This window comes from Croceicoccus esteveae (genome assembly GCF_031846435.1).
Lineage (GTDB): Bacteria > Pseudomonadota > Alphaproteobacteria > Sphingomonadales > Sphingomonadaceae > Croceicoccus > Croceicoccus esteveae.
Genome location: NZ_JAVRHS010000009.1, coordinates 1 through 57,480, shown reverse-complemented (window position 1 = coordinate 57,480; position 57,480 = coordinate 1). Strand labels below are relative to the sequence as shown.

Sequence of the window (57,480 nt, the reverse complement as noted above, 5' to 3'; positions counted from 1 at the left end):
GCTGCCGCGAGGTCTGGCACTGTCAGATGATGGGCAAACGCACATCGCCGCAAGCGACTTGGGTTCTGCGTGCTCGACTTAGATGCAGCGCAGCAGCTGCACCGCCGCTTACGCTCCTGTCAAGGGCGGAAAGCATCGTTTTGCGGCACTTTGGCATAAGCTTTATGCCAGCCAAGATGCCTTCGTGAAGCCTGCAGATTGTGAGATTACATAAGCGAGCAAAAGGAGTGCTTCCAGACCGTTACGTGCGGGAACCGCACCTTGAACTCGTCAGCTGTCTCACACCAACGGCCAAACGGTTTCGCCTCTTTCGGCCTATCAGGAGAAGTTGTCCTTTGCCTTGCGCAATGCGGCAAAGGTGTCGATGGCATTCTGCTGCTTCCATTGCGTCTGCAAGGCACGATCATCAGCGCGCAGAAAAGGGTTTGCCGCGATTTCCCGTTTGAGGGTGAACGGAACAGTCGGTTCATCACGCGCGCGCAGTGCGGTGACCTCTTCAGCATAGATACGCAATTCTTCGTTGCCGGGATCGGCATGCAATGCGAATTTTGCATTATTGGCTGTATATTCGTGCGCGCAATATATGGTGGTTTGCGGCGGCAGCGCCCGCAAACGCAACAGGCTTGACCAAAACTGTGCAGGCGTGCCTTCGAACATACGGCCGCAGCCCAGCGCAAACAGTGCGTCTCCGACGAAAGCAATTTCCGCTGCCGGCAGATAGAACGCAAGATGGCCGCTCGTATGGCCACCGACATCAATGACTTCGGCTATGTTGTCACCGATCGCCAGGCGGTCGCCGCCTGTCAGCAAACGATCGACTTCTTCAATTCTGTCAATTTCTACAGCCGGCGCAGCAATCGTGCAGCCTGTTGCTGCCTTTATGTGCCCATTCCCGCCGGCATGATCGGGATGCCAATGCGTGTTCCAGATCTGCGTTATGGCCCAGCCAAGCTGCTCTGCTTCCGCAAGGTAAGCCGTCGCATCCGGTGTATCGATGCATACGCATTCGCCGCTGTCGGGATCGTGCAGCAGAAAACCATAATTGTCGATCAAACACGGAAATTGGTGGACGTGTAACATGTCTGCGCTCTTTATCTGGACTGGATTATTGCCTGCATAGCATCGGCAAAGGGCATTGCGCGCACAAAAAACCGCCCGCTGCCAGTGCAGCGGACGGTCTTTAAGTAGGCAATCAGTGGCTTATGTCAGTTCTTGCCCTTCAGAGCCTCGCCGAGAATGTCACCAAGCGATGCACCCGAGTCAGAGGAGCCATACTGCGCCACGGCTTCCTTCTCTTCGGCAAGCTGGCGTGCCTTGACCGAAAAGTTAGGCTTCTTTGTGCGATCAAAGCCGATGACCATTGCGTCCACCTTCTGACCGGTCTGGAACCGGTCCGAACGCTGCTCATCACGGTCACGTCCCAGATCCGAACGTTTCACGAAGCCTGTGGCACCATCTTCACCAACCTGAACTTCAAGCCCGCCATCGCGCACTTCAAGAACCGTTACGGTGACAACTTCGCCGCGTCGCAGTCCATCTGTAACTGCACCACCAACAGCAGGAGCACCCTTTTCAAGCTGCTTCATGCCAAGCGAAATCCGCTCCTTCTCAACATCGACATCGAGCACTACGGCTTCAACCTCTTCGCCCTTGCGGTGAAGCGCCAGCGCGTCCTCGCCCGAGATTCCCCAGGCAATATCGGACATGTGGACCATGCCATCCACATCGCCATCAAGTCCGATGAACAGACCGAATTCGGTTGCATTCTTGACTTCGCCGCTGACGGTCGAGCCAACCGGATGACGATCCGCAAAATCGCCCCAAGGGTTCGATTGCGCTTGCTTCAGGCCGAGTGAAATGCGGCGCTTTTCAGAGTCCACCTCCAGCACCATGACCTCGACCTCCTGACTGGTCGAGACGATCTTGCCAGGATGGACGTTCTTCTTGGTCCAGCTCATTTCCGAGACATGGACCAGACCTTCGATACCGGCCTCCAGTTCGACAAAGGCGCCATATTCGGTGATGTTGGTCACCGTGCCGGCAAGCTTCATGCCAACCGGATATTTAGCGCCCACGCCGTCCCAAGGATCGCTTTCCAGCTGCTTCATGCCCAGCGAGATGCGCTGTGTCTCGGCATTGATCCGGATGATCTGCACAGTGACCGTGTCGCCGATGTTGATTACTTCACCCGGATGATTGACCCGCTTGTAGCTCATGTCGGTGACATGCAGCAGCCCGTCGATACCACCAAGATCGACAAAGGCACCGTAATCGGTGATGTTCTTGACCACGCCGTCGATGACCTGACCTTCAGCCAGCTTTTCGATCAGCTCCTGGCGCTGTTCCGCGCGGGTCTCTTCAAGGACGGCGCGACGCGACACGACAATGTTGCCGCGGCGACGATCCATCTTGAGCACCTGGAACGGCTGCGGAATACCCATGAGCGGCGCAATGTCACGCACCGGACGAATGTCGACCTGCGATCCGGGCAGGAAGGCGACCGCGCCGTCAAGATCAACGGTAAAGCCACCTTTTACGCGGCCGAAGATCTCGCCTTCGACTCGCTTGCCTTCACCAAATTCGCTTTCAAGCCGGTCCCAGGCGGCTTCGCGGCGGGCACGATCACGGCTGAGCATGGCTTCGCCATCTGCATTCTCGACCCGATCGACATAAACTTCGACCTCATCGCCGACCTTCAGGCCATGCGGTTGTCCGTGAGCAGCAAATTCGGAAAGCCGCACGCGGCCTTCGCTTTTAAGGCCAACGTCGATGACGGCCTTGTCGTTTTCAATGGCGGTCACGGTGCCCATGACGACGCGGCCTTCGAAGCCACCATCGGCCTCGCTGCCAAGCGTTTCGTCGAGCATCGCGGCAAAATCATCCCGCGTCGGGTTTGGCGAAGTGGCCATGTAAGTGTGTTCCTGTCTCAGTCGCTGTTTCCGGCCGGGCGGTTTTTCCGCCGGTCTTGTGGCCGAACTGCCCGCACGGCCGATTGCCGATGCAGGCGTTCCGCGGCGCTGTTGCCGGATGCAAAGGCAGATCAGGAAAAGCGGGATTAGCGCTGCACGACAAGCTTGTGTGGCTTGCCCGGCGTCGAGCTTTTGAAGCTGTAACGCAAACTGACCAGTCTTCGGCAGCCTTTGAACGGCACCTGGAACAGGCGCGCGATTACGCGGTTTCGCGCCTCACTGCAAGCAGAACGCGCAAAATCAGCGCCATACGAGAACAGCGAGATGCGCTCATGCGTGCGTCAGGCACGCTGTCCAACAATATGGATGGCCTGCGCTAGCGCTTCTTCAGCAGTAACGTGGGTCGTATCGAGCAGCACGGCATCGGCAGCTTGTATCAAGGGCGCTTCGCTTCGATGTCGATCACGTTCATCCCGCCGGGCTACGTCTGCGGTAATGTCCGGCAAGGCTGCGTCCTCACCACGTGTGCGGCACTCATGCAACCGGCGTGCCGCGCGCGCAGCAAGGCTTGCGGTCACGAACAGCTTGATGTCGGCGTCCGGGGCAACAACCGTGCCGATATCCCGCCCGTCCAGCACCGCGCCACCTTGTTGCGCGGCAAAGATGCGCTGGCGTGCCAACAAAGCGGCGCGCACACGTTTATGGACAGAGACGCGGCTGGCCAAGGCTCCGACAGCTTCTGTACGCAGGAGCGGCTCGTTCAGCAGGCTGTCGGGAAAATTCACCGCACTTGCGGCATCAAGCGGGTTGTCGGGATCGCCTCCTGTCAGCCGGACCTGATAACCTACCGCCCGGTAAAGCAATCCTGTATCAAGATGCGGCAAGCTGAAATGTTTTGCCAATCCTCTGGCAATGGTGCCCTTGCCAGATGCTGTGGGTCCGTCGACAGCGATAATCATGATGCGGCTCTATCTTGGCTCCGCTTTCGCAACGCCTTGTACAGGCCCCAGCACGCGACGCAGGCCCAGATACCCTCCAGGACAAGTGACGGCAGATTGGGGTTGATCACCAGCGAAAAAGCCAGCATCGCCGCACCGATCAGATTGCCTCCATGAAGCAACAGCGGATCAGGATCCTTGCTGGCTGTCAGATAGGCGTAGGCAGTCACGACACACAACATCCCGGCAAAACCCACGATGGTGGCAATTTGTCCTATCGGCATTGTACATCGCCAAGCAGACGTTCAAACTGCGGGAAGCTTGTCGCAACCGGCCTCATATCATCGACTGTCACGCCAGCTTCGCTCACCAGACCAGCAATCGCCATGCTCATTGCGATGCGATGATCGAGCATGGTGGCAATGGATTGGCCTGGCAAGGTCCCCCGCAGCATGGCGCCGCCCGTTCCTTCGATCGTCAAACCATCCGCGTGCTCCTCGACCGATGCGCCGGCAAATGTAAGCGCAGCAGACATCACCGCCAGCCGATCCGATTCCTTGACGCGCAATTCCTCAAGCCCCTGCGTGACTGTCCTGCCGCTCGCGAGTGCGGCGGCGACAAACAGGATGGGAAACTCGTCAATCATGGCTGCCGTAGAGGCAGGATCGATTTCGATGCCCTTCAGCTCGGAATGGCGGACGCGCAGATCAGCGACGGGCTCTCCGCCGATAACGCGATGATCCTCTTCCTCTATGCTCCCGCCCATGGCACGCAGCACATCCAGCAAGGCCGCTCGCGTAGGGTTCATGCCGACATTAGCGATTGTCAGGTCCGAGCCGGGGACGAGCAGGGCGGCTACGACAAAGAACGCAGCCGATGAAGGGTCGCCCGGAACCTCGATATCGCAAGGATGCAGGTCTTGTGGACCCTGCATGGTGATGATGCGAGCGCCATCGTCACCAATGTCGATCGAGAGGTTTGCGCCAAACCCACGCAGCATGCGTTCGGTGTGATCACGGGTGGGGGTGGGTTCGACAACAATGGTGGAACCCGCAGTGTTTAGCGCCGCGAGCAGAATGGCGCTCTTCACTTGAGCGGAAGCGACCTGAAGGCGATAGTGGATCGGGACAGCCGGATCGGCACCGCGCATTGTCAGCGGCAGAGTGTCATCCGCATTTACGGTGAACTGCGCGCCCATGAGAGCCAGCGGCTGTATCACGCGTCCCATCGGCCGGCGCGACAGGCTTGCGTCGCCTGTAAACACAGTCTGGATGCCGTGGCTGGCAAACAGACCCATCAGGAGCCGCGTCGATGTGCCGGAATTGCCCATATCCAGGGCTGCTGCCGGCTGCAGCAGACTGCCCACGCCAACACCATCGATCCGCCAGACGCCAGGCTTCACCTGCTCGATGCTGGCGCCTGTTGCCCGCATTGCAGCAGCGGTGGCCGTGACATCTGCACTTTCAAGCAGGCCCGTGATCGTGCTGGTGCCGACCGCAAGCGACGCGAGCATGATGGCCCGGTGGCTGATCGACTTGTCGCCCGGAACAAGAATGCGGCCGTGCAGCGGTCCCGACCTGCAGAAGCGGCGTGGCTGCGTTGCTCCGGGCATGTTCATGAAAAAACTGTCATCATCGTCATGACGCGGGCTTTTGACAGGGGCTTTAGCCTATGGCAAGGCGCGCGCAGATGCAGCAGGGGTGCACGGGTTCATCCTGCATGGCTTCAGACCCATGATGGTCTTGAGCCATGCACCGCTTGAACCTGCAGCTTTTGCACGCCAGATTTTTTGCCAACACGCCGGGTTATGGTGCCCGGCCCCGCAAGACGAGGATTTTCATGGTCAATCCCGAATGGGGTGCAAAGCACTCCTGCCCGAAATGCGGCACCCGCTTCTACGATCTGGGTAAGGACGATCCGGTTAGCTGCATTGAATGCGGTAACGAATGGACGGCCGAGCCGGTGCTGAAAAGCAAGCAGCCGATGCCGTATGAAGAGGCGAAGCAGAAGGAAAAGCCTGACGACAGCGATCTTGGCGACGACGATCTCGACGTCGATGAAGATGATGATTCGCCAGACAATGATGTCGACCTTGGCGGGGATGACGATCTGGGAGTTGCTCAGGTAAAGGACGAGGACGACAGCTGATCGGTCGACATCAAGCCAGAGCGTGGAAGCGGCACGACGCCACGTTCCGGCATGATGTGGTGTGTGCTTCCAAGAGCACTGATGTGAGCCTCAGCTCGTTTGAAAGCGAGGAATATCTTCACCCGGTGCTGCTTGAGCGGGTGCAAATAAGCCTTGCATGGGGATGGTGCTCCTCATAAAGGACCGGCGTCCGGCATTATGTGTCGCGATATTCGGCATCACCTCCCAGGGGTTGCGAATGCGAGTTTGGGGCCGTAGCTCAGCTGGGAGAGCGCTACAATGGCATTGTAGAGGTCAGGGGTTCGATCCCCCTCGGCTCCACCAACTCCTTTGCATGCAGGCTCAAGGCGCTGACATGATCCTGCCAAAAGGCCTCGTCATGGCTGTCCTCGGCTGCGATATCCTGGTGAAGCGCAGGCTTGCTGTCGTGATGCGGTTTTCTTTCAGGGTATCTCCATGAAACGCTTCTGGTTGATGAAATCGGAACCCGATGCATATTCCTGGAGCGATCTGGTCCGCGACGGCGAAGGCATCTGGGACGGAGTGCGCAATTATCGCGCGCGGAACAATCTTGCTGCCATGACAGCAGGCGATAGCGCGTTCTTCTATCACTCCAACATCGGCCTTGAGATTGTCGGGGTTATGTCGATCGTCGAGGGAGGGTTGGCCGATCCTACCGATGACAGCGGCAGATGGGCGGCAGTCCGCGTAAAGCCCGATCATGCGCTGGCACATGCCGTGACCTTGAAACAGGTGAAGGCGCAGCCTCTGCTTGCCGAAATGGAGCTTGTGCGAATGTCGCGATTGTCAGTTTGCGAAGTCCGGCCAGAGGAATGGTCCCTGATCTTGCAGATGGCAGAAGCCAAACCCGCGTAGGACGCATCATGTGCAATGCCGCATTCACGCGTCAGCCGGACTGCTCCCGATTTATGGTGGCTACCCTGTTCATCCGCTGTTCTGCTTTGTAGAGCAGAAATCCCAGATAAGCCGAACCTAGACACATGAAAGCGGCCAGCAGAAGCTGGTCGACGATGGCGACGTGCATGATGGTCAATCCCACCGCAAGTAGTGATCCGATGGTCATCGCACCTGCATTCACGATGTTATTGGCCGCAATGGTGCGCGCGGTCTGTGTCTTGTCCACCACTGTCGTGAGGAATGCATAAAGCGGTACGACAAACATGCCGCCGCTGATGGCAATGCCAAGCAGGCACAGCAGCAATGGCACTGCAAAAGGCTGCGCGATGAAGGTGGTGACATCGAATAGTGCGCCTGCCGAAGGGGTCCACTCAAGACATGCGAAATGGAATGCAATCACAAACAGGCCCATGATGGTCACGGCAGCAGGAGCATATCTTGCCGACACCTGTCCTTTCAGCAGACTGTTGATGGACATCGAACCGATGGCGACGCCGATGGAGAAAATGACCAGAAACAGGCTGGCCACTTCCTTGCTCGCCGTCAGGACGTTCTTGGCCAGCGGAGGGAACTGGATGAACAGCACTGCGCCGATGGTCCAGAAGAAGCTGATCGCGATGATGGCGTAGAACACGCGGGCATCCTGCATCGTCTGGAGGATCACCGTGCGTGATGAACGCAGGAGATTGTAATCAATCGGCTCCACCGCGCCTTGTGCCGGTGCTTTGGGAACCTGGCGTCCTGCAATATAACCTGCCATGGCAAGGACGATTACGGCAAGTGCGGCCCATTCTACCGCTATCCATCCGGCAAGGATGGTGCCAGCAAGAATTGCAAGATATGTTCCTGCTTCGACCAGCCCGGTCCCTGCCAGCACCTCCTGTTCATGGAGGTGCTGAGGAAGGATGGCATATTTGATGGGGCCGAAAAAGGTCGAGTGGATCCCCATGGCAAACAGGGCCAGCAGCAGGAGCGGGATGGCGAGGCTTTCCAGCTCAACTCCCTGCCAAGCCATCAACAGACCAGCAGCGCCAATAGTCATTATGCCAATTTCGATCAGCTTGATCCAGCGGATGATCCGCGCCTTGTCACGCATGTCGGCAAGCTGCCCCGCCAATGCTGAGAACAGAAAAAAAGGAAGGATGAAGAGACCCGACGCTATAGCCGAAAACCGCGCCTCCTGTGCAGCGGAATCATACACCGAATACACAACGAACAGCACCATCGCATTCTTGTACAGATTATCGTTGAACGCCCCCAGCAACTGGGTGACAAACAACGGCAGGAAGCGGCGCCGCGCGAGAAGGTGGGTTGATGTTGTCATGATCGTAGCTTGCCGAACCCATAGAGGACGCGCCACCGCGCACAACCCTGTGCAAATTGTTTCTCAGGGAGCTGCAATGCGGCTATGCGGCGTTGCACCACCATGCTGACGTTGCCCAACCTTCTCACGCTTTCGCGTATTCTCGCGGTTCCGCTGCTGGCGGTGCTGCTGTGGTGGCCGGGCTGGGTGGCTGGCTATCTGATCGCCTTTGTCATTTACTCGCTTGCAGGTCTGACCGATTATTTTGATGGGTATCTGGCACGGGCAAGCGGCCGAGTGAGCCGGTTGGGCATCTTTCTTGATCCGATCGCCGACAAGATCATGGTTGCCGCTGTCATTCTGGTGCTGGCGGCACAAGGGGCGTTGCGCGGGCCGTTTCTAGGCGATCTGCACGTGGTAGCGGGCCTCATTATCCTTATCCGCGAGATTGCCGTGTCAGGTTTAAGGGAATTTCTCGCAGGAGTGCAGGTGTCGGTTCCTGTGTCCCGCCTGGCGAAGTGGAAGACTACACTGCAGATCATTGCTTTGGGCGCGCTGATCCTTGCTGGCGGGTTGCCGCAACAGGTGTGGATCCATTTCGTGGGGATCATCAGCCTGTGGGGTGCGGCGGTTCTTACGGTGATTACTGGTTGGGACTACCTGCGCATCGGCTTGCGCCACATGGATTGAACCTGCTGAGGTTCCAGCTGCTTTGACCGCGGCATGCGGTCTGGCCAAGCGGGACGGCGCGTGAAAAGCGGATGGAGAGACAAGTCTCGCTTCAGTTCGGTTAGAAAAGCGGCTGATGTGTTAATCATCTTGAACAGAAGCCCGTTGTGAAAAACGGGAGCCCTTCTGCAACATGATCAACAGTTCTATTCACGATGATTGGCTGAGCTTACACGCTCCTGTCTTCTTGCAGGACCATCAGCGGGGAACGTCAGACGTGAGCTCGAGGACGACTGGGCGACAGGTTTGCCCAACAGCCGAGCGACCGCAGAATATCTTTACCTTGGCTGGACGAACGACCAATCCATCGCTCTCTCCCGGTCATCGGTCCGTCCTCAGAACATTTGACACAACTCGCGGCGTAAATCAGCAGAGTGTGGACCTTGTTTGGGAGTTTACGTTTAAGGCGGCGATGTTCGCTAGTTCTGCGTCTTGCCCGTTCTCTCTGTCTGATGATGGCTGCTGTCTGGCCGAAACAGGCGTCGGCGGGTGCACATAGTTCAGGCTTTCGGAATATCGCTGGCGATCGTAGTGCTCGACACACGCTTCGATATGCTGCTCCAGATCGTTGTATGGGAACTCATTTTGCTGGCTGACGCGGTTCTCGAGAGTTTGGTGCCAGCGCAAGATCTTTCTCGGGTCTGCGGGTGGAACAGCGCGCCGCGAACGTGGCGCGGGGCGTTATGGGCCTGCCAGGCTGTTCATCAACAGCTCCTGCATCAAGGTCCACCGCACTGCCGGAGGCGCAAAAGGAGGGGCCTGACTCATGCCATCAGCATCACCAAAGGCGGGAGGAACATCAGTCTTCATGCAATCTGCGACGACAGGAGGTCGCCCCACGTCCTGCTCCTGACGCCCGGCAAAACGCATGATGCCGTGTCACCATGCTGGCGATCGATGCCGCGCCGCCGTTCAAGGTTCTGACCGCTGACAAGGGTTGTGACAGCAACGCCTTGCAAACGTGGCTCACCGAGCGAGGGACTGCACCTGTCATCCCTCAACGTCCATCCCGCACAATCCGGACGGACAGATTTATGGCCAGCGCGATCTCGCCAAGCGCATGTTCTGCCGCTTCAAGCACTGGCGCCGGGCTCTAAAAACCTTGTGTCGCTGCTTAAGGCCCTGATTATGTTAGAACGATAGCCACCCGATTTGGTGCTCTGGTATCGCTTTGATTTATGCGCCTTGACGACGGCAAAATGGCGGAAGCGGTGGGATTCGAACCCACGAACGGGTCACCCCGTCGCTAGTTTTCAAGACTAGTGCCTTCAACCGCTCGGCCACGCTTCCTTGCCTGTCGAAAGCCGCTAACCATCTGTACGGGGCCCGTCAACTGCACGGCCGTTCCATTGTGCGCGCTATGGCCGCTATTCCCAGCCATAATTTCACCTTCAGCAATTCACAGTGAAGTGCAACTGTGCCAAGGAGCAGGCATGGTAAAGCTGATGCTTCTTAGTGCGCGTCTTGTTCTCCTTGCAATCGCAGGCCTGTTGCTGCCTTCAGGAGCTGTAGCGCAGTCTCCCGGTCAGGCGGAATTTCAGAACTATCTTCAGCAGGTCGCCGCGCGAGCGCGCCAGCAGGGTGTCTCCCAGCGAGCCATTGACGAAGGCTTGGCTGGCCTGACGCTCAACCAGCGAGTGATTGAACTTGACCGTCCGCAGGCCGCAAACCCCAATTCTATCCCGCCGCCTTTCGCTCCTTACCGCCGCCAGCATGTCGATGCTGCAAGGATCAATGGTGGAATTCGCGCTTATGCAGCGAGCGCTGGGATCGTTCCGGCGGTAGAAAACGCGTTTGGAGTTCCTGGAGAGATCCTGATCGCTATCTGGGGCCATGAAACCAATTATGGAACCTACATGGGCGGCTTTGACCTGCCCCGGTCGCTTGCCACGCTTGCTTACGAAGGCCGCCGCCGCGATCTGTTCGAAACCGAGCTGATTGCAAGCCTCAAGATGATTGATGCTGGCATTGCGCGTTCGCAGCTCAAAGGAAGCTGGGCAGGCGCATTTGGCAATCCGCAGTTCTTGCCAAGTGTCTGGTTGCGCCTTGCCATAGATGGCGATGGCGACGGCCGACGGGATATCTGGAACAGCCGAGCCGACACCCTGTTTTCAATAGCAAATTACTTCCACAAGGCCGGTTGGCGCCCAGGAGAGCCCTGGGGAGTACCGGCAAGTGTGCCAACCGGTCTGGATGCAGGCAGCTGGCGCACCCAACTTGTGTCGCCGCGTTGCCCGCGCGTCTTTGCGCGACACAGCCGGTGGCAAACAGTAGCAGAGTGGAAAGCGCTTGGCGTGCGCCCTCAAGGCACGATTGCGGATGATACTCCGGCCATCCTCTTCGAGCCTGATGGGCGCGGTAACACAGCTTTTCTCCTGACTGGCAATTATCGTGTGATCCTGGATTACAACTGCTCAAATTATTACGCCTTGTCCGTTGGCCTGCTTGCAGACGCTATTCGCTGAAAAGCGATCGGGTGAGGAAAACGGCTTGTGAAGGCTTGCTGATGCAATTTTTCAAGATGTCGGGACATCTGCCCCGTCGCGTGATCATGGCTGTTGCCGCTGCGGGGCTCGTCGTGCCGATGGCACCGGTTGCGCAAAGCAGGGCTGCCGCCCCCGCGCCTCCTGCCATTGTCGAGGCCGCGCCGATTGCTCTGCTGCAAGATCTCAGTTCCGGGCAGACCTTGTTTTCACGAGAGGCTGATCGTCAGTTCATCCCGGCGTCGCTCACCAAACTGATGACGACGTATGCCGTCTTTGAACTCATCGATAAGCAGCAGGTATCGCTTCACCAGATGATTACCGTTGATGCTGAAACGGCAAAGCGCTGGAGCGGCCGTGGGTCATCCATGTACCTGCGTGCTGGTGACAAGGTTAGCGTGGATCAATTGCTGGCCGGCATCGTCACTGTTTCTGCCAATGATGGTTGCATTGCTCTGGCCAAGGGATTGGCTGGGAGCGTGGAGGGGTTTACCCGCATCATGAACGCAAACGCGCACGAACTCGGCATGCGCGACAGTCATTTCAATACACCCAACGGATGGCCGGATGAGGGGCGAACCTATACCAGCGGCAGGGATCTTGCCACCCTGGCAAAGGCGCTGATCCAGAAGCATCCGGAGAAGTACCGGCGCTATTTCAGCATGCCCGAGTTTACCTGGAATGGCAGGACACAAAAGAACCACAATCCCATTCTCAATCACGTACCAGGCGCGGATGGATTGAAAACCGGCTTCACCAACGAAGCGGGATTTGGCTTTGTCGGATCTGCGGAGCAGGAAAATCGTCGCTTGGTCATGATCATTGCCAACACCGACAGTTCGCGTGATCGCAAGGATATTGCACGAGCATTCATGACTTGGGGGTTCAACGCCTGGAAGAGCCGCTCCTTGTTGAAGGAAGGTGCAATCATGGGCGCTGCCCGCGTGCAAGGAGGCGCAACGCAGATGGTGCCGCTGATGATGGCAGAGGCCTTGGCAGTGACGGAGCCGCGCTCCGGTCCTGGAGGTGCAACCCCGCCGCCGCAACTGTCGATCCGCTATCTGGGCCCAATCGACGCACCGATCAGAAAAGGACAGATGATCGCCAGTCTTGAGGTGAAGTCGGGTGATGAGGAGGCGCGGTCTGTGCCTTTGCTTGCTGCGCACGATGTCGCTGAAGCGAATTGGTGGCAACGGCTGCGCAACGGACTTTCCGGACTTGCCGGGTGACACGAGGAAAGTTCATCGCTTTTGAAGGGGGGGAGGGGACCGGCAAATCCACCCAGCTTCACCTGCTTGCGCAAACCTTGACTGAGCGTGGTATCGATCATGTTGTCACGCGCGAGCCTGGCGGCACGAAGGATGCAGAAGCCCTTCGAGAGCTCTTGCTTGATCCTGCGAAGAGTTGGGGTGCACGCGCTGAGGCGCTTCTGTTTGCCGCTGCCAGAGCCGATCATGTCGACCGATTGATCCGGCCTGCATTGGCTCATGGTCAATGGATCCTGTGCGATCGTTATCTGGCTTCTAGCAGGGCTTATCAAGGAGCAGCGGGAGGCATTTCACAGGCAGATCTCACCATGCTGCACCAGTTCGGCAGCGAAGGACTGCTGCCCGACATGACCTTCGTCCTGCAGCTTGATCCTGATGTTGCTTTGGCTCGTGCCGCTGCACGCGATGTCGGCGGCAATGATAGAATTGGTGGCAGACACAAGATCTATCATGCACAGGTAAATGATTTTTTTCAGTCGTTCGTGCAGGCCGATGATCCTGCGGTCGCCGCCATTGCCGCGCACGGCTCCCCGCAAGATGTCCACCGGCGCATCGTCAGCATTCTTTTTCCATGAACGAGATGATTGGCCATGAAGAGGTGCGCAAGCAGTGGCAGTCCGCCATGGCCGGAACTCGGCTGCATCATGCCTGGCTGCTGACCGGCTCCAAAGGAATGGGCAAGGCGACCTTCGCGCGATCCGCAGCCGAGGAACTTGTTGCCGAACTCGGGGCGCCCATTATGCCAGCAGAAGTGCATCCCGACATCATGGTGCTAAGCCGGCAGCCGGCATCGGCAGACGACGAGAAATTGTCTGCGCAGGGAAAGCAATTTGCGACCCGACGCAACATCAATGTGGAGCAGGTCCGCGCCATGCAGCGTCGATTGGTGACGAGGCCGACGCTTGGGTCGCGCCGGGTGATAATCATTGATTCCATCGACGATCTGGAGAAATCTGCGGCAAACGCATTGCTGAAAAGCCTTGAAGAGCCACCTTCAGGCACGTTCTTTTTGCTTGTTTCGCATCGGCCAGGCGGGCTGCTGCCCACGATCCGTTCCCGCTGTCGGGTGCTGCGGTTCCCGCCGCTGGATCGTGCAGACCTGCAGCAGGTGCTGTCCGGCTTTGACTTGGATGCCGATCCTGCCATGCAGCAGGCGGCACTCATAGCGGCTGGTGGTGCGCCGGGAGCTGCCCGGGCGTTCATCGATCATGATCTGGCGTCTGCTCACACAATCCTTGCCCGGATAGCTGTGGATGGTGATCTGGATCTGGCGGCACGAGGCAAGCTGATCAAGGCATGCGGATCACGCCCTGATCGCGAGAAACTGCTGGCGCTGGTGGGTGTTGCGCAAAGCATCTGTGCAGAGCAGATGCGGTCATCGCAATGGTCGTTACAAGGTGCAGCGATCACGGCCTACCACGCATTGGGTGATCTTGCGGCGAATATCCCGTATGCAAACTTTGACGGGGGCTTGGCCGTGGTGGAGATGGGCGGGTTGCTGGCGCAATTGGCAGCCGCTAGGAAAAACCATCACGCAGCGTGACTGCCTGACGTTGGCAACAGCTGCCTGATCATAGCATAACGGAAAGACACGCCGCCGATGGCAGAGCCATATTACATTACCACTGCAATCCACTATCCCAACGGCAAGCCGCATATCGGTCATGCCTACGAAACCATCGCGGCTGACGTGATGGCGCGGTATCAGCGATTGCAGGGGCGCGATGTCCGGTTTCAGACCGGGACGGATGAGCATGGTTTGAAGATGCTTCAAAAAGCGCGGGAAATGAACATTTCCGCGCAGGAGCTCAGTGATCAGATGACCGGTCATTTCAAGGACCTGTTCGATCATCTTGATATCAGTTACGATCGCTTCATCCGCACGACGGAAGATGTCCACCATCGCGCCAGTGAGGCAATATGGCAGGCCATGATGGCCAATGGAGATTTGTACAAGGGTCGTTATGAAGGCTGGTATTCAGTAAGGGACGAAGCTTTCTACGAAGCTGCAGAACTGATCGAAGGTGAAAAGGGTGAAAAGCTTTCGCCGCATAACACCCCGGTGGAATGGACCGTGGAGGAAAGCTGGTTCTTCAAACTTTCCCGGTATCAGGAGCCATTGCTGGCTTTGTACAAGTCCGAACCTCGCTTTATCCAGCCCGAAGCGCGTCGCAACGAAGTCTTGCGGTTTGTCGAAGGCGGATTGAGAGATCTGTCGATCTCGCGCAGCAGCCTTGACTGGGGAGTGAAGGTGCCAGGAGACGAGGGGCACGTCATGTATGTGTGGGTGGACGCGCTTACCAATTATCTGACCGGCCTCGGCTTTCCGGAACAGACAGAGCACATGGCAAGATATTGGCCTGCGGCAATGCACCTGATCGGCAAGGATATCGTGCGCTTTCATGCAGTTTACTGGCCTGCTTTCCTGATGAGCGCCGGACTGGCTTTGCCAAAGCAGGTGTTCGGCCACGGGTTTTTGCTGAACCGTGGACAGAAGGAATCAAAATCGCTTGGCAATGTCACGGACCCGGTGGCCTTGGCCGAACAATTTGGCGTGGATGTGCTGCGTTATTTCCTGATGCGCGAAATCGTCTTTGGACAAGATGGCAGCTATTCCCCGGAGGCAATTGTTACCCGGGCCAATGCCGAACTCGCGAACAGCTTTGGTAATCTGGTTCAGCGCGTAACTTCATTCATTCAGAAAAACTGCGACGGTGCAGTAACAGCAGCGGCACCCCCACTGCAGAATGATCGGGACCTTGCCACAAGGGTCAGGGTGGCTGCCGGTGGTGAGCTGCCCCGATGCTTTGACAAGCTGGCGTTCTCCAATGGGATCGAGGCATGGATGCAAGCGGTATTTGCCTGCAACCAATATGTTGATGATCAAGCACCTTGGGCGCTGCGCAAGACTGACCCTGAACGGATGAAGCGGGTCTTGACCACCTTGTGCGGCTGCCTGCGCGATCTGACGATTGCCATTCAGCCGGTGATCCCGCGATCCGCTGCCGCAATCCTGGACAGCTTGTGCGTGCCGGCACATAGCCGCACCTTTGCTGCCTTGAACAGCGCACCTCTGTTGATGGAAATGGCAGAGGTATCTGACCCCAAACCAGCGTTTCCACGGCTGCAGCTGGCAGAAAATACATGACCATCATCGATTCCCACTGCCATCTGAATTATAGTAGTCTGGTAGACCGGCAGGATGCTGTTCTGGACGCCGCTCGGGCAAGAGGCGTCACAGGTTTTCTCAACATCTCGACAAAGGTTTCAGAATGGGATGACGTGATCGCCGTTGCCAATCGGCAGGCCGGCGTTTGGGCCAGCGTCGGCGTCCATCCGCATGAAGCGGACGAACATCATGATCTGGATGCTCGCAAGCTTATTGCCAAAGCGGAAGAGCCCTGCGTCATCGGCATTGGCGAAACGGGTCTTGATTTCCACTACGATCGCTCGAACCGCGACACGCAACGCAATTTGTTTCGCATGCACATCGCTGTTGCGCGGCTTCAACAGCTGCCAGTCATTATACACACGCGCAACGCAGAGCCTGAAACTCTGGCCATACTACAGGAGGAGATGAGGGAAGGGGAGTTTCCAGCGTTGATCCACTGCTTCACGGCATCGGACCAGTTTGCGCGTGAGGTGCTGGATCTGGGGCTGTTCATATCGATTTCCGGTATAGTGACGTTCAAGAACGCTCGCGACCTCCAGGCGATTGCGGCCAAAGTTCCGGAAAATCGCCTGTTGGTAGAAACAGATGCACCCTTCCTTGCGCCAACACCAAATCGCGGAAAGGTCTGCGAACCAGCCTTTGTCGCTGATACTCTGGCTTTTCTTGCCGACTTGCGCGGTGTGGATCAGGCATCCTTGGCAGAGCAGACGACGCAGAACTTCTTCACGCTGTTTCGCAAGGCAAGGCAATGAAGCTTTTTGTGCTGGGGTGCGGCACCTCGACCGGAGTACCACGGATCGGCAATGACTGGGGAGCCTGTGACCCGAAGGATGCCAGAAACCGCCGCACCCGGGTGTCGATCATCGTTGAAAGCGACGGCGGGGAACGCGTTTTGGTCGACACATCTCCCGATCTGCGTCATCAATTGCTTGCTGCGAATATCGACAGAATAGATGCGGTATGCTGGACTCATGATCATGCTGATCACTGCCATGGCATAGATGACTTACGAGCGCTGCGTTACGGAAGAGGGGGGCCAATTCCAGCATATGGCACCGAGGAAACCGTGCGCAGATTACGCCAACGGTTCGGCTATGTCTTTGCCGGACAGCATGGCTATTCAACGATTTGCAACATTGAAACCCTGGACCGGCTGAAACTGCTATGTGGAATGCGGCTTTCATGGTGTCGCATGCCGCATGGTCCAGCGCAGAGCACAGCGTACCGATTTGACGCGGCAGGCAAATCAATCGGCTACGCAACGGACTTCAGCGAAATCCGCAATGACCTTGTTGATCTTTTTACAAATCTGGACGTGCTGGTAGTTGATTGCTTGCGACGTGAGCCGCACCCGACCCATGCGCATCTGTCGATGTCGCTTGATCTTGCCGCACAAACCCAATCAAAACGCGTGATCCTGACACATCTGGACAAAAGCATGGATTACACCAGTCTGGTCGAAGAAACGCCGTCGCATGTGTATCCGGCGTATGACGGAATGGTTATTGCTCTGTGACGGCAGCAGCAATCGTCGCGCTGATTTCGATGATCGGCTGGCTTTTGCTTGCCGGGACCGAATTGAAGGGCCACCGATTAGAGCGATCAGCGCTGATCAAGTCGGCGCTTCTTTGGATTGCGCTGTTCATGGGAATGGTCGTGCTGGTGAACGCATTGCAAGCAGATGAAGCGGCCTATCAATTCATCTATTTTACATAATATATATTATCTGATTGGTGGGTGTTGAATATGTTTGATGATTTCAAACACCTGCAAAGACTTATTTCCATCATTAAGCAGCTTCGTGATCCAAAAGATGGATGTGAATGGACATCCAGCCGTAGTTTCGCCGATATAGCGCCCTTTGTGGTAGAAGAGGCATACGAGGTTGCAGACGCAATCGCACGCGACCATGCTGTCGATCTGCAGGATGAACTCGGCGACCTTCTTTTGCAGGTTGTGTTCCTGTCCTGCATTGCAGAAGAGCGCGCGCTCTTTAAATTTGGCGACGTCACCACCTCAATAGCGGACAAGATGGAACGTCGACACCCGGGTTTCTTCCCACATGCGGCAAAAACTCCAACTGGGACCAAAAGGGATATGTCAGCTGAGCATGCCTGGGAAATCATCAAAGCCGCAGAACGTACAGAGCGTGGCTTGAATGGAGTGCTCGACGGCGTTGCCCCTGCCTTGCCAGCCATGATCAGAGCAGAAAAGCTGCAAAAACGTGCTGCTCATGCAGGGTTCGACTGGCCAGACACCAAAGGCGCTGCTGAAAAACTGCAGGAAGAAATTGCTGAGTTCACCGCGAGTGATACGAAAGCCGCGCAGCTTGAGGAAGCCGGCGATGTGCTGTTTTCTGTAATCAACTGGCTGCGAAAACACGGGATCTCTTCCGACCAGGCTATGCATGCAGCCAACGCCAAGTTCGAACGCAGGTTCAGAATGATGGAAGCCATGGCCGCCGCTGACGACATTAACTTTTCAGATCTTGATGCTGAGGCTCAGGATCAATTGTGGCGTCGAGTGAAGCAAGCGGAGTAGGTGCAGACTGCAACATCCCCTAGACCACTATTCAAATTACAAGCTTTCAAATCGTCCATATTGTAACGGCGTCAGTTTAACGCTAATGTTTACCAGCGGTCCTTGCTGATCAGTTCCGCCATCACGTTCCATCAGGACATCTCCATGGGCATGTAGCCAAGCAATCCGCTTACCATCCGAGGCAGGTATCACGAAATCGTGCTGCTCGGCGTCAGGCGTCAGATGGCGTGTGATCAACTGTTCCAGCTCGGCCAGGCCGAACCCGCCAGTTGCGGAAATCGCTACTGTGTCGACGTCCGCGGAAGTCGCCAGGGTTCCGAGTTCGTCAGCACGCTGAGCTGATAGTAGATCCCATTTATTCCAAGCCTCTATTACAGGTATCTGTGATGCTGTATCAGATCCGGTATTGATATCCAGATCCCGCAAGACCTTCTCAACCTGTATCTTCTGCTCATCGGCTGCGGGACTGGAGATGTCACGGACATGGATGATGAGGTCAGCGGCAGTAACCTCTTCCAAGGTTGCCCTGAAAGCAGCGACGAGCTGTGTGGGAAGATCGGAAATGAACCCCACCGTGTCGGACAGGATGATCTTGTCCAGTCCCGGAAGCGAGACCGCACGCATAGTGGGGTCCAGTGTGGCAAACAACAGATCCTCAGCCATGACAGTAGCGCCTGTCAAGCTGTTGAATAGGGTAGATTTTCCAGCGTTGGTATATCCAACCAGAGCAACCAGCGGCCAAGGCGCCCTCTCTCGCCGCGACCGATGCAGAGCGCGGGTGCGGCGAACCTGATCAAGGTCATTGCGCAGCCGTGCCATTCGATCGCGGATCATGCGGCGGTCCGCTTCGATCTGCGTCTCGCCGGGACCACCCAAGAAACCATAGCCGCCCCGCTGCCGCTCAAGATGGGTCCAGCTGCGAACCAGTCGGCCTGCCTGATAGTCAAGATGTGCCAGTTCTACCTGCATGCGCCCTTCGGCGGTCGCAGCGCGCTCCCCGAAAATCTCAAGGATCAAGCCGGTACGATCTATGATTTTTCGACCAAGTTGCTCTTCCAAGTTTCGCTGCTGGACTGCTGATAAGGTGCCGTCAACAATCACAAGCTCGGCTTCTGCCATTTCGCATGCCGCTGCAATGCGTTCTATCTGCCCTGCGCCAAATAATGTCCCGGGACGTACCTGGCGGACAGGAATGATGAAACTATCGGCAACAACGATGCTTATCGCCTTGGCGAGGCCCCGTCCCTCTTCCAGCCTGGCATCAGGGTCGACAAGGTGCGCCGAGCGTATGTCAGGCACAACAACGATGGCTCGAGCACCGCGGGTCACATCTTCGGCAAAATGCTCGCTCAGAATAAACTCTCCTTATAGCGGAACGTTGTCAATATCTTCATCTTCGTTGGAAAGATCCACCGGGGTCAAGGGTTGTATCGTTGACACGGCATGTTTGTAGGCGAGCTGAACGTACCCCTCACGTTCGAGCAAAATACAAAATTGGTCGAACGCGGCAGCACGGCCTTGCAGCATTACTCCGTTGACCAGGAACATGGTGACTTGCGCATTAGCATCGCGGATCGCGCTGAGAAAGATGTCCTGCAACTGTCGCTTTGACTTTGCGGCGCTGTGGTATTCGACCGTACTTGTGTCGATTGGCTGTGTGGGCATGATGGTTGATATTGCATGCTTGTAAACCAGTTGCGATTGGCCATCACGCCGCAGCAAGATCGAAAAATTGTCAAACCAGGTGACGATACCCTGTAGCTTGACACCCTTTACCAGAAACATGGTTATAGGTGTCCTGTTTCTCCGCAGGAGGTTCAGGAAGAGATCTTGCAGGTTTTGGGTCGATTTTGCAGGCTGCTTTCCCGACGCTTTGACAGAAAGCTGGTCAAGCCGTTCGCTGTCGTCAGGAACTGTGGTTTTCACAGTCAGCGTCTTTCCGGCCATTAAAACTCTCCTGCGCCTGTCGAACTGTCGGTCTGGTCGATCTGCCATTTAGCGAAATTGCGGGCAGCCCGTGAGCATGCATCTGCGTCTCAGGTTCAAGGACCGTCGTTACTGGCAAAGCATGACAGCTTCGGAAGTTCCCGCATCAGGAAACATCATCATCATCATCTTTCCTGTCGTTGATGCCCAGGATCTTGAGTTTGCGATGCAGGGCTGATCGTTCCATCCCGATAAAGCCGGCAGTGCGGGATATATTTCCTGAAAAGCGGCGAATTTGCACGCGCAGATACTCCCTTTCGAAATATTCGCGTGCTTCCCGCAAGGGCACGCCCATTATGGCAGCAAGCCCTGGTCCCTCGCCGCCGGTGATCGAGGTAAGTTCGGCTGGAAGCATGTCAGCTTCGATATGCGCCATCTGCTCTCGCGGGGTGAGAATAACTGTGCGTTCCACTACATTGCGTAGCTGGCGCACATTACCCGGCCAGTCGTAGCTTTGCAGCACCGCCATGGCATCATCGCTAATCACTGGAGGAGCAATTCCTTGCCGTGAGGCGAACCGGGAAAAGAAATAATCCACCAACGCAGGAATATCGCTTCGCCGAGCCGACAAGGCCGGAATAGCGACCGGCACCACATTCAGCCGGTAGTAGAGATCCTCGCGGAAACGCCGTTCGGCTATCGCCTCTTCAAGATCGGTCGACGTGGATGATGCGATCCGCACATCCACCCGCAATTGTCTGTTGCCACCCACCCGGGCAAAGGATTGGTCGGTAAGTACCCGCAGGATACGAGCTTGGGTTGACAGCGGCATGTCAGCGATTTCATCGAGATAGAGCATGCCGCCATCGGCCATCTCCAACAGACCGGTTCGCACCAGATGGCCCTCGGCTTCTTCGCCAAACAACTCCTGCTCAAAACGTTCGGCAGTGATGCGTGCTGAACTTACCGTGACAAAAGGTTTGTCAGCGCGTGGACTCCAGTGATGAAGCAGGCGGGCTGCGACTTCTTTGCCTGATCCGGCGGGGCCGGTTATCAGAACGCGACTGCCGGTATTTGCCACCCGTTTAAGGGTTGCCCGCACCTGATTGATGATTGAACTATTGCCGGTGAATCCGTCGAAGCCACCATCGTCGTCTTGTTTGAGACGAGCGTTTTCGCGGCGCAGCCGGTCGGTCTCGGTAGCGCGATCGACCATGAGGAGCAAACGTTCGGATTCGAAGGGCTTTTCGATAAAGTCGACCGCTCCTCGTGATACCGCGGCAACGGCGGTATCGATATTCCCATGCCCGGAAAAGATGATCACCGGCAGATCGGGTTCTCGCGCCTTGATCGCATCCAGCAATTCCAATCCGTCCATTCGTGAACCGTGCAGCCACACGTCGAGCAGCACGAGCGAGGGGCGGCGTTCATCGATGGCTGCCAAGGCTGCGGTGCTGTCGGCAGCGGTGCGGCATTCGTATCCCTCGTCGCCCAGCACTCCTGCCACCAGCTCGCGAATGTCGCGCTCGTCATCCACCACCAAGATTTCAAGCGCCATGAGATACCTTCTCTTCAAAGCTGTTCGGCTTCATCCTTCCGCTTCCTCCCGTTCTTGAAGTTGCGGCTGGCGCGGGAGGTACATCTGCACGCGCGCACCCCCCTGCTCCGGCCGTTCGAACCGTATCTCACCGCCATGTTCAGCAAGGATCGTGTGAACTATCGCCAGACCAAGGCCGGTTCCCTTGTCGCGCGTCGTCATGTAAGGTTCAATCAGTGTGCGGCTGTCATTCGGCAGCCCGATCCCGTTATCGGTGACACTGATTACGACACGGTGGTCTTCGCCACGAACATCAACAGCAATCCTGCCCTGGTAATCGGGATCGGATTCACGCACTGTGTCCACAGCTTCCGCTGCGTTCTTCAAAACGTTCGTCATGGCTTGCCCAATCTGATGGCGGTCACAGGCAATGTTGGTATCAGCCTCCGAGCCGTTGAAGCTGTAAGACAGCTGCGGCCGCGCGATTTCCTGAAGAAACATGGCTTGCTTCACCAGTTCGGAGACGTCTTCCTTACGGAAATGGGGTTTGGGCATGCGTGCGAAGGACGAAAACTCATCCACCATCTTGCGCAGGTCACCCACCTGACGAATTATGGTGCTGGTGAGTTCGTCAAACAGATAAGCATCTGTGCCAATCTGACGGCGAAAGCGCCGGCCAAGCCGCTCGGTGGCAAGCTGGATCGGCGTCAGCGGGTTCTTGATTTCATGAGCGATCCGCCGGGCTACATCAGACCATGCAGCACGGCGTTGGTCGAGTAGTTGTCGGGTTATATCTTCAAAAGTAAGCACCTGTCCGTGCTGCGTCTTGGCTGCCTTGACAGCAAGAGTTCGCATGTCCCCCTCCCGGGCAAACTGCACAAGCCCACTTCTGCGTTGGTCCTTCACCAATTGCCACAAGGGCGGAGCCACGTCGGCAAGCATCCTGCCTACGCGACAATCTCCATCTTCCAGCATGAGCAGCGCGGAATCATTGGCCAGAAGAATAACGCCATCGTGATTGACAGACATGATGCCAGCCGTAGCGGAATCGAGTACAGCTTCTGTAAACGCGCGGCGCTCGTCCAGTTGTTCGTTTGCCCGTATCAAGGCACGGGTCTGCCGTTCAATCTGACCCGTCATACGGTTGAAAGCGCGGTTCAAAAGCCCGATTTCGTCGGCACCGCTGCGTCCACCTACCCGCATCGAGAAATTACCTGCACCTACTGTTCTTGCTGCTGTCACAAGATCGGCCAATGGCGCAACTTGCCGGTCTGCAAAGCGCAGTGCGACCCACACCGCAAACCCAACCAGCATCAGCGAGACGCCAAGCAACGCTATGTTGAAGCGAAGCTGGAGCGTCCGCGCCCGGCCCGTAATCTGGTCGTAATTGGCAAGCACACTTTGTGCCCGCCGCCATTGGCTGAGCGCCTGAGCATCGGAGTCGCGCGCCGTGTACAGATAAATTTCATTCGCTGCATCGAGCGGTGTCACCGCTTCGATCCGCTGCGCCGTTGCAGTCACCACCACCGGCTCCCCGGACGACAGCCTGTTGAATACGTCGGGCGCAATGGTCTGCGTTCCTGCACCATCATCGGGATCGACGATGGCGGCGGTATTGATTTCCCCGCTGGTGCCTCTCTCCAGAATGGCCGATTTATCCAGCTTCCGATAAACGACCTGCAGCGAATAGGCTTGTGCAAATTCGGGACTGGTGATCGGCGTCTGCGACAGATATGAGCGGATGTCGCCTGCCATGGCGACACTTTCATCCCCAACATCCCGCAGGTTCTCCTCATAATATCCGCGTGCGAGTTGATTGGCATCTTCCAGCATGCCGCGCGATCGCTCCGAAAACCAGAACTCGACGCCTGACTGGAACAGGAACGAGGCGAACGCCACCACCAGCAAGGTCGGCACTGCGGCGAGCAAGGAGAAGAAAAACACCAGCCGCACATGCAGGCGGCCGGTGCTGCCGATCTGTCGTTGGGCCCGTCGCAGGGCCAGCCTGCGGCCAAGCAGAACCAGCAAGGCCATGGCCGGCACCAATGTCGCCACCAACAATGACGTCGTGGTGGCACTGGGCAGAAGGTCACCGCGTGTCTGCACGGAGTTGAGCGTCGTCCATCCGCCGAACAGCATGACGACCAGGAATGTCCCAGCGGCGATTTCCAGCAGCAGGAAACCATTGGCACGCCGCCAGCCAATGCCGACCTGCCGCCTCAGGCGTCCGACGAAAGCCGCCGCACTTGTACGATCGGCGGAACGGCTGCCCTGGCCTGAATAGTGCGGCATCGTCATAGTTGCCAATCAACAACACCGCAGTTGCCGAAAGGCAAGTCCGATCTCATCCATAACGGAGGGTCATCGGAGCATCGGCGTCACGCATGCAGCAAGTTTGCACGCCTGCTCACGCTGCCTGCAATGCGTTCGCCTCGTTCCGCAATCCGTCGAAGAACTGCTCCAGCATCGCCATCACCATTGCAGGGTCATCGACGAAGTTGACCTTGTTGCGAAATTCGGCGGAGCTTTGCAGACCCTTGGTGTACCAACCCAGATGCTTGCGAGCCATCTTGACGCCGGTCTCCTTGCCGTAATGGTTTAACATTGCTTCATAGTGCTCTGTAATCAAGGCAAACAACTGCTGCGGGTTCGGGTCCGGTCGTGGTGTACCGCCTTCTGCCCAAGACATCACCTGCGACAGCAGCCAGGGTTTGCCATAAGCTCCGCGTCCGATCATGACCCCGTCTGCGCCGCTTTGACGAAGTGCTGCGTCTGCCTCGACAACGCCATTGATGTCGCCATTGACAATGACAGGCACGTTCACCGCGTTCTTGACACTCCTGACAAAGCTCCAGTCGGCAGAACCTTTGTACATCTGATTGCGCGTGCGGCCATGCACCGTAATCATGCGCGCACCCAGATCCTCGGCGATGCGTGCAAGTTCAGGAGCATTGAGCGACTCATGATCCCAACCCATGCGCATCTTTACTGTCACGGGAACATCCACCGCTTTTACAACCGCGTCTATCAATGCTGCGGCCAGCGGCAGATCTCGCATGAGGGCCGAACCCGCATCCCCGTTGACTACCTTCTTGACAGGACAACCCATATTGATGTCGATAATGGCAGCACCCTTGTCCGCGTTCAACCTGGCGGCCTGTGCCATCTCTGCAGGATTGCAGCCGGCAAGCTGCAAGGACACCGGCTCCTCGCTTGGCGCCCACTCCGCCTTCTGCAAGGATTGGCGCGTGGCGCGGATCATCGCCGGGCTTGCGATCATCTCGGTAACATTCAACCCCGAGCCAAAGCGCCGCACCAGGGTGCGAAACGGACGGTCCGTCACGCCCGTCATGGGCGCAAGGATAACGGGAGTGTCAATTGTCACCGGGCCGATCTTGATCGGGTTCAGTTTTCTCAAGCCTGTCACTGTAACGCTAACACCTGCCTTTGTGCGCATTTCTTAGTTGATTGTAGAGACAGCGACAAGGATGTACGGGACAGCCATGCCTGATGCTCAAGCCCCATCCCCATTTGCGGGCGTGATCCTGGCAGGTGGCCGCGGAACACGTGCCGGACTGGACACTGCAAAGCAATACGCCCGATGGGGCGGGTCCACTGTGCTGGGTCTTGCAGTTGCACGCATGAGAGAGGCTGTCACCGGCCCGGTCATTATAGTGATTCCGGCCGGAGATGAAGATGCAGCGCGTGCTGCGGTCGGCAACCATCCTCAGATCGATTTCGTAATTGGCGGTGCCACGCGGCAGTTATCCGCCCTCGCAGGGCTGGAGCGACTGGCATCCCATTTGCCCGCGCAGGTTCTTATTCATGACGCTGCCCGTCCCGATTTGCCGCGCGCGGTCGTAGGCCGCCTTGCTGACGCACTGATCCGTCATTCAGGCGCGGTGCCGGTACTTCCCGTCGCTGACAGTCTGCTGACAGTAAACGGAGACATTGCAGGAGCGGGGGTCGAACGCGAGGGGTTGCGGCGGGTGCAGACACCGCAGGCGTTCCGCTTTTCCGAAATCCTGCACGCCCACCGGATCTGGCCAACAGAACCAACCGCCGGTGACGATGCCACGGTGCTGCAAGCTGCGGGGTTCGACGTGGCGCTGGTCGCAGGCGATCCGCGTCTGCGCAAGCTGACGTTCCGGACCGATTTTGCAAGGAACCAGATGATAGACAAACCTCCTTTGCGCACGGCATTTCGTATCGGCAGCGGCTACGACGTTCATCGGCTCGTTCCAGGGGACGGCGTCTGGCTATGCGGCATCCGCATCCCGCACCATCGCAGCTTGAGCGGGCACAGCGACGCCGATGTCGCGCTTCACGCCCTTACCGACGCAGTGCTTGGGGCAATCGCCGCAGGAGATATCGGTGAGCACTTCCCGCCCAGCGATCCGCAATGGAAAGGAGCCTCTTCCGATCATTTCTTTACTCATGCAATGCAACTTGCACGGATTGCTGGCTACGCAATCGCAAATCTTGATGTAACGATCATTTGTGAAGAACCTAAGATCGGCGCACATCGCCAGAACATGCGCAACCGGCTTGCGGAATTAAGCGGAGGTGATCTCCGGACAATCTCGGTAAAGGCAACGACTACGGAAAGGCTTGGCTTTACCGGTCGCGCAGAAGGCATCGCTGCACAGGCAAGCGTGTTGCTCCACCGTATTGATGACAAGGAAATCAGATGATCAGCCTCCTTCCGGACGGTATCTTCACGGTCGCAGAACGCGTTGTTGCCCAGAACATTGCCGCTGGTCGGAAGCTGACACTTGCGGAAAGCTGCACAGGCGGGTTGGTCAGCGCAGCGCTTACCGAAATTGCGGGTGCGTCAAAGGTCTTCGAACGTGGTTTCGTGACCTATTCCAATGACGCCAAGACGAAACTGCTGGGTGTGCCGTCCGATCTGCTTGAAACCTTTGGGGCGGTATCGATCGCGGTTGCTTGGTCAATGGCGCAGGGCGCGCTGGCCGCGTGCGATGCCGATGTGGCGGTCGCTATCAGCGGCGTGGCCGGTCCTGACGGCGGAACCGAACGAAAGCCGGTTGGCACCGTGGTGTTCGCCAGGGCAATACGCGGGCAGATCGATGATGAGCCTACCGCAGAGCTGCGGCTTTTCTCCTGCAGCAGCCGTGCCGAGGTCCGCTATCACGCCACCTTGTGTGCGCTTGAACTGCTGCTTCCGTAGAGCTGCGCGGCGCGTTCTTCAAAAGCACCCACCATCTTGCGAAAGGCACGGTCGAGATAGCTGCCTGCTAGCTTTTCGAAAACGGGGTTGCGGAAGGCGAAGTTTACACAAAAATCGATCCTGCAACTGTGCTCCGTCACAGGCTCGAAGCGCCAGATATTCTCAAGATGACTCAGTGGACCTTCGATGTAGTCCACGGTGATACGTTCCGGCGGCTGTTTGCGAACGCGCGATGTAAACTTTTCGCGCAATGCCTTGAAACCCACCATCATGTCAGCGACCGTCTCGTCGCCCTGTTCCGACCTCACCCGCGTCGCAACGACCCACGGCAGAAATTCGGGATAACGACGCACATCGGCCACCAGCGCGAACATCTGTTCGGCGCTGTAAGGAAGCTCCCTTGACTCGCGAATGGTGGGCATGTCAGCTCAGCAGCTCGTTTCTTGCCGGCGATCGGAACGAGCGGTCGCGCCGGCATGCCGGGCGCCGTCTTTCGCCAGCCGCTTTTCACGCTCGGCGCGCATCTGCGCAAAATCATCGCCTGCGTGGTAGCTTGACCGGGTAAGCGGACTGGACGCGACCTGCAGAAATCCCTTTGCCCGGGCGATTGCACCAAGCGCATTGAACTGCTGCGGCGTGACAAAGTCGATCACTGCCGCATGTTTTGGAGTTGGCTGCAGATATTGACCCATGGTCAGGAAGTCGATGTCGGCACAACGCATGTCATCCATCACCTGATGAATTTCCAGCCGCTGTTCTCCCAGACCAAGCATTATACCCGATTTGGTAAAAATCGCCGGATTGTGCCGCTTCACCTCCTCCAGCAACCGCAGCGAAGCGTAATATCGTGCACCGGGCCGGATCGTGGGATAAAGTCGCGGCACCGTTTCAAGGTTGTGATTGAATACGTCGGGGCCGGCCGCGACGATCGCTTCGATCGCCGGACGCATCTTGCCGCGAAAATCCGGCGTCAGAATCTCTATCGTCGTGCCCGGCGTCGTTCGGCGCAGTGCCCCAATGACTTTGACGAAGTGCCCTGCCCCGCCATCAGGCAGATCGTCGCGATCGACAGAGGTGATGACGATATGCTCAAGCCCCATTGCCGCGGCGGCATCGGCGACATGCTGCGGCTCGGTGTCGTCCACAATGCGTGGCATGCCGGTCTTTACATTGCAGAAGGCACAGGCGCGCGTGCATACATCGCCAAGGATCATCACCGTAGCGTGCTTCTTGGTCCAGCATTCCCCGATGTTAGGGCATGCAGCCTCTTCGCAAACGGTGTTGAGCTTCAAATCGCGCATGAGCTTGCGCGTTTCAGCATAGCCCTTGCTGGTGGGGGCGCGGACCCTGATCCAATCGGGCTTGCGCAGCCTTTCTGCGGGCTGTGCCGTTTGACTGTCCGATTCTGATGCTTTGATCGTCATGGATTTCACATAGGCAACACGCTTGCCACGTGCAATGCTACGCGGCAAAGAGCGATAGCATGATTGACCCGCCAGAAGCTTCGCCCGACCCGGCGCATGAATCCTCACCGGATGCCGTGCCGCAGACCGTGGACGTAATTTCCAGTCTCACGGCCGGATACCACCGCTTTCGTGACAAGCACTGGCATCCGCAGCGGGCGCGGTGGCTGCAACTGAGTGCAGGCCAGGCTCCACGAGTCATGATCATCGCCTGTTCGGACAGCCGGGTAGATCCCGCGCAGATCTTCGATGTCGATCCGGGCGAAATCTTCGTGGTGCGCAATGTGGCAGCAATGGTGCCTCCGTTCGAACAGACCGAAGGCAATCACGGGGTGTCGGCCGCTCTGGAATTTGCGGTTCAGGTGCTCAAGGTGGAGGAGATCGTCGTGCTGGGTCACGGCATGTGCGGCGGCTGCAAGGCGGCTCTCACCCGGCAGATGCACGGCGCCGAACCAGGCAAGGGCGGGTTCATCGCCAACTGGATTGCGTTGCTGGACGAAGCGCGCGATGAGGTGGTGGCCCGGTTTGGTGCAGAAGGTCGCGAAGCGGAACGCGCCATGGAGCATGCCGGCGTGAGGGTCAGCCTTGCCAATCTTCGCACCTTCCCCTGCATCCGCAAGAATGAGCGGCAGGATGACACAGGCAAACCACGGCTGCGGCTGCGCGGCGCCTTCTTCGCCATTTCCGATGGTGTACTTCACTGGCTTGATGAACGCTCAGGCCAGTTCGAACCGGCAAACTGACCATAGGTTTTGCGGAACCAAAGCTGCTTGCGAACTTTGATTTTATGACGCCGCAGGTGGGCAAGAGCACAAGAGGAATGACGGCATGAAAGCAGACAATGTCCTGCAGACGATCGGCAATACCCCGCACATCCGGCTGTCGCGGCTGTTCCCTGATCATGAGGTGTGGGTGAAATCCGAGCGGGCAAACCCGGGTGGATCGATCAAGGATCGCATCGCGCTTGCCATGGTGGAAGCAGCAGAGGCGGATGGGAAGCTGAAACCGGGCGGAACCATTATCGAGCCAACCTCCGGAAATACCGGGGTTGGGCTTGCCATGGTGGCCGCAGTCAAAGGGTACAAGCTTGTGCTGGTGATGCCCGAATCCATGTCGATGGAACGGCGACGGCTGATGCTGGCCTATGGTGCGCGCTTCGAACTCACGCCGAAGGAAGGCGGAATGAAGGCGGCGATCTCCCGCGCGAGGGAACTGGTCGATGAAACCGATGGTGGCTGGATGCCGCAGCAGTTTGACAACCCGGCCAATGTGACGGTTCATGCGCAGAAAACCGCGCAGGAAATCCTCGCCGACTTTTCAGCGTCGCCGGTCGATGTGATGATTACAGGCGTCGGAACCGGCGGACATATCACAGGTTGCGCCGAGGAGTTGAAGAAGCATTGGCCCAAGATGCGCGCCTATGCAGTCGAACCTGCGCTGTCTCCCGTCATCTCCGGAGGGCAACCTGGCCCTCACCCGCTGCAGGGAATCGGCGCCGGTTTCATTCCTGAAAACCTGCACACGCGCGCAATTGACGGAGCCATTGAGGTAGATGCCGACAACGCCAAGGAAATGGCGCGCAATTGTGCCCGGCTGGAGGGATTGCTGGTTGGCATCAGTTCAGGTGCGACGCTGGCTGCTATTGCCAAAAAGCTCCCGGAGCTCGACCGCTCGACGCGGGTGCTCGGCTTTAATTATGACACCGGGGAGCGGTATCTGTCGGTGCCGGACTTCCTGCCGCAGTAATTCATGGAACTCCGCATTTCAGCCCATCTTCAGGCAGGTGCCCGCGTCAATCCCGCGTCGGTTACCTGCCGATAAAAGCAGCTCCTGGCCAAGGTGTGACACGCCGGACCTGCAGGAAGCACCCGCAGCAGCAGACAATCCTGATCACAATCGGTAAACATGGTGACCAGGCGCAGGGTGTGGCCCGAAGATTCGCCCTTTTTCCAGATCTCCTGCCGGGATCGGGACCAGAAATGCGCAAATCCTGACCTGCGTGTCAGATCAAGCGCATCTGCGTTCATGTGCGCAACCATGAGCACGGCGCTGTCGCGATCATCTACGCAGACGGCTGCAATAAGGCCATCGGTGCCGAATACAGGTCTGAATTCAGTGGTTGTTTCCAGATCCATTCTGGAGCTCCTTGTCTTGCATCGATAATCGCCGTTTGCGTTGTTGCATAGTAGCAACAGAGTTGCTGCAATGATTGATGGACCTGCAATGTCCGCTTTGCATCTGGCGAAGCATGCGCAACAAGACATGTGCTTGTCGAGAACAACGGCAGGGCCTTCGGGTGAATAACATGGTCAGTGTTCAGGGAACAACCGGTGCAGATTTGGGGAAGTCGCCTGGTTGAGGGGTCTGCGGCATAGTCGGAAACCGAATGTCGCATAGACGATGGATGTACTGTAAAAATAGATATCGTCACGCGGGCGCCCGGAGTTGTATTGCTCCGGGCGTCTTGCTGTCAGCCATGCCTGCCGGCCTTGTGGTCAGGCACTTCGGCAGGATTCAGTGCCCGTGCAAAGCAGGCAATGACCACTTTGGCTGCGCCATTGCTTAAAAGCGCGTGCACGCATGCATCAGTTGTGGCTCCGCTGGTGACGACATCATCTACCAGCAGTATCGTACGTTGGCTGACCTGTGCCTGTCGCCGGGCGGGAACTGCTATTGCTCCTGCCAACGCCCTGTGCCGCTCTCCCGCACTCATATGACCAAGTGGCGATGTGTGCCTGTTACGTTGGAGGGCATCGACGCAGACACGCCAGTGCCGCGCTTTTCCAATGCTAATGGCCAATAGCGCCGCTTGGTTATAGCCGCGCTTCCACAATCGCCAGCGGTGCAACGGCACAGGAACAATCAGCGGATCCTGCAGATCAGTTGGTAACCGCGCTGCCATCATCCGGCCGAGCGGCTGGGCAAGACCTATCCTGCCATTGTATTTAAGGGCGAGTACAAGATCCTTCGACACCGGCCCGTAAATCGTAGCGGCAGCCACACCTGCATAAGCAGGCGCGTTCCTGCGGCAAGATGCACATGTCGGCTCATCGTCTGTCCGGTCGCTTGCAAAGGGTCGCTGACAGCTTGTGCACGAAGGGTTCCCCGGCAGTTCAAGCAATGTCCAGCAATCCATGCACAGCACGTCACCGACACCCACACCCCCGCTGAATGCCTCCACACCAGCAACAGCACCGCCGCAAGCGGGACAGCGTGGCGGGTAGGCAAAGTCGACAAGAGGAGACAGCAGTGCTTGCAATGACATGGTCTGCGCGATGTGCCGTTGCGTCACCGCTTTGGCAAGCTTGCATCTGTATCGGCGGCTTGGCACAGCACGGCGATGACCATGCCAGCGCCTCCCGTCATCTTTTCAGCGCAGCGGCGAATGAATGCGCGCGCGCGAATGGCGTCGATCCAGCGTCGGTCCAAAGACGCCGCGCAAACGCTGCATCGCGAGATGGCGCTTGATGCAATTGACCGCATTGCATTCGTCACTTCCCGATTTGCGTCGGCAATGGTGCTTGGCGACACTACTGGCAAGCTGAGCGCATGGCTGGAAGAGCGCGGAACGCGAACAACAACAACCGACCCATGCGGCTATCTGGCGGATAGTCCCGTTGATGAACTGCAGCCTTTGCCAGGTAGGCCATTCGACCTGATCGTTTCGCTGGGCCTTCTGGATACTCTGAACGATCTGCCCGGCGCTCTCGTTTTGATGCGGCGTGCTTTGACACCGGGTGGGTTGATGATCGCGAGCTTCGCAGGTTCCGGCAGCCTGCCTGGGCTGCGCGCCATCATGCTGGCGGCCGATGCCACCCGGCCTGCCCCGCGCATCCACCCGCAAGTCGACGTGCGTGGCGCCGGGCAGTTGATGAACAGGCTTGGCTTTGCCAATCCAGTGGTGGACGGCTGGGGATTCGACGTTAAATTCAGTTCCTTCTGGCAGTTGCTGCACGATCTGCGTGGGCAGGCGTCAGGCGCAGTACTTATGAATCCAGGTGCGTCCGTGAACAAGGCGGGCCTTGACCGCGCGCTCACCGCTTTTGCCGATCTGGCCGATAAGGATGGGACCCTGCAGGAGCGGTTTGAAATCATCACTCTGAGTGGCTGGAGCGCGACGGAGAAATAACCCCCGGCGCGCCCGATCAGTCAGGGACCGCGTTAATCGCCGCCTGCGCAGCGGCCAGGCGGGCAATCGGCACGCGATAGGGTGAAGCCGATACATAATCGAGCCCCTGCTCCTCGCAAAATGCGATTGAGGCCGGATCTCCGCCATGTTCACCGCAAATGCCAAGCTTGATATCCGCCCGGGTGGCGCGGCCGCGCTCCACTGCCAGTTCGACAAGCTGTCCCACCCCTTCAATATCAAGGCTGACGAACGGATCGCGCGGATAGATGCCCTTGTCGACATAGGGGCCGAGAAACCGCGACGCATCATCGCGCGATACGCCAAGCGTCGTTTGCGTAAGGTCATTCGTCCCAAAGGAGAAAAATGCCGCCTCATGCGCGATCTGCCCAGCCATCAAAGCCGCTCGAGGCAGTTCGATCATGGTGCCAACAAGATACGCAATCCGGCACTTCTTTTCCGAGAAAACCGTTTCGGCTGTACTGTCGATCAGATCTTTCAAGATCTGCAGTTCCCGCCGCGTGCCGACCAGCGGGATCATTATTTCCGGCAGAGGCGCAGTGCCGCTTTCCTCAGCTACTCTTGTTGCAGCTTCGAAAATCGCGCGGACCTGCATTTCGTAGATTTCCGGGTATGTGATGCCCAGCCGACAACCGCGATGCCCCAGCATCGGGTTGGCTTCGTGCAGTTCACCGGCTCTGCGTTTCAGATGGTCCGCGCCATATCCGCTCGCCTGCGCCAGTTCCTCGAACTCTGCGTCGCTGGCCGGAAGAAATTCGTGCAACGGCGGATCAAGCAGCCTGATGGTAACCGGCAATCCCGCCATTTCGCTAAAGATGGCATGAAAATCGCTGCGCTGTTCCGGGAGCAGCCGATCAAGTGCCCCGCGCCGGGTCGGTTCGTCTTCAGCAAGGATCATCTGCCGCACCAGGCTGATCCTCGCATCATCGAAGAACATGTGTTCCGTGCGGCAAAGCCCGATCCCTTGAGCGCCGAACTGGCGCGCCTTGCGGCAATCCTGCGGTGTCTCCGCATTGGCACGTACGGCCATGCGCCGCTTTGCATCAGCCCATTCCATGAGGCTGGCAAATTCGCCTGCCATCTCCGGCTCGATGGTCGGAACCTCGCCTCGCATGACTTGACCATTTGCTCCATCAAGCGTGATGATCTCGCCTTCGTGCAAAGCCTCGCCATTGATCAGCGCTACCCCGCTTTTGCGATCAATCGATAGGGCAGAAGCGCCTGACACGCAGGGACGGCCCATTCCCCGAGCAACGACGGCGGCATGACTGGTCATGCCGCCGCGTGCTGTAAGAATGCCTTTGGCGGCATGCATCCCGTGTATGTCTTCAGGACTGGTCTCGACCCGGACCAGAATGACATCCTGGCCGCGCTGTGCCATCTGTTCGGCCGTATCTGCGTCGAACACGACCTTGCCCGACGCGGCGCCAGGCGATGCAGGCAAGCCGGTTGTCAGCACGTCGCGCGGCGCAGCGGGATCAAGCGTGGGATGCAGCAACTGGTCAAGCGCCATCGGATCGATCCGCATGATTGCCTCGCCTTGCGTGATCAAACCTTCTTCAACCATGTCTACGGCGATCTTCAAGGCAGCCTTGGCCGTACGCTTGCCGGTGCGGGTTTGCAGCATCCACAGCTTGCCCTGCTGCACTGTGAACTCGATATCCTGCATATCGCGGTAGTGGTTTTCCAAGAGCACGAACACGCGGTTCAGCTCATCGTAAGCGTGAGGCATCGCCTCCTGCATTGATGGCAGCGTTGCGCCTGCGTCCTCACGCGCTTTCCTCGTCAGATATTGTGGTGTCCTGATGCCCGCCACCACATCCTCGCCCTGCGCGTTGATAAGCCATTCACCATAAAACTGCCGTTCGCCTGTTGCCGGGTCGCGCGTGAACGCGACACCAGTGGCGCTGGTATCGCCCATGTTGCCGAACACCATCGCCTGCACGTTGACAGCCGTGCCCCACTGCGCCGAAATGCCGTTAAGCCGGCGATAGATACGTGCTCTCTCCGTGTCCCAGCTTCCGAACACAGCGGCAATCGCCCCCCACAATTGCTCGGTCACATCCATTGGGAAAGGCTTTCCAAGCGCTTCCTGGACAATGTCCTTGTAGCTTTGCACAAGATCGCGCCAATCCTGTGATGACATCTCAAGATCGGCGCTGAAACCTTTGTTTTCCTTTGCGATCTCCAGCGCTTCTTCAAACAGGCTATGGTCGACGCCAAGCACCACATCGCCATACATCTGGATGAACCTGCGATAGCTGTCCCAGGCAAACCGCTCATCTCCGGATATCGTCGCCAAGCCCTGAACCGTGATGTCGTTGAGACCAAGGTTCAGAACCGTGTCCATCATGCCCGGCATCGAAACCCGCGCGCCTGACCTTACGGAAACCAGCAACGGATCAGCGGGATCACCGAAGCGTTTGCCTACCGCTTTTTCTATGTCTCCCAACGCATTGGCAACTGAACTGCGTAACGGGTCTGAAAAGTTAGCGCCTTCGGCAAGATAGCGTACGCACATCTCTGTGGTGATGGTAAACCCTGGCGGAACAGGCAGTCCGATCGCGGACATTTCAGCAAGATTGGCTCCTTTGCCGCCTGTAATACCCTTGTCCCTGGCGCGCGGATCATCTGAAACGACACCGGCACCAAAACCATAAACATATTGAGTCATTGCGCACTGTTTCCCGATTTGCCGTTCATGGCATGGCCTCAGCTTTCGATCCGTGAAAAATCGGCAATCTGATGCACCGCATTACGAAACCGGTCGAGCAACGCCAGCCGGGCAGTGCGTTTGACCGCATCAACATCCTTGACGGTGACTTCGTCAAAAAACACGTCGATCGCTGCGCGCAGCCTGGCGAGAATAGCCATGGCTCCTGCAAAATTTTCATTTTCGATCAACTCGCGCGCGTCATTCTCAGCCTGATCCAAGGCATCAACCAACTGCTGTTCAGCAGGCTCGCAGTTGTAGCTTGGGCCGTCACCTCCCCTTGCCCGTTCTGCGACAATGGGACCCAGGTCCGGATCATCGACCAGCGCAAGTGGATCTTCTTCGCCGGTTTGCGCGATCCGGTGCCGTGCCCCTTCATACCCTTCCCGCTTCAAGATGTTGGCAGCGCGCTTGTAGGCTGCCAGCAGGTCGACGCCATCCTGCGACGCGAGATAGGTTTGCAAGGCGTTCACACGTGATAGAATACGCAGCAAGTCATCTTCGTTCCCAAGCGCCAAGACCGCATCGATGAGGTCGTGTCTGGCTCCAGCCGCCCTTTGCTGCACCTTGAGCCGGTCCTTGATGAAGGGTTGCACCCCTGCTGCGTCGCCGCAATGACCAACAACATCATTCCTTATGATGTCAGCAGCTTGTGAAATCGCCTGCGTCAAGGGCAGGCTGATGCGGTTTTCCACGATGATGCTGATGATGCCCAGCGTTGCGCGGCGCAGCGCGAACGGGTCTTTGGACCCGGTAGGCTGCTCCTCGATCATGAAAAACGCAACGAGACTGTCCAGCTTGTCCGCCAGGGCCACCGCAACGCTGACAGGCGCGGCGGGAGGACTGTCGCCGTGTCCTACTGGAGTGTAATGATCGCGAATTGCATCGGCTACCTCTTCGGGAAGTCCCTCGGCGCGTGCATAATGACCACCCATTATCCCCTGCAGCTCGGGAAATTCGCCGACCATCTGGGTTACGAGGTCGGCTTTGGTGAGACGCGCGGCAAGCGCCGCCAGATCTGCATCGGCCGGACCTACAGCGCCACTTTCCACCAGCCAGCGCGCAAGCCGTGCCACCCGCTCCGCCTTGTCAGCAATCGTGCCAAGCCGTTCATGGAAAACGATCCGCGACAATTCTTCTGCATGCTGCGACAGGGTGCGGCTGCGATCGGTTGACCAGAAAAAGCGTGCATCGGCCAGACGCGCGGCGAGCACCTTGCGGTTCCCGTCGATAATGGCGTTGCCACCGTCCGCTGCTTCGAGATTGGCGGTGCAGACAAATGCGTTGGCCAACTGGCCATCGTCATTGCGGCAGATAAAATATTTCTGATTGGCACGTGCGGTGAGCTGGATCACTTCAGCCGGAACATCGAGAAAAGCATCATCAAAACGGCCAAGCAGCGGCATTGGCCATTCCGTCAGACCGGCGTTTTCGATGACAAGCGCTTCATCCTCAACCAAACTGAGCTCGGCTCCCCGGGCAGCGAGTTCCGCCTTATGCCTGACGATCGCCTCGCGTTCCTCATGATCGACGATCACATGGCAGGCGCGCAGCTTTTCCTGATAATCACCTGCTCCGCCGATGGTGATTTGTCCGTCGTGATGGAACCGATGCCCCACAGTGACAAAGCCGCTCCTGATTTGCCCGACGGAAAACGGGACCAGGTCTTCCCCCAGGATCGCGACAATGCCCGACAGTGGTCGCACCCAGCGCAGGCTCTTTCCTGATACAGAAGCCTTGCCCCAGCGCATCGACTTGGGCCAGGCAAAACCCAGGACCAGATCAGGAAGAACGTCCGCCAGCACCTTTGCCATGTCGCGGCCCGGCGTGTTGATGATCGCGAACCAGACGCCGCCCCGATCCTCCAGCTGATCTTGAGACACTCCAGTCTTGCGCAGAAAACCGTCCAGAGCCTGTTGTGGCGCACTGGTGCGCGGACCCTTGATCTCTTCTTGTGAAGAGCTTGTCCTTGCTGGCAGATCGCGTGCAATCAACGCCAATCGGCGCGGAGTGGACCAAACGGTGACAGGCCCACATGCCACACCCGCTTCGTGCATAGCGGAGCAAAAGAGGCGCTGCAGCTCTTCGCGTGCTCGCGCCTGCATGCGCGCGGGAATTTCCTCCGACCGCAGTTCGAGCAGAAATTCGCTCATGGCGTCCACTCCGGAAAATCAGTTGCCCAACGCGCGCGGTTCCTTTCCATGAACACTTCGCAGGCACCCCGCGCAAGGTCGCGCACCTGAGCCATGTAGCTTGCCCGCTCCTGCACCGAAATGACACCGCGCGCCTGTAGAAGGTTAAAAACATGGCTGGCCTCGATCGCCTGCTCATAGGCCGGGATCGGCAGCTGCGCATCAAGGCAGTTCTTGCACTCTGCCACCGCCTTGCGAAACAGGTCGAAGAGGATGTCCGTGTCAGCGACCTCGAAATTCCAGCGGGACATCTGGCGCTCGTTCTCGAGAAACACATCGCCATACGTGGTCCCGCGCCCGTCGAAGCTCAGTTCATAGACGTTATCGACGCCTTGAATATACATTGCCAGCCGCTCAAGACCGTAGGTCAGCTCACCCGACACCGGTTTGCAATCAAAACCGCCCATCTGCTGGAAATAGGTGAACTGCGTCACCTCCATCCCGTCGCACCATACCTCCCACCCAAGACCCCACGCACCGAGCGTCGGGCTCTCCCAGTCATCTTCGACAAACCGGATGTCGTGCTTTGCAAAATCAACGCCGATGGCCCGCAGGCTTTGCAGATACAGATCCTGCAAATCGTCTGGCGATGGCTTCAGGATCACCTGATACTGATAATAATGCTGCAGCCGCATGGGGTTGTCACCATAGCGTCCATCGGTCGGCCGCCGGCAAGGCTGGACAAAAGCGGCATTCCAGGGCTCGGGACCAAGTGCGCGCAATGTGGTGGCGGTGTGAAACGTACCCGCCCCGACCCGCATGTCGTAGGGTTGCAGGATCAGGCAGCCGTTCGCGCTCCAATAATCGTGCAGGTTCAGGATCATGTCCTGAAAACTGGTTCCGGGGTTTCGTGCAGGCGTTTCCATGTTCTAGCGCAATGGCAAGGTGGCTACACAGCGTCAACAGCTTCGAGGCAAGCACGCATTGCCTGCCTCGCGCCGATCATGGCTGGCGAGCCGATTTGCGCGGGCACACAGCTCCTGCCTGGTCGAGTGGATCCGACGATGGCTGTGGCGCTGAAATCTCACGCGAAGAAAATCCTAAGCGAAGATGGGGCTTTTTTGCTCGTCACATATCTCGTCACATATGGAGTGCGGATGCCCGTCCTTTTCATCACGGGCAGACTCAGCCAGAATTGCAAAAGCTGTCAGCATGGGTGCCGAAATCATCATCACGCAAATCGATCCTGTCCAAAGCAGTTCTGCGCGTTCATTCGTGACAATCACCAATGTTCCGAGAGATTTCACCTTGTGCAGCAGCCCCCCCTTTCGGGAAGCGATCGCGTCTCGCGCGATCCGGTGTCCCGCTGCAGTTGGAATGAAGCTGGTGCTTCAACCCGCCCTTGGCAGCGACGGAGTGTTGTCAATGCTGAGCGGAGCATCTGACCATGATGGCTGACAAACCACAGAGCACATCTCTTTTCTTGATGCTGGCAGCGCGTTTTCCGCTGCGCCGCACAATCCTGCTCCTTATCGCGCTGATGCTTGCGGCTATCCTGACGACGGGGTGTACCAAGGCAAAGCGGCAGGCACAGCCAGCGCTGTTTGCAGTAACTGACGCGCAGGGGCGGAAAGTCGGATGGTTGTTCGGCACAATCCATGCGCTTCCCGCAGATGTCGAATGGCAGACGGATGCCTTGCGCGCCGCTATTTCCGACTCCGGCGTGCTGGTGGTGGAAGTGCGCGATCTTAAAGATGGGGAGGCAATCGCCGGCACGCTTCGGCGGCTTGGCACGACAACGGGGCTTGAGCCGCTGATGCAGCGTGTCGCGCCTTCAAGGCGCGAGGCGCTTGCAACGGCGTTCGATGCCGCCGGACTGGAGCTTGGCCGGTTCCGCGATGTAGAAACCTGGGCAGCAGCCTTAGGTCTGGGCAGCGCGCTTTCTGCGGGCGATGGCATGGATCGCGCGGCGGGAACGGATCTGGCGCTGCTCGATGCCTTTGCTGGCCGGCCGATCATCGGGCTTGAAACGGCCACGGAGCAGCTCTCGATCTTCGACCGGCTTGACGAAGATGCGCAGCTTGCGCTCCTCGATGCTCTGATCACGGACGCAGGAAAACGTGGCCCGGTCTTGTCAGACGCATGGATGCGCGGTGACGTTCAGACCCTTGCCCGCCTCACCGAAGAGGGGTTGTCAGGCAATGAAGATCTGCGCGATGCCGTGCTGACCTTGCGCAACGCACGCTGGATAGAGCAGATCCTGCCGTTGCTGAAAGCCGGGGAACGCCCGCTGGTGGCGGTGGGCGCTGGTCATCTGGGCGGCTCCGATGGACTGATCGCCTTGCTGGAACAGCGCGGCATGGTCGTAGCACGCGCTGACTGATAGTGCGCGCTCTTGCTTTTTTACAGCGTTACCCATAGGCGAGGCGCTCTTTTGGCGCATGGTCATCCCTGGAGGCGCGCGCCAGCAAGAACATTGTTCAACACAAGCATACAGAAGGTCTAGGATTATGAGCGATCAGCTTACCCTGGCGGCCGAGATGCGTGAACGGGCTGGCAAGGGAGCCTCCCGTGTCCTGCGTCGCAGCGGTCGCGTGCCAGCCGTCATCTATGGCGGCAAGGAACAGCCACAGCCTATCCACATTGAGGAAAAGGCGCTCGTGAAGCTCCTGAACACTGGCTACTTCATGAACTCTATCGTGATGGTGGACATTGGCGGCACGCGTGTCCGCACGCTGCCCAAGGATGTCGCTCTTGATCCCGTGCGCGATACGCCGCTGCACGTGGATTTCCTGCGCCTTGGCAAGGACGCAACGGTCGACGTATCGGTCCCTGTCATTTTCGCCAATGAGGAAGCTTCGCCCGGCCTGAAGCGTGGCGGCGTTCTCAATGTCGTTCGCCACGAGCTGGAACTGGTCTGCGATGCGAACCGGATTCCCGATCAGATCGAGATTGACGTTACCGGGCTTGAAGTGGGCGACTCCATCCACATCAGCACAGTGCATCTTCCCGACGGATCGAAGAGCGCGATTACCGATCGTGACTTCACCATTGCCACCATCGTCGCGCCTTCGGCATTGAAGCGGGACGAAGGGGAGCAGACCGGAGCCGATCTGGAGCCGGGCGGGACTGCTGCTACCGAGCAGGGACCCGATGCCGATGCAGCACAGGAGCAGGAAAACAAGGGCAGCTGATCCTGCACCAGCTTTTCATGCCATCGACGCCGGCTTTGTCTTAGGCAGAGCCGGCGTTCTTGTCGGGGCGCGGCGAAAGGAGCCGTCATGCAATTATGGGCAGGTCTTGGTAATCCGGGCGCCAAATATGCTCTGCATCGCCACAATGTCGGCTTCATGGTAATTGATACCGTCGCCGAGGTGTACAGCTTCGGCCCTGTACAGAAGAAGTTTTCCGGCTGGTTTCAGGAAGGCAGAATTGCTGACCAGCGCATTCTGCTGCTGAAACCCGCGACATTCATGAACGAAAGCGGCCGGTCTGTTGCCGAAGCGTTACGGTTCTACAAACTGGAGCCGGATGCCTTGTGCGTGTTCCATGACGAGCTTGACCTCGCGCCTGCCAAGGTCAAGGTGAAGCAGGGCGGCGGCACGGCCGGCCACAACGGCCTGCGCAGCATCGATCAGTACCTGGAGCGCGAATTCAGGCGCGTGCGCATCGGGATCGGCCACCCCGGGTCCAAGGATCGCGTCACCGGCCATGTGCTGGGAAATTACACCAAAGCTGAGATGGATCCACTTGCCGAAATGCTTGGGGCAATAGCGGCTGAGGCGACGTGGCTTGCCAAAGGTGAAGATGCAAGGTTCATGAACGATGTCGCCCTCCGCCTTGCAGAGGCGTAAGCTTCCAGTTTCACGGCCGCAACGCGATGCGCGCTTGCAAGCGATCTGCCCGCACCTGTCGAGCATGCCTGCAATGGCAGGCTGGTCTTTAGGGCGTGTGCTGGCTATTGCGCCGGCTTCTTTCGTGTCCGGAGTGTTCAAATGGGATTTCGTTGCGGCATCGTCGGCCTGCCCAATGTCGGCAAATCAACGCTGTTCAATGCGCTGACCGAAACGCAGGCGGCACAGGCCGCGAACTACCCGTTCTGCACCATAGAGCCTAACGTCGGCCAGGTGGGCGTCCCTGACGAACGGCTGGACGCGATTGCTGCAATTGCAGGATCGGCCAAAATCCTGCCGACGCAGCTTGCCTTCGTGGACATCGCCGGGTTGGTGAAAGGCGCTTCCAGGGGCGAAGGGCTTGGCAATCAGTTCCTGGGGAACATCCGCGAGGTGGATGCGGTTGTTCATGTGATCCGCTGCTTCGAGGATGACGACATCCAGCACGTTGCAAACAGGATCGATCCGCTGGCCGATGCAGAAGTGGTGGAGACCGAACTGCTGCTGGCCGATCTGGAAAGCCTGGAAAAGCGAGTCGCCACAGCTGAAAAGAAAGCCAAGACCGGCGACAAGGAAGCGCGCGTCATGGTCAGCGTATTCGGCCAGGCATTGGCCCTCCTGCGCGAGGGAAAACCTGCCCGTTTGACAACACCTGCCGACGATGAGGAAGCGCGCGTGCTCGCGCAAGCCCAACTGCTTACCGCCAAGCCAGTGCTCTATGTCTGCAATGTCGCTGAAGAAGATGCGGCGACAGGCAACGCAATGACCCGACAAGTCTTTGCCAAGGCAGCAACCGAAGGGGCGCAGGCAGTGGTGGTGTCCGCCGCAATCGAGGCCGAGCTGGTCGGGATGCAGGATTCGGAACGGTCCGAATATCTTGCTGAACTGGGTCTTGCGGAAACAGGGCTCGGTCGCATCATCCGCGCCGGTTATGAATTGCTCGGTCTGCTGACCTTTTTCACTGCCGGACCCAAGGAAACGCGGGCATGGACCGTTGCGCGGGGCGCAAGAGCACCGCAGGCAGCAGGCGAGATCCATTCCGATTTCGAGAAGGGCTTTATTCGCGCCGAGACGATTTCCTACGATGATTACATCGAGCTGGGCGGCGAAGCACACGCGCGTGAAGCCGGCAAATTGCGTCAGGAAGGCAAGGAGTACGTCATTCAGGACGGCGATGTCCTGCATTTCAAGTTCAACGTGTAATCGGCTCACCCTGTTCGGCGGGCGCAGCCGTCAATCAGTTGCCTTGCGAAAGCACGATGGATCGATCTGCACTTTACGTGCGGGCCGCTCTGTGTCAGCCGTGTTGCTATAGCTGGAGGGGGCGATGATGATAGACAAGTCGGAGAAGTTCGGTTGGCTGGTTCGATTGGGATTTGCAGCAAGAGGGCTGGTTTACATCCTGATTGGTTACCTCTTTCTGTCCGCACCTGGTCAAAACCGCGCCGATGACGGGCCAAGCGGAGCTTTCGACTATCTGCAGGACCTTCCGCTTGGCGCTTTCATCCTCTACCTTTGCGCCATTGGCCTGCTCGCCTACGCGTTCTACCGGCTTGCCTCTACCTTCTTCGATGTTGAGAACTACGGCACCGATACCAAGGGTATAGCCCATCGGCTCGGCCATCTGGGGAGCGGCGTAGCGCATCTTTTTCTCGCCTATACTGCGTTCCAGTTCGCGTCAGGGACCAAATCCACTTCCAATGGCAGCGGCGGCGCGCAGGAAGCGACCAGCACGGTGTTGTCGTTCGGTGTGGGACCAGTGTTGATCGGACTGGTCGGTCTGGCGTTGATCGTTGCCGGGATCATGCAAGGCAAGAAAGCCATAACCGCCACTTTCATGAAGCGGGTGTCGCCCGGCGCGCCGCGTTTTACCCGCTATCTTGGTCAGGCCGGCTATGCCGCCCGTGGAGTGGTTTTCGTGCTCATCGGCTGGTCCTTGCTGCAATCTGCCTGGTTCGACAGCAGCACGCAGTTAAAATCACTTGGAGAAGCAGTGGCATCTTTGCGTGACAATGGTGTCCTGTTCGACATCGTCGCGGCGGGGCTGCTGCTTTTCGGCATCTTCAGCCTCGTCATGGCGCGTTATCGCATCGTTCCTGATCTCGATCCGACCGGAAAGAAGCCGATGCTGCCGGCCTGAAGCTGCATGCTTCAGCGTCACACATCAGCTTCCGCATTGCAGTGTGCCTGTCTCATCGTAGACAATTCGTCCGTCTTGGTCGAGCACACGCATTGAACCGCGCCAACTGGTGACCTCGTAACCGGCAGGCTTGCCTTGGTCTGTCGGCTGCGAGAGCTTTACCGAATATGCATCGTTGCGATAAGCGCCCCAGGTTCCGAACGGCAGCTTTGCCGAGCCTCTGTCCGCAGCAAATTGCTCTATCCGGCCATCCAGTTTCATGTAGGCGTGTTCAGGCATGGTCATCAGCACAACGGACATGCCGGTGCCGGCTGCAAAACCGCAACCAACCCCGAACAGATCATTGGTTTCGATGTCGCTGAAGGTAATCCGCTCCGGTTCGAAAATCAATGTTGATGCTTCTGCTGCGCTCTCTCCCAGTTTACCGGCGGAGGCAGATGGCTGATCCGGATTGCTGCAGGAGGCGAGCGCAAGGAGACAGGCAGTGCCAAGACGATGCATTAGGATTCCTCATTTGCGTCCGAACAGCTTTTCAACATCATGCATGGAGAGCTTTACCCAGGTTGGGCGGCCATGATTGCACTGACCAGATCTTGGCGTACGTTCCATTTCGCGCAACAGCGCGTTCATCTCGGCAACGTTGAGCTGGCGCCCTGCCCGCACCGACCCGTGACACGCCATGGTGGCAAGCACCAGATCCAGCCGCTCGCCCAGCAGCAGCGGAGCACCGTTGCAGGCAATATCATCCGCAATATCCTGCAGCAGCCGAGCCGGGTCCCCCGACGCAATCGCCGTCGGCAAGGCGCGCACGAGCACCGCATTGTCACCGAATCGTTCAACGACAAGTCCCAGACCGCCCAGTTGATCCGCAGCACCGATGACCCGGTCGCAATCGGCCGCATCCATCTCGACGACTTCGGGGGCAAGCAGCGCCTGCGAACGCGCTACGTCCCTGGCCGTCCCGGCAGTGCGCAGCCGTTCCAGCACGAGCCGCTCATGTGCGGCATGCTGGTCCACCAGCACCAGCCCATCAGACGCTTCGGCGACGATGTAGGTTTGCGCCACCTGCCCACGCGCCACCCCGAGCGGATGTTCTCCTGCATCAGGAACCGGACCCTCAGCCGGTTCCGCGCGACCGGATAATGCAAGACCGGTTGTCTGCTCGGAATCTCTGGCAAGAGGTTGATATCTGGCCGATCCGTCAAAAGAGCCGTATGCAAAACTGCGCATTTCTTCTTGAACGGAGTTGATCGGATTGTCAGCAGAGACGCCGCCATGAAGCGGCTCCTGCTGCCAGGCTGCCATTGCCGCTGCTGCGGCAGGTTGCGCGCTGCGCTGGTCCACCGACGACAACGCATGCCGCAATCCGCTGACGATCAGACCGCGAATGGCTTGCGGGTCGCGAAACCGGACTTCGGTTTTGGCGGGATGCACATTCACATCCACCTGATCGGCCGGCACGTCGAGAAACAGCGCAAGCACCGCATGGCGGTCGCGCGCGAGCATGTCGGCATAGGCACCGCGCACTGCGCCTGTCAGCAACCGGTCCTTCACCGGGCGGCCGTTCACGAACAGATATTGGTGATCGGCAACGCCGCGGTTGTAAGTCGGCAAACCGGCCAGTCCGGTCAGCCGAACCGGTGCATCGGCAGGCCCGCGTTCAAAGGCGATGGCCACGCTATTACCGGCAAGTTCGCGCGCCACCAGCCGGCTGATCCGGGTGGCAAGCTCTTCCTGAGGCTGAACCGCAAAAATCCTGCGACCTTCATGAAAAAAGGCAAATCCGATCTGAGGCCGCGCCATTGCCAGCCTGCGCATGATGTCGTGACATGCCGCATATTCGCTGCGCGCGCTGCGCAGAAACTTGCGCCGGGCAGGCACCTTGTGGAACAGTTTTTCTACCCGGACAGAAGTTCCATGAGGGACCGCGACAGGCTTGTCTTCGACGATACACCCGTGATCCACGGTGCGGCACCAGCCCTGTTCTGCTCCTTTGGTCCGGCTTTCGATGGAGAGTCGCGCCACACTGGCAATCGAGGGCAGCGCCTCGCCTCTGAAACCCAGTGTCGTGACATGTTCAATCAATTCGCCAGGCAGCTTGGAGGTGGCGTGCCGCTCCAGGGCAAGGGCCATGTCGGCAGGCGTCATGCCAATACCGTTGTCGATAACTTCGATCAGATCCAGACCGCCGTCGCGAATCGACACGTCGATCTGCTGGGCCTGCGCATCAATGGCGTTTTCCACCAGCTCCTTGAGCGCCGCCGCCGGACGCTCGACCACTTCACCAGCGGCGATGCGGTTTACCAGCGTATCGGGAAGACGACGGATAATGGCCATGATCGCGTCGATGCTAGCGAGAAGCGTAACCGTTTTCGAGTGGAGTGCTGTTGATAAACCCACAACCGAGGCAAAAGTTTTTCCATCGAGCCTACCTTTAGGCTAGGCAAACCGCTGCCCGGCCGTCATCCAGCGGCGCTGCACCCAGATTCATGGAAACGACCTTCACTATGGCTTCTTTTCTTTCCCGCCTGTTCAAGTTCGGATCGCAGAACATGGCGATCGATCTCGGCACAGCAAATACGCTGGTCTATGTCGAAGGCCGGGGCATCGTTCTGAACGAACCTTCGGTGGTGGCGATCGAGACCATCAATGGCATCAAGAAGGTCAAGGCCGTAGGTGACGATGCCAAGATGATGATGGGCAAGACGCCTGATTCAATCGAGGCGATCAGGCCGCTACGCGATGGTGTGATTGCCGACATCGAAGTCGCAGAGCAAATGATCAAATATTTCATCAGGAAAGTGCATAGTAAGCGCAACTTGTTGAAGTACCCTGAAATTGTGATTTGTGTGCCGTCCGGTTCCACTTCGGTCGAAAGACGCGCGATCCGCGATGCTGCATCCAATGCCGGGGCAAGCCAGGTCTATCTGATCCTGGAACCGATGGCAGCGGCAATCGGCGCCGGGATGCCGGTGACAGAGCCGGTCGGCTCGATGGTGGTGGATATAGGTGGCGGCACGACCGAGGTTGCGGTATTATCGCTGCGGGGCCTTGCTTACACCACCAGTGTTCGTGTCGGTGGGGACAAGATGGACGAAGCGATCGTCTCCTATGTGCGGCGTCATCACAATCTGCTGATTGGCGAGTCCACAGCGGAACGCATCAAGCAGGGTTATGCCGTGGCAATGGTTCCCAAGGATGGCGAAGGAAAGAAGATCAGCATTCGGGGCCGCGACCTTGTGAACGGCGTGCCCAAGGAGATTACCATCACGCAGGCCAATGTTGCAGAAGCACTTTCCGAACCGATCGGCGCCATCGTGGAAGCGGTGCGTATTGCGCTGGAAAATACCGCGCCGGAGCTTGCGGCCGACATCGTGGATCAAGGCATTGTACTGACCGGCGGTGGCGCATTGATTTCGGGCCTTGACGAACACCTGCGCGAGGAGACCGGCCTTCCAGTCACCGTTGCCGAAGATCCGCTCTCATGCGTGGCACTGGGTACCGGTCGCGCCTTGGAAGATCGCGTTTATCGCGGTGTCCTCATGACAGCCTGAAGCTGGTCCTGGCGCACTGACGATGGTGTGCTGAGCGCTTCGAACAACAGCAAGGGAGAGGCGGACAAATGACGGTGCCGCAACATCGGCGGCCCGGCTTTTCCAAGCGGGCGCAGTTTGAAATCTTCACAAGCTACGTGGCCGCGGTCATCGGCGCCGTGCTGGGGTTCGTTCTGCTGTTTGTGTCACTTGTCCACCCTGCGAGCTTTGCTTTTGCTCGCACCGCTGCCGGGGACATTGCTGAGCCTGTCGGGCAATTTTCTGCCGGTAGCCGCGCGGCCGGCAAATCCATTTTTGCCACAATTGCAGGCTATATTGATGCCGGCAGCAAGAACGCCGCCTTGCGCAAGGAATTGCAACTTGCGCGGGCGCAGCTCATCGAGGCGCAGGCGATCGGCGAGGAAAACAAGCGACTGAAGCAGGTGGTGCGTCTGCGAGAAACCGATGGCCAGCCTGCCGCCGTTGCACGGCTGATAGGCTCCACTCCAAGCAGCAGCAGGCGGTTTGCACTGATCGGCGTCGGGCGAACGGACGGCATCCGCGAGGGGCAGCCTGTTCGTTCACCCGTCGGACTGGTTGGCCGCGTGCTGGAAGTCGGAACGAACACTGCCAGAGTTCTGCTGGTGACCGACGCGCAAAGCATCGTGCCGGTTCGTCGTGCCAACGGCAATGTCGCCGGATTTGCGCAGGGGCAGTCGGACGGCACGCTCGTTGTCCGGCTGATCGAGATGGGTATCAACCCGCTGCGCGCAGGCGATGTACTGGTTACGTCCGGATCGGGTGGTCTTTACCGGCCGAATGTGCCGGTTGCGGTGGTGAGGAATGTCACGCGCGATGGCGCGGTTGCACGCATCCTGTCCGATCCTGCTGCTAGCGATTTCGTCACGGTGGAGCCAATATGGCTTCCGATAACCGACTTGCCGCCGCCGCCGCCCGAACCCGGCGCATAAGAAGAGTGCATCGATGCGCTTGATCGGCAACCTCATCAGCCATACCCGAATGCAGCGACAGCGCATTAACCGTGCGCCATCGCCTGTATTGGCATTTGTGGTTCCATGGATCAGCATTGCCATCGGATCGATGCTGCCACTCTCTTTTGTTATTGCCTCTGCACCTGTGTTGCCGCCGCTTGGCTTTCTGCTTCTTGTTTGCTGGCAGCTGTTGCGACCCGGGCTGCTGCCGCTCTGGGCTGGGTTCCCGCTGGGCCTTTTTGATGATCTGTTCAGCGGGCAGCCTTTTGGCAGTGCGATTTTCCTCTGGTCTGCGACGATGATCGCCCTGGAAGTGTTGAGTGGTTGGTTGCGCTGGCGCGGGTTCTGGCAAGATTGGCTGGTGGCAAATGTCACCGTCGTTTGTTACCTGGTGCTCGCGCTTTGTGTTGCCGCGTTGGCAGGCGGGCCATGGAACCTTTTGCTCATCGTGCCGCAAACCTTGCTCGCCTTTGTCATGTTTCCACTGCTTACCCGGCTGGTTGCCTTGCTTGACTTGCTGCGCTTGGCGCGCGTCAGGGTCGTCGCCTGATGGCTCTCGGTGGCTCTGCAGGCTGGCGAATGCGGTGGCAAAGACGCATCGCCAAGACGCCTCAACGAGTAAGCGCAGGAGAGCTGAACAACAGATTTGACCGGCGCACGTTCTTCATAGGCGCCGTGCAAGGAGGCGTCGGCATCCTGCTTGCGGGACGCATGACCTATCTGGCTGTCGCCGAGAACCGGAAATACGAACTTGCTTCGGAAAGCAACCGGGTAGATCTGACGCTGATCCCACCCCGGCGTGGCTGGATACTCGATCGTGACGGAGTTCCGCTGGCGTCCAATCGCGCCGATTTCCGCGTCGACCTTATTCCCGATCGACTGGTTGACAAGGACGGCACACTCAACGTGCTGGCAGAGGTGCTGGATCTTGCGCCGGCGGCCGTGACTGACCTGCGCGACAAGATCGAACACGAGCGCGGCTTTCGCCCGGTAGAAGTTGCAACAGGCGTAAACTGGGAACAATTCGCCGCCCTTTCGGTCCGTTTGCCTGATCTGCCTGGTGTAGTGCCTCAGCGCGGTTTTTCACGCTATTATCCGACAGGTGCGGCGGTGGGTCACCTGCTTGGCTATGTGGGGACTGTGTCGGCCGAGGAATATGAGGAAAAACCGGAACCGCTGCTGATCACGCCCGGCTTCAAGATTGGCAAGGATGGCGTTGAAAAACAGTTTGAATCTGCCTTGCGAGGAGTGCCTGGCGCCAGGCGCGCAGAGGTTACCGCTCGAGGCAAGATCGTGCGCGACCTTGAAACCCGGGAAGATGTGCAGGGGGACCCGGTCCAGCTTACCATTAAAGGTCCGTTGCAGGACTATGCGGCAAGACGGCTGGGTCCTGAGTCCGGGTCAGTGGTCGTGCTGGACCTTGCCAATGGTGATATTCTGGCCGCATCTTCCATGCCCAGTTTCGACCCCAACAGCTTTTCGGACGGAATAGGACGGCTGGAATGGAAGATGTTGTCGGAAGATGACCATGTGCCCCTCCGAAACAAGGTCTTGAGCGGGTTATATCCGCCCGGTTCAACCGTGAAGCCATTTGTATCACTAGCCTTCCTTGAGGCTGGGCTTGACCCGGAGGAGACTATTGTCTGCAACGGCGGTCTCCGGGTCGGCAACCGCGTATTTCGGTGCTGGAACCGACGTGGTCACGGTCGGACCAACATGGCCAAGGGCATCTACCAAAGCTGCGACGTGTATTTCTATCATTTTGCGCAGCGTGTCGGAATGACGCAGATCGCTGCAATGGCCCGGCGCCTTGGCTTAGGCTATCAATATGATCTGCCTGTGGCGAGCCAGTCCTATGGCACGATTCCAGATCCGGCCTGGAAGATGAAGAAATACGGGCGTGAATGGCAGACCTTCGATACGGTCAACGCAACCATCGGCCAAGGGTATATGCTGGTAAACCCACTGCAGCAGGCGGTGATGACCGCGCGCATCGCCAGCGGCCGGCGTACGCAGCCAAGACTGCTTCTTACTGCAGAAGTGCGTCCTGCCCCCGCGCTCGGTATTTCGGAGAATCATCTGGCATTCGTACGCCAGGCAATGCGTGATGTAGTCAATGGTCCCGGAACGGCGGGGCGCGCCCGCCTGCCCATCGACGACATTGAACTTGCGGGAAAAACCGGCACTGCGCAGGTGGTATCGCTCAACTACGGTCGCGGCGGCATGGGTGTGCCGTGGAAATATCGCGACCACGGTCATTTTATCTGCTTTGCTCCCTTCGACAACCCGCGCTACGCCTGCGCGGTTGCGATTGAACACGGTGCCGGGTCGTCTTCTGCCTACCCCGTAGCGCGTGATGTCATGACTTTCCTGTTCGACGCGGACAAGGCACTTGAGGTTTTGCACAATTTCGAAAAGCAATGGGGCGGCACCGCGCAGGAACGGCTGGCCCGAAAATATGCCTCTTACGAGCGCGTTTATGGCGGTGGTGCACCCAAACCATCGCTTGGCGAGATCGAAACTGCGGTCGAGGAAGGAAGGCAATCTGCCCCTGCCCCCTCGCCCATAGACGCATCGGACGAAGCGCAGGTGCGTCAGTGAACCGCGATTTTGTTCCGGCAGCGATTGCGCGCGAACCGTGGGGAATAATCCTTCCTCTGATCGTGCTGGTGCTGTTTGGTGCGTCCGTGCTGTATTCCGCGGCTGGCGGGCGATTGCAGCCGTGGGCGTTGATGCACGTATTACGTTTTATGATGTTTCTGATGATGGCGATCTTCATCTCACGCCTCAGTCGCAATTTCATTCGAATGCTTGCAATCCCTGTTTATATCCTGCTGGTGCTTGCACTCATCGCGGTAGAAGCGATCGGCTTCGTCGGCGGCGGCAGTCAACGCTGGCTCAATTTGGGTTTCATGACACTGCAGCCGTCCGAGTTGATGAAGCCCGGCATCGTTCTCATTCTGGCGCGTTACTACGACATGCTACCCGGCGGCTTGGTTGGCAGCTTCAGATCAATGATCGCGCCCGCGGTCATTATCGGCATACCGGTGGGCCTGGTCCTGCTGCAGCCTGATCTTGGCACCAGCCTTGCCATCATGTTTGGTGCGGTCGTCGTCATGTTCCTGGCAGGCCTGCCATTGCGTTGGTTCATTGCCGTCGGTGTTGCCATGCTTGCAGCCATACCAGCCGCATTCTTTTTTCTTCTTCATCCCTATCAGCAGAACCGGGTGCTCACCTTTCTCGATCCTGAAACAGACCCGCTGGGTGCCGGTTACCACATCACACAGTCAAAGATCGCGATCGGATCTGGAGGGGTCATCGGCAAGGGCTTCGGCAATGGTACACAAAGCCATCTGAACTATTTGCCTGAACCCCATACGGATTTCGTATTTGCGACTATGGCCGAGGAGTGGGGCATGCTGGGCGGGTTCTTCGTGTTGGTGGTATTCGGCCTGTTGCTGAATTGGGGTTTGCGCGTGTCGCGCGATGCACCGGGCCGTTTCTCCCGTTTGCTTGCCGCCGGGCTTACCGCAACGGTGTTCTTTTATGCGGCGGTCAATCTGATGATGGTCATGGGGCTGGCTCCTGTGGTGGGAATTCCCTTGCCTTTCATGAGCCACGGCGGTTCGTCGATGCTGACCATCATGATCTGCGTCGGGCTGATCATGGCGGTGAACCGCTGGGGTCAGGGACAGCAGGGGCATTGGCGCTAAGCCAAACGCTTTTCCTCTTTCTTCCACTCCGACAATCTGTATATGAAGCGCTCCTGCAACGAATCGCGGTGCGGTTTTCGTCAGCAGGTTGCCGCTTGGCCGGCATCGGACGCATAGCTCAGTTGGTAGAGCAGCTGACTCTTAATCAGCGGGTCCTTGGTTCGAGCCCAAGTGCGTCCACCAGTATTCACCAGAAGCTACAGCAACTTAGCGACGAAGGCTGCAAGTCTTACTACTGTGGCATATGCGCTTTTCAGCGTTTTTCAGCCGCAACCGGGTACCACGTTGGTCCCTGCGCCCGAAGCCCAGAGCCGCGCTGAGAACGTCTCACGGTCTCCCGGCCCGCCGCCAGGGTCGTTCCGTATCTCCCAGACCAGCCGCGACCACAGTTCATCATGTCGGTCCCGCGTCATATTTGCTTTGTTGCTTTCCGCAATTTGGTCGATGAACGCGTGCAGCGCGACCATGACGGCGCGCGAACCAATGAGGTGCAGGTTGTTCACGGCGGTGGCGAAGCGCACTTTGGCAGCGGTTGGCGCCGTGTCTCCCACGATCCCGCTCGCCGCACCGAAAAACTCCTCGTGATAATCGAGCTTCCTGGCACGCCACGCGGCCTCCCGCTCCTTGTGTTTTGCAAGGATAATCGCGCCTGCTGATGCAATGATTGCCGAGAGGGCTGATATAATGGCTGTCCACATGGCGTCATCGTAGCGCGCGGGCATGGCATTGGCGAGCGCTCGCGACAGCGCCCCGCACTCGGAGGAACGAGGCGTTGGCTGCATGAGGATGTCGATGCAGACCGGCCGTATCAATCGTCTGGCTGATCCCGCGCACCTGACCGGTTATCCGGTTGAGGTAATTTACCCTCGGCCTGATGCTCTGTTACAGAACAGTCTTTTAAGCCTTGAATTACCCCGTGGGGGTATATAGTCTGACGTCATGAGAAGGCAAGACACGCGCGAGCGGCTTCCACTCTCAAGCCGCAGACTGACAAGCGGATCGGCTGCTCTCGCGGCCACAGCGCGTCACACCGGCGAGGCCTTCGGAACGCTGCACGAAGACGACATCCGGATGACGGTGAGCCGCAGCCATGTGATTTCTGGCGCGCGGGCCGGCCACGCCGTGACCATGGATGGGATCTTACCCGGCCCGAAGCTGCGGTTGCTTGAGGCCCGTACCGTGCGGTTCCATGTCACCAACGAGCTTGATGAGGACGCTTCGGTTCACTGGCGCGACCTGCTGGTGTTCCAGTTTGACAGCGCGCCCAGCGTAAGCTTCTCCGGTACTCACACCTGCAAGACGTTCACCTGCCAAATCCCTCTTCGGCAGGCCGGCACCTGCTGGTGGCACAGTCACTCGGGGCTGCAGGAGCAGATGGTAGCCGCGTTGCTCATTGACTTAACCTGGTCAGAGGAACGCCGCTACCATCACGAATACGCCATCCTGTTGAGCGAGTTCATGCCACTCCACCCGCACGAGGCAATGCTCAAGCTCAAGGTCTGCGAAAATTGTTTTAACCACACCAGACAGACCGCGACCTCGGGCGACATGCCGCTGGTCGAGCGGATCCGGCTACGGATCATCAACGAGAGCGCGATGACTTTCTTCAACTTCCACTTCCCCCGCGTCATGCTAGCCGTGATTCAGGCGGACGAGCAGGACGTGCGCGATCTAGAGATGGACGAACTTCAGATCAGTGTCACCGAGACCGACGATCTCATGGTAGAACCTGGCGCAGATGCACACACGATCGTCGCCGAGGCAATGGACCGCTCGGGTACGGGGCGCGTCGCGCTGACCTTTGCTGCCGGTGAACAGGGCGCGGTGCCGCCGCTGCGCGAGCCAGTAACGCTCGCCTGGGCGGACATGGGCGGGCGCAGCATGGACGGCGCAAATGCCAAGGACGTGAACCAAGATGCTCATCCCGAAATGCCGGGCGTTAGTCATGCCCCTGCCCCTGCCCGTAGCCCGGCTGCGGCGATGGACCATAGCCTGACGGATCATTCGAAAATGCACCACCGGAACAACGATCAAGTGGAACACATGAGCGATGGCAGCAAGCCCGCCGCACCGTCGGCAGTGGGGTCGCCGCCACGCGCTCTCCAAGGACCGCGACACGCCGCCGCCAGGATCTACGGCGCTGCCGCCATGGTGCCGGCGCGCGATGAACTCGCCACGAGGGCCATCATTGCGCTCACCACCCTCATGCCCAAACATCTCGAAGACCGGAACCCTTGCCTGTGGGATACGCAAGGCTGGTACGGCTGCGGTTTCGACAAGCTGTGGCTCACGCGAAGGCAAGTTGGGTGGTGGCGTTCAAAGCGCCGAGATGCAGGTCCTGATGAACCACGCGATCTGCCCGTGGTTCCGCTTGCAGGCCGGGGGCCGCTATGACCGCGAGCCGGATAGCCACAGTCAGGCGGTGCTGGGTGTGCAGGGGCTCGAGCCGTACATGTTTAAAATCGATGCCGCTGCGTTTCCCTTCAACAAGGGCGACCTTACAAAGCGGATCGAGGCGCAATCCGATCAGCGCATCACTCAGCGCCTGATCCTCCAGGCTAAAGCCGAACTCTCGCGTTCGGGCAAGGATGGACCCGAGCGCAGGCCTGGCGCCGGCATCGCCAGGGTCGAGGCCGGATTGCGGCTGCGCTATGAATTGGCTCGCGAGTTCGCTCCTTATGGCGGCATCGGATGCGAAGCGAGGCCAGGCGATACAGCCGACTTCGTGCGCATCGCTGGAGCAGAGACCGACCGTAGCTTGCTTCTGCTCGGCCAGAGGACGTGGAACTGATGGCGCGCGATCACACGCACTGCAGCCACACCGCACCATCACCTGCGGACGGCGTTGCCATCGATCCGGTCTGCGGCATGTCGGTTCAGATGGATGGGGCAGCACACGTTTGCGAGCACGAGGGGGCGACGCATTATTTCTGCTCGGGCCACTGCAAGACCAAGTTCCTGGCCGACCCGGAGCTGTATTTGTCGGGTGCCCATCTTGATGCCGCCGAGGACCTGCGCGAGGGGACAGTTTACACCTGCCCGATGCATCCGGAGATCCGTCAGCAGGGGCCGGGGAGCTGCCCGATCTGTGGCATGGCGCTTGAGCCCGAGACGGTATCGCTCGACGAGGGGCCCGACCCGGAGCTGATCGACATGCGCCGCCGCTTCTGGTGGAGCGCGATCTTCACCGTGCCGCTGTTCTTCTACGCGATGAGCGACATGGTTTCGCTCGATCTCGACCGGATTGTCGATCCTGCCTGGGCGCAGTGGCTTCAGCTTGCTCTGGCGACGCCGGTCGTACTGTGGAGCGGCTGGCCGTTCTTCGTACGCGCCTGGCAATCGCTTAAGACGCGCAATCTGAACATGTTTACGCTGATCGGACTCGGCGTTGCGATCGCCTATCTGTTCAGCATTGTCGCCACTCTGGCGCCTCACCTGTTTCCACCTGCCTTCCGCGACCATTCCGGTCGCGTCGGCGTCTACTTCGAAGCGGCCGCAGTAATCACCACGCTGGTGCTCCTTGGCCAGGTGCTCGAATTGAAGGCCCGTGGCTCGACATCGAGCGCACTGCGGGCGCTGCTCGAACTTGCCCCGCCCACGGCACTCAAGATCTTTGCCGTCGGCGACGAGCGCGAAGTGGCGCTTGATCAGTTGCATGAAGGCGACCGCCTTCGCGTGCGTCCCGGTGACAAGGTGCCGGTAGACGGACTTGTCGAGGAGGGATCGAGCAACATCGATGAGTCGATGATCAGCGGCGAGCCTCTGCCAGTGGTCAAGGGCGCGGGCGACAGGGTTATTGGCGGCACAGTCAATCAGACCGGTGGCTTTGTCATGCGCGCGACCGGCGTCGGCAAGGATACGATGCTGGCCAAGATCGTGCAGATGGTGGCTGAGGCGCAGCGCAGCCGTGCGCCGATACAGCGGCTTGTAGACAGGGTGGCGGGTTGGTTCGTGCCTGCGGTAGTGATCGTGGCCCTCGCCACCTTTGTGGTCTGGGCGATCTGGGGACCGGCCCCGGCGCTTGCCTACGCCCTGGTGAATGCGATCGCCGTCCTGATCATCGCCTGCCCATGCGCTCTCGGCCTCGCGACGCCGATGTCGATCATGACCGGCACTGGCAAGGGCGCCCAGCACGGCATTCTGATCCGCAGTGCCGAAGCTCTCGAGACACTTGAGAAAATCGACACGCTCGTTGTCGACAAGACCGGAACGCTGACGATGGGCAAGCCCGATCTTGTCACGGTAATCCCGTACGGCACGGTCACCGAGGAGGATCTGCTCGCCTTCGCCGCCGCTGTGGAACGGGGAAGCGAACATCCGCTGGGCGCGGCGATCGTCGCCGGGGCCGAGGCGCGCGGCGTCCGTCATGAGGAAGCTACTGGCCTGTCCTCCACCACCGGTGAAGGTATCGAAGCCGACGTCCGCGAGCGGCGCGTGGCGATCGGCAACGAAAAGATGATGCGCCGCGCGGGCATTTACGATGAGACTTGGTTCGAGACTGCACAAAAAGGCCGTGCTCAAGGTCAGACGGTGATGTTCGTTGCAATAGACGGCGCGCCCGGAGGGCTTCTGGCAGTGGCCGATCCCATCAAGCCATCGACGCCCGCTGCAATCCGGGCTATCCACAATCGTGGCATTCGCATCGTGATGCTCACCGGCGACAGCCGGGCGACCGCCGAGGCTGTGGCCCGCCAGCTCGGAATTGACAATATCGAGGCGAATGTTTCGCCCGAAGACAAGCACCGCAAGATCGAAGCGCTAAAGGCCGAAGGTCGCCGCGTCGCCATGGCAGGCGATGGCATCAACGATGCCCCTGCGCTCGCTGCCGCCGATGTGGGGATTGCCATGGGTACCGGGACCGACGTCGCCATGGAAAGCGCCGGTGTCACGTTGGTCCGGGGCGACCTTCTCGGCGTGGCGCAGGCAATCCGCCTGTCCCGCGCGACGATGCGTAACATCCGCCAGAACCTGATCTTCGCGTTCGGGTACAACACGCTCGGTATTCCAGTCGCTGCCGGCGTACTGTTCCCCGCCTTCGGATTGCTGTTGAGCCCGATGATTGCAGCAGCAGCAATGAGCCTGAGCTCGGTGTCGGTCATCACCAACGCACTGCGTCTGCGGCGGCTCAATCTGGTTGATGGCGCCGCTTGAGGGGCGGAGCTGCGGAAAAGGACCGAAGATTCGAACCCTTGGATAATTGCCGGCGTTCATCAGAAAGGCAGCCGGAGCAAGCAACGGCCGAGGAGAGCACACGAGCAGAAGGGCCATAGCGGCGGCATGAGCATTTACGTGCGCTTCATGACCATGGTCGGCACGAGCACGGCGGCGATGTTCGTGCTGATGTACCTGAACAGCTACAGCATCAAATACGTCTTCTGAAACGGGACGCGGTTCTGGCTGGCGTTCGTGACGGGCATGTACAAGATTCGGACCACGAGCTTCATTACCCTCGGTCTTGCTGGGTTCGTGTTCGCTTTGGCGCTGTGGGTGGTACGAAGCCAGACCAAGGTTACTGATACCGATTGCATACAGGCGGTGTTTCCGAATTATTCGATTGCGTTCATGACCTGCAAACGAGCGCACATCCGCAATCCGCGAATATGCAAGCTCGCGCACGAGATCATCTCCGCCCAGCGGCGGGAAATGGCGCAGATAAAATATCTGATCAAAGACATCGAAAAGAACTGCGTG

The 57,480-nt window shown here is 58.5% G+C and carries 52 protein-coding genes, 3 tRNA genes and 2 pseudogenes; 34 read left to right on the top strand and 23 right to left on the bottom strand.

The genetic code is table 11. From position 1 onward, the window contains the following. Positions 1-318 precede the first annotated feature (318 nt). From gloB to aroA, 5 genes are all read right to left on the bottom strand, one after another. Positions 319-1,080 carry a hydroxyacylglutathione hydrolase gene (gene gloB / locus RM533_RS10735; protein ID WP_311341231.1) on the bottom strand — a complete coding sequence of 254 codons (762 nt, stop codon included), beginning with the start codon at positions 1,078-1,080 and terminating at the stop codon, positions 319-321. Between the two features lie 125 nt (positions 1,081-1,205). Next, the gene (gene rpsA, locus RM533_RS10730; RefSeq protein ID WP_311341230.1) at positions 1,206-2,909 is read right to left on the bottom strand and encodes a 30S ribosomal protein S1; all 1,704 of its coding nucleotides are present in this window, start codon (positions 2,907-2,909) and stop codon (positions 1,206-1,208) included. Between the two features lie 341 nt (positions 2,910-3,250). Next, the gene (locus RM533_RS10725; RefSeq protein ID WP_311341229.1) at positions 3,251-3,868 is read right to left on the bottom strand and encodes a (d)CMP kinase; all 618 of its coding nucleotides are present in this window, start codon (positions 3,866-3,868) and stop codon (positions 3,251-3,253) included. Next, positions 3,865-4,131 carry a CBU_0592 family membrane protein gene (locus RM533_RS10720; protein WP_311341228.1) on the bottom strand — a complete coding sequence of 89 codons (267 nt, stop codon included), beginning with the start codon at positions 4,129-4,131 and terminating at the stop codon, positions 3,865-3,867. Before RM533_RS10720 ends, RM533_RS10725 begins: the two co-directional genes overlap by 4 nt. Further along, a complete protein-coding gene (aroA, locus tag RM533_RS10715) occupies positions 4,122-5,459 on the bottom strand; it encodes a 3-phosphoshikimate 1-carboxyvinyltransferase (RefSeq protein ID WP_432265062.1) in 1,338 nt (445 codons plus the stop codon). Before aroA ends, RM533_RS10720 begins: the two co-directional genes overlap by 10 nt. A 227-nt stretch (positions 5,460-5,686) precedes the next feature. On the opposite strand from aroA, the gene RM533_RS10710 reads away from it, so the two are divergent. The 3 genes from RM533_RS10710 to RM533_RS10700 all read left to right on the top strand — a co-directional run bounded on the left by RM533_RS10710 (position 5,687) and on the right by RM533_RS10700 (position 6,871). Continuing rightward, positions 5,687-5,995 carry an FYDLN acid domain-containing protein gene (locus tag RM533_RS10710; protein ID WP_311341272.1) on the top strand — a complete coding sequence of 103 codons (309 nt, stop codon included), beginning with the start codon at positions 5,687-5,689 and terminating at the stop codon, positions 5,993-5,995. Positions 5,996-6,243: 248 nt separating this feature from the next. Then, positions 6,244-6,319 (top strand) — tRNA-Ala (locus RM533_RS10705). Positions 6,320-6,451: 132 nt separating this feature from the next. Then, entirely contained in the window at positions 6,452-6,871 is a 420-nt protein-coding gene (locus tag RM533_RS10700) for an EVE domain-containing protein (RefSeq protein ID WP_311341226.1), read from the top strand. 31 nt (positions 6,872-6,902) lie between these two features. Here RM533_RS10700 and RM533_RS10695 read toward each other — a convergent pair whose 3' ends face one another. After that, positions 6,903-8,237, bottom strand: a complete 1,335-nt coding sequence (locus tag RM533_RS10695) for an MFS transporter (protein WP_311341225.1) — start codon at positions 8,235-8,237, stop codon at positions 6,903-6,905. A gap of 102 nt (positions 8,238-8,339) precedes the next feature. On the opposite strand from RM533_RS10695, the gene pgsA reads away from it, so the two are divergent. Next, the gene (gene pgsA / locus RM533_RS10690) at positions 8,340-8,906 is read left to right on the top strand and encodes a CDP-diacylglycerol--glycerol-3-phosphate 3-phosphatidyltransferase (RefSeq protein ID WP_311341224.1); all 567 of its coding nucleotides are present in this window, start codon (positions 8,340-8,342) and stop codon (positions 8,904-8,906) included. Between the two features lie 433 nt (positions 8,907-9,339). Here pgsA and RM533_RS10685 read toward each other — a convergent pair. Next, positions 9,340-9,616: pseudogene (locus RM533_RS10685) on the bottom strand (IS3 family transposase); the annotation flags it as partial. 529 nt (positions 9,617-10,145) lie between these two features. Continuing rightward, positions 10,146-10,235 (bottom strand) — tRNA-Ser (locus RM533_RS10680). A 143-nt stretch (positions 10,236-10,378) separates the two neighbouring features. Here RM533_RS10680 and RM533_RS10675 point away from each other — a divergent pair. From RM533_RS10675 to mazG, 9 genes are read left to right on the top strand one after another with little or no spacing between them, the layout of a single operon-like run. Further along, complete coding sequence (locus RM533_RS10675; RefSeq protein ID WP_311341223.1) at positions 10,379-11,410, top strand: lytic murein transglycosylase; 1,032 nt, start codon at positions 10,379-10,381, stop codon at positions 11,408-11,410. Between the two features lie 41 nt (positions 11,411-11,451). Next, a complete protein-coding gene (locus RM533_RS10670; protein WP_311341222.1) occupies positions 11,452-12,657 on the top strand; it encodes a D-alanyl-D-alanine carboxypeptidase family protein in 1,206 nt (401 codons plus the stop codon). Continuing rightward, the gene (gene tmk, locus RM533_RS10665) at positions 12,654-13,271 is read left to right on the top strand and encodes a dTMP kinase (RefSeq protein ID WP_311341221.1); all 618 of its coding nucleotides are present in this window, start codon (positions 12,654-12,656) and stop codon (positions 13,269-13,271) included. Before RM533_RS10670 ends, tmk begins: the two co-directional genes overlap by 4 nt. Next, positions 13,268-14,239 (top strand): AAA family ATPase, encoded by a 972-nt coding sequence (locus tag RM533_RS10660; RefSeq protein ID WP_311341220.1) that lies wholly within the window; start codon positions 13,268-13,270, stop codon positions 14,237-14,239. Before tmk ends, RM533_RS10660 begins: the two co-directional genes overlap by 4 nt. A gap of 57 nt (positions 14,240-14,296) precedes the next feature. Then, the gene (gene metG, locus RM533_RS10655; protein ID WP_311341219.1) at positions 14,297-15,844 is read left to right on the top strand and encodes a methionine--tRNA ligase; all 1,548 of its coding nucleotides are present in this window, start codon (positions 14,297-14,299) and stop codon (positions 15,842-15,844) included. Then, positions 15,841-16,620, top strand: coding sequence for a TatD family hydrolase (locus tag RM533_RS10650; protein WP_311341218.1), 780 nt, complete (start codon positions 15,841-15,843; stop codon positions 16,618-16,620). The genes metG and RM533_RS10650 overlap by 4 nt, the downstream gene beginning before the upstream one ends. After that, on the top strand, positions 16,617-17,384 hold the full coding sequence (locus RM533_RS10645) for an MBL fold metallo-hydrolase (protein WP_311341217.1): 768 nt from the start codon (positions 16,617-16,619) through the stop codon (positions 17,382-17,384). The genes RM533_RS10650 and RM533_RS10645 overlap by 4 nt, the downstream gene beginning before the upstream one ends. After that, positions 17,381-17,584, top strand: a complete 204-nt coding sequence (locus RM533_RS10640; RefSeq protein WP_311341216.1) for a hypothetical protein — start codon at positions 17,381-17,383, stop codon at positions 17,582-17,584. The genes RM533_RS10645 and RM533_RS10640 overlap by 4 nt, the downstream gene beginning before the upstream one ends. Before the next feature lie 30 nt (positions 17,585-17,614). Next, positions 17,615-18,409 carry a nucleoside triphosphate pyrophosphohydrolase gene (mazG, locus tag RM533_RS10635; protein ID WP_311341215.1) on the top strand — a complete coding sequence of 265 codons (795 nt, stop codon included), beginning with the start codon at positions 17,615-17,617 and terminating at the stop codon, positions 18,407-18,409. 36 nt (positions 18,410-18,445) lie between these two features. Here mazG and hflX read toward each other — a convergent pair whose 3' ends face one another. The 5 genes from hflX to dusB form a co-directional block, all read right to left on the bottom strand. After that, on the bottom strand, positions 18,446-19,762 hold the full coding sequence (hflX, locus tag RM533_RS10630; RefSeq protein WP_432265061.1) for a GTPase HflX: 1,317 nt from the start codon (positions 19,760-19,762) through the stop codon (positions 18,446-18,448). Between the two features lie 12 nt (positions 19,763-19,774). Then, entirely contained in the window at positions 19,775-20,356 is a 582-nt protein-coding gene (hfq, locus tag RM533_RS10625) for an RNA chaperone Hfq (RefSeq protein ID WP_311341213.1), read from the bottom strand. Positions 20,357-20,501: 145 nt separating this feature from the next. After that, positions 20,502-21,893 carry a nitrogen assimilation response regulator NtrX gene (gene ntrX / locus RM533_RS10620; RefSeq protein ID WP_311341212.1) on the bottom strand — a complete coding sequence of 464 codons (1,392 nt, stop codon included), beginning with the start codon at positions 21,891-21,893 and terminating at the stop codon, positions 20,502-20,504. A 30-nt stretch (positions 21,894-21,923) separates the two neighbouring features. Then, positions 21,924-24,170 carry a sensor histidine kinase gene (locus tag RM533_RS10615; RefSeq protein ID WP_311341211.1) on the bottom strand — a complete coding sequence of 749 codons (2,247 nt, stop codon included), beginning with the start codon at positions 24,168-24,170 and terminating at the stop codon, positions 21,924-21,926. Between the two features lie 109 nt (positions 24,171-24,279). Then, positions 24,280-25,290, bottom strand: a complete 1,011-nt coding sequence (gene dusB / locus RM533_RS10610) for a tRNA dihydrouridine synthase DusB (RefSeq protein ID WP_311341210.1) — start codon at positions 25,288-25,290, stop codon at positions 24,280-24,282. 85 nt (positions 25,291-25,375) lie between these two features. On the opposite strand from dusB, the gene RM533_RS10605 reads away from it, so the two are divergent. Together RM533_RS10605 and RM533_RS10600 are read left to right on the top strand one after the other, a co-directional pair. Continuing rightward, positions 25,376-26,566, top strand: a complete 1,191-nt coding sequence (locus RM533_RS10605; RefSeq protein ID WP_311341209.1) for a bifunctional 2-C-methyl-D-erythritol 4-phosphate cytidylyltransferase/2-C-methyl-D-erythritol 2,4-cyclodiphosphate synthase — start codon at positions 25,376-25,378, stop codon at positions 26,564-26,566. Further along, positions 26,563-27,063, top strand: coding sequence for a CinA family protein (locus RM533_RS10600; protein ID WP_311341208.1), 501 nt, complete (start codon positions 26,563-26,565; stop codon positions 27,061-27,063). Before RM533_RS10605 ends, RM533_RS10600 begins: the two co-directional genes overlap by 4 nt. On the opposite strand, the gene RM533_RS10595 is transcribed toward RM533_RS10600, so the two are convergent. Both RM533_RS10595 and lipA read right to left on the bottom strand, forming a co-directional pair. Further along, positions 27,024-27,485, bottom strand: coding sequence for a type II toxin-antitoxin system RatA family toxin (locus RM533_RS10595; protein ID WP_311341207.1), 462 nt, complete (start codon positions 27,483-27,485; stop codon positions 27,024-27,026). The two genes, RM533_RS10600 and RM533_RS10595, sit on opposite strands and share 40 nt — an antisense overlap. 6 nt (positions 27,486-27,491) lie before the next feature. After that, positions 27,492-28,487 carry a lipoyl synthase gene (gene lipA, locus RM533_RS10590; RefSeq protein ID WP_311341206.1) on the bottom strand — a complete coding sequence of 332 codons (996 nt, stop codon included), beginning with the start codon at positions 28,485-28,487 and terminating at the stop codon, positions 27,492-27,494. 59 nt (positions 28,488-28,546) lie between these two features. On the opposite strand from lipA, the gene RM533_RS10585 reads away from it, so the two are divergent. Then, a complete protein-coding gene (locus tag RM533_RS10585) occupies positions 28,547-29,269 on the top strand; it encodes a carbonic anhydrase (RefSeq protein ID WP_311341205.1) in 723 nt (240 codons plus the stop codon). 85 nt (positions 29,270-29,354) lie between these two features. Next, a complete protein-coding gene (gene cysK / locus RM533_RS10580) occupies positions 29,355-30,272 on the top strand; it encodes a cysteine synthase A (protein ID WP_311341204.1) in 918 nt (305 codons plus the stop codon). 29 nt (positions 30,273-30,301) lie between these two features. On the opposite strand, the gene hisI is transcribed toward cysK, so the two are convergent. Both hisI and RM533_RS10570 read right to left on the bottom strand, forming a co-directional pair. Further along, positions 30,302-30,661, bottom strand: a complete 360-nt coding sequence (hisI, locus tag RM533_RS10575; RefSeq protein WP_311341203.1) for a phosphoribosyl-AMP cyclohydrolase — start codon at positions 30,659-30,661, stop codon at positions 30,302-30,304. 335 nt (positions 30,662-30,996) lie between these two features. Further along, on the bottom strand, positions 30,997-31,791 hold the full coding sequence (locus RM533_RS10570) for a ComF family protein (RefSeq protein ID WP_311341202.1): 795 nt from the start codon (positions 31,789-31,791) through the stop codon (positions 30,997-30,999). Between the two features lie 75 nt (positions 31,792-31,866). Between RM533_RS10570 and RM533_RS10565 the strand changes: the two genes are divergently transcribed. Continuing rightward, positions 31,867-32,655 carry a methyltransferase domain-containing protein gene (locus RM533_RS10565; RefSeq protein ID WP_311341201.1) on the top strand — a complete coding sequence of 263 codons (789 nt, stop codon included), beginning with the start codon at positions 31,867-31,869 and terminating at the stop codon, positions 32,653-32,655. A 16-nt stretch (positions 32,656-32,671) separates the two neighbouring features. On the opposite strand, the gene ppdK is transcribed toward RM533_RS10565, so the two are convergent. The 3 genes from ppdK to RM533_RS10550 are packed head-to-tail and all read right to left on the bottom strand — an operon-like array spanning position 32,672 to position 38,444. Beyond that, entirely contained in the window at positions 32,672-35,347 is a 2,676-nt protein-coding gene (ppdK, locus tag RM533_RS10560) for a pyruvate, phosphate dikinase (protein WP_311341200.1), read from the bottom strand. Between the two features lie 38 nt (positions 35,348-35,385). Beyond that, positions 35,386-37,539 carry a glycine--tRNA ligase subunit beta gene (gene glyS / locus RM533_RS10555; RefSeq protein WP_311341199.1) on the bottom strand — a complete coding sequence of 718 codons (2,154 nt, stop codon included), beginning with the start codon at positions 37,537-37,539 and terminating at the stop codon, positions 35,386-35,388. Then, on the bottom strand, positions 37,536-38,444 hold the full coding sequence (locus RM533_RS10550) for a glycine--tRNA ligase subunit alpha (RefSeq protein ID WP_311341198.1): 909 nt from the start codon (positions 38,442-38,444) through the stop codon (positions 37,536-37,538). The genes glyS and RM533_RS10550 overlap by 4 nt, the downstream gene beginning before the upstream one ends. A 286-nt stretch (positions 38,445-38,730) precedes the next feature. On the opposite strand from RM533_RS10550, the gene RM533_RS10545 reads away from it, so the two are divergent. From RM533_RS10545 to RM533_RS10520, 6 genes are all read left to right on the top strand, one after another. Beyond that, complete coding sequence (locus RM533_RS10545) at positions 38,731-38,976, top strand: hypothetical protein (protein ID WP_311341197.1); 246 nt, start codon at positions 38,731-38,733, stop codon at positions 38,974-38,976. A 28-nt stretch (positions 38,977-39,004) separates the two neighbouring features. Continuing rightward, positions 39,005-39,901 (top strand): TraB/GumN family protein, encoded by an 897-nt coding sequence (locus RM533_RS10540; RefSeq protein ID WP_311341196.1) that lies wholly within the window; start codon positions 39,005-39,007, stop codon positions 39,899-39,901. A gap of 127 nt (positions 39,902-40,028) precedes the next feature. Next, a complete protein-coding gene (locus tag RM533_RS10535) occupies positions 40,029-40,712 on the top strand; it encodes a 50S ribosomal protein L25/general stress protein Ctc (RefSeq protein WP_311341195.1) in 684 nt (227 codons plus the stop codon). Between the two features lie 87 nt (positions 40,713-40,799). Further along, positions 40,800-41,372 carry an aminoacyl-tRNA hydrolase gene (gene pth / locus RM533_RS10530; RefSeq protein WP_311341194.1) on the top strand — a complete coding sequence of 191 codons (573 nt, stop codon included), beginning with the start codon at positions 40,800-40,802 and terminating at the stop codon, positions 41,370-41,372. A 141-nt stretch (positions 41,373-41,513) separates the two neighbouring features. Further along, the gene (gene ychF, locus RM533_RS10525) at positions 41,514-42,614 is read left to right on the top strand and encodes a redox-regulated ATPase YchF (RefSeq protein ID WP_311341193.1); all 1,101 of its coding nucleotides are present in this window, start codon (positions 41,514-41,516) and stop codon (positions 42,612-42,614) included. Between the two features lie 124 nt (positions 42,615-42,738). Next, entirely contained in the window at positions 42,739-43,551 is an 813-nt protein-coding gene (locus RM533_RS10520; RefSeq protein WP_311341192.1) for a DUF1206 domain-containing protein, read from the top strand. A gap of 24 nt (positions 43,552-43,575) precedes the next feature. Here the strand turns inward: RM533_RS10520 and RM533_RS10515 are convergent, their stop codons facing one another. Together RM533_RS10515 and mutL are read right to left on the bottom strand one after the other, a co-directional pair. Continuing rightward, a complete protein-coding gene (locus tag RM533_RS10515; protein WP_311341191.1) occupies positions 43,576-44,052 on the bottom strand; it encodes a hypothetical protein in 477 nt (158 codons plus the stop codon). 9 nt (positions 44,053-44,061) lie between these two features. After that, positions 44,062-45,888: a DNA mismatch repair endonuclease MutL gene (mutL, locus tag RM533_RS10510; protein WP_311341190.1), complete on the bottom strand. Its 1,827-nt coding sequence runs from the start codon at positions 45,886-45,888 to the stop codon at positions 44,062-44,064. A 170-nt stretch (positions 45,889-46,058) separates the two neighbouring features. Between mutL and RM533_RS10505 the strand changes: the two genes are divergently transcribed. From RM533_RS10505 to RM533_RS10480, 6 genes are all read left to right on the top strand, one after another. Then, positions 46,059-47,105, top strand: coding sequence for a rod shape-determining protein (locus RM533_RS10505; protein ID WP_311341189.1), 1,047 nt, complete (start codon positions 46,059-46,061; stop codon positions 47,103-47,105). A gap of 68 nt (positions 47,106-47,173) precedes the next feature. After that, a complete protein-coding gene (gene mreC, locus RM533_RS10500) occupies positions 47,174-48,055 on the top strand; it encodes a rod shape-determining protein MreC (RefSeq protein WP_311341188.1) in 882 nt (293 codons plus the stop codon). Between the two features lie 130 nt (positions 48,056-48,185). Beyond that, on the top strand, positions 48,186-48,626 hold the full coding sequence (locus RM533_RS10495) for a rod shape-determining protein MreD (protein WP_311341187.1): 441 nt from the start codon (positions 48,186-48,188) through the stop codon (positions 48,624-48,626). 29 nt (positions 48,627-48,655) lie between these two features. Then, positions 48,656-50,677: a penicillin-binding protein 2 gene (gene mrdA / locus RM533_RS10490; protein ID WP_311341271.1), complete on the top strand. Its 2,022-nt coding sequence runs from the start codon at positions 48,656-48,658 to the stop codon at positions 50,675-50,677. Then, positions 50,674-51,789, top strand: coding sequence for a rod shape-determining protein RodA (rodA, locus tag RM533_RS10485; protein WP_311341186.1), 1,116 nt, complete (start codon positions 50,674-50,676; stop codon positions 51,787-51,789). The genes mrdA and rodA overlap by 4 nt, the downstream gene beginning before the upstream one ends. A gap of 107 nt (positions 51,790-51,896) precedes the next feature. Further along, positions 51,897-51,972 (top strand) — tRNA-Lys (locus RM533_RS10480). An 80-nt stretch (positions 51,973-52,052) separates the two neighbouring features. Here RM533_RS10480 and RM533_RS10475 read toward each other — a convergent pair. Next, positions 52,053-52,571, bottom strand: a complete 519-nt coding sequence (locus RM533_RS10475) for a hypothetical protein (protein ID WP_311341185.1) — start codon at positions 52,569-52,571, stop codon at positions 52,053-52,055. A 157-nt stretch (positions 52,572-52,728) separates the two neighbouring features. Here RM533_RS10475 and RM533_RS10470 point away from each other — a divergent pair, with 157 nt between their 5' ends. The 4 genes and pseudogenes from RM533_RS10470 to RM533_RS10455 form a co-directional block, all read left to right on the top strand. Beyond that, complete coding sequence (locus RM533_RS10470) at positions 52,729-54,183, top strand: multicopper oxidase domain-containing protein (protein ID WP_311341184.1); 1,455 nt, start codon at positions 52,729-52,731, stop codon at positions 54,181-54,183. After that, positions 54,131-54,580: a copper resistance protein B gene (locus tag RM533_RS10465; protein ID WP_311341183.1), complete on the top strand. Its 450-nt coding sequence runs from the start codon at positions 54,131-54,133 to the stop codon at positions 54,578-54,580. Before RM533_RS10470 ends, RM533_RS10465 begins: the two co-directional genes overlap by 53 nt. Then, positions 54,580-56,940, top strand: coding sequence for a heavy metal translocating P-type ATPase (locus RM533_RS10460; RefSeq protein WP_311341182.1), 2,361 nt, complete (start codon positions 54,580-54,582; stop codon positions 56,938-56,940). The genes RM533_RS10465 and RM533_RS10460 overlap by 1 nt, the downstream gene beginning before the upstream one ends. Before the next feature lie 255 nt (positions 56,941-57,195). After that, positions 57,196-57,480: pseudogene (locus RM533_RS10455) on the top strand (DUF305 domain-containing protein); the annotation flags it as partial.

Coding starts and splice junctions, on each gene's coding strand:
- RM533_RS10650 (WP_311341218.1), top strand. CDS start 15,841: ATGACCATCATCGATTCCCACTGCCATCTGAATTATAGTAGTCTGGTA.
- RM533_RS10700 (WP_311341226.1), top strand. CDS start 6,452: ATGAAACGCTTCTGGTTGATGAAATCGGAACCCGATGCATATTCCTGG.
- RM533_RS10585 (WP_311341205.1), top strand. CDS start 28,547: ATGATTGACCCGCCAGAAGCTTCGCCCGACCCGGCGCATGAATCCTCA.
- cysK (WP_311341204.1), top strand. CDS start 29,355: ATGAAAGCAGACAATGTCCTGCAGACGATCGGCAATACCCCGCACATC.
- pth (WP_311341194.1), top strand. CDS start 40,800: ATGCAATTATGGGCAGGTCTTGGTAATCCGGGCGCCAAATATGCTCTG.
- RM533_RS10615 (WP_311341211.1), bottom strand. CDS start 24,170: ATGACGATGCCGCACTATTCAGGCCAGGGCAGCCGTTCCGCCGATCGT.
- RM533_RS10475 (WP_311341185.1), bottom strand. CDS start 52,571: ATGCAGCCAACGCCTCGTTCCTCCGAGTGCGGGGCGCTGTCGCGAGCG.
- RM533_RS10600 (WP_311341208.1), top strand. CDS start 26,563: ATGATCAGCCTCCTTCCGGACGGTATCTTCACGGTCGCAGAACGCGTT.
- aroA (WP_432265062.1), bottom strand. CDS start 5,459: ATGCCCGGAGCAACGCAGCCACGCCGCTTCTGCAGGTCGGGACCGCTG.
- RM533_RS10605 (WP_311341209.1), top strand. CDS start 25,376: ATGCCTGATGCTCAAGCCCCATCCCCATTTGCGGGCGTGATCCTGGCA.
- metG (WP_311341219.1), top strand. CDS start 14,297: ATGGCAGAGCCATATTACATTACCACTGCAATCCACTATCCCAACGGC.
- RM533_RS10695 (WP_311341225.1), bottom strand. CDS start 8,237: ATGACAACATCAACCCACCTTCTCGCGCGGCGCCGCTTCCTGCCGTTG.
- hisI (WP_311341203.1), bottom strand. CDS start 30,661: ATGGATCTGGAAACAACCACTGAATTCAGACCTGTATTCGGCACCGAT.
- rpsA (WP_311341230.1), bottom strand. CDS start 2,909: ATGGCCACTTCGCCAAACCCGACGCGGGATGATTTTGCCGCGATGCTC.
- RM533_RS10595 (WP_311341207.1), bottom strand. CDS start 27,485: ATGCCCACCATTCGCGAGTCAAGGGAGCTTCCTTACAGCGCCGAACAG.
- gloB (WP_311341231.1), bottom strand. CDS start 1,080: ATGTTACACGTCCACCAATTTCCGTGTTTGATCGACAATTATGGTTTT.
- RM533_RS10535 (WP_311341195.1), top strand. CDS start 40,029: ATGAGCGATCAGCTTACCCTGGCGGCCGAGATGCGTGAACGGGCTGGC.
- ntrX (WP_311341212.1), bottom strand. CDS start 21,893: ATGGCGCTTGAAATCTTGGTGGTGGATGACGAGCGCGACATTCGCGAG.
- RM533_RS10720 (WP_311341228.1), bottom strand. CDS start 4,131: ATGCCGATAGGACAAATTGCCACCATCGTGGGTTTTGCCGGGATGTTG.
- RM533_RS10495 (WP_311341187.1), top strand. CDS start 48,186: ATGCTGCCACTCTCTTTTGTTATTGCCTCTGCACCTGTGTTGCCGCCG.
- RM533_RS10545 (WP_311341197.1), top strand. CDS start 38,731: ATGGGTGCCGAAATCATCATCACGCAAATCGATCCTGTCCAAAGCAGT.
- pgsA (WP_311341224.1), top strand. CDS start 8,340: ATGCTGACGTTGCCCAACCTTCTCACGCTTTCGCGTATTCTCGCGGTT.
- glyS (WP_311341199.1), bottom strand. CDS start 37,539: ATGAGCGAATTTCTGCTCGAACTGCGGTCGGAGGAAATTCCCGCGCGC.
- RM533_RS10660 (WP_311341220.1), top strand. CDS start 13,268: ATGAACGAGATGATTGGCCATGAAGAGGTGCGCAAGCAGTGGCAGTCC.
- hfq (WP_311341213.1), bottom strand. CDS start 20,356: ATGGCCGGAAAGACGCTGACTGTGAAAACCACAGTTCCTGACGACAGC.
- mrdA (WP_311341271.1), top strand. CDS start 48,656: ATGCGGTGGCAAAGACGCATCGCCAAGACGCCTCAACGAGTAAGCGCA.
- mutL (WP_311341190.1), bottom strand. CDS start 45,888: ATGGCCATTATCCGTCGTCTTCCCGATACGCTGGTAAACCGCATCGCC.
- RM533_RS10645 (WP_311341217.1), top strand. CDS start 16,617: ATGAAGCTTTTTGTGCTGGGGTGCGGCACCTCGACCGGAGTACCACGG.
- RM533_RS10460 (WP_311341182.1), top strand. CDS start 54,580: ATGGCGCGCGATCACACGCACTGCAGCCACACCGCACCATCACCTGCG.
- RM533_RS10470 (WP_311341184.1), top strand. CDS start 52,729: ATGAGAAGGCAAGACACGCGCGAGCGGCTTCCACTCTCAAGCCGCAGA.
- RM533_RS10515 (WP_311341191.1), bottom strand. CDS start 44,052: ATGCATCGTCTTGGCACTGCCTGTCTCCTTGCGCTCGCCTCCTGCAGC.
- RM533_RS10505 (WP_311341189.1), top strand. CDS start 46,059: ATGGCTTCTTTTCTTTCCCGCCTGTTCAAGTTCGGATCGCAGAACATG.
- RM533_RS10465 (WP_311341183.1), top strand. CDS start 54,131: ATGAACCACGCGATCTGCCCGTGGTTCCGCTTGCAGGCCGGGGGCCGC.
- RM533_RS10725 (WP_311341229.1), bottom strand. CDS start 3,868: ATGATTATCGCTGTCGACGGACCCACAGCATCTGGCAAGGGCACCATT.
- RM533_RS10710 (WP_311341272.1), top strand. CDS start 5,687: ATGGTCAATCCCGAATGGGGTGCAAAGCACTCCTGCCCGAAATGCGGC.
- RM533_RS10670 (WP_311341222.1), top strand. CDS start 11,452: ATGCAATTTTTCAAGATGTCGGGACATCTGCCCCGTCGCGTGATCATG.
- mazG (WP_311341215.1), top strand. CDS start 17,615: ATGTTTGATGATTTCAAACACCTGCAAAGACTTATTTCCATCATTAAG.
- ppdK (WP_311341200.1), bottom strand. CDS start 35,347: ATGACTCAATATGTTTATGGTTTTGGTGCCGGTGTCGTTTCAGATGAT.
- RM533_RS10565 (WP_311341201.1), top strand. CDS start 31,867: ATGACCATGCCAGCGCCTCCCGTCATCTTTTCAGCGCAGCGGCGAATG.
- mreC (WP_311341188.1), top strand. CDS start 47,174: ATGACGGTGCCGCAACATCGGCGGCCCGGCTTTTCCAAGCGGGCGCAG.
- ychF (WP_311341193.1), top strand. CDS start 41,514: ATGGGATTTCGTTGCGGCATCGTCGGCCTGCCCAATGTCGGCAAATCA.
- RM533_RS10520 (WP_311341192.1), top strand. CDS start 42,739: ATGATGATAGACAAGTCGGAGAAGTTCGGTTGGCTGGTTCGATTGGGA.
- RM533_RS10570 (WP_311341202.1), bottom strand. CDS start 31,791: ATGTCATTGCAAGCACTGCTGTCTCCTCTTGTCGACTTTGCCTACCCG.
- lipA (WP_311341206.1), bottom strand. CDS start 28,487: ATGACGATCAAAGCATCAGAATCGGACAGTCAAACGGCACAGCCCGCA.
- RM533_RS10550 (WP_311341198.1), bottom strand. CDS start 38,444: ATGGAAACGCCTGCACGAAACCCCGGAACCAGTTTTCAGGACATGATC.
- RM533_RS10540 (WP_311341196.1), top strand. CDS start 39,005: ATGCTGGCAGCGCGTTTTCCGCTGCGCCGCACAATCCTGCTCCTTATC.
- RM533_RS10675 (WP_311341223.1), top strand. CDS start 10,379: ATGGTAAAGCTGATGCTTCTTAGTGCGCGTCTTGTTCTCCTTGCAATC.